This is a genomic window from Corynebacterium glucuronolyticum DSM 44120, from assembly GCF_030440595.1.
Classification (GTDB): Bacteria; Actinomycetota; Actinomycetes; order Mycobacteriales; family Mycobacteriaceae; genus Corynebacterium; species Corynebacterium glucuronolyticum.
Genome location: NZ_CP047452.1, coordinates 865,074 through 922,744, shown reverse-complemented (window position 1 = coordinate 922,744; position 57,671 = coordinate 865,074). Strand labels below are relative to the sequence as shown.

Below are 57,671 nucleotides of genomic sequence, written 5' to 3'. Positions count from 1 at the left end.
AATCCCCGCAACGAATTTGGTAAGGGTGCCGCCCGCCGCGCACGTCGCGCAGGCCTCGTCCCCGGCGTGATCTACTCCAAGGACACCGAGCCGGTACACTTCACTACCGACCGTCTTGACCTCACCTCTATCGTCCGCAACCACGGCACCAACGCCGTCGTCGATGTTGACATCGAGGGCGAGAAGCACCTCACCCTGATCAAGCACATCGACCAGAACGTTCTCTCCCTCGAGATCGACCACGTTGACCTCCTCGCCATTAAGCGTGGCGAGAAGGTTGAGGTCGAGGTTCCGGTTGTCTACGAGGGCGAGCCTGCACCTGGCGCACTCGTATTCCAGGAGGTCGATACCCTCCGTATCGAGTCCGACGTGCTGTCCATTCCGGATGAGCTCACTGTTTCCGTCGAGGGCCTGGAGATCGGTTCCCAGATCACCGCCGCCGACATCGTGCTCGAGGATGGCGCTACGCTTGTTGACGAGGACGACCTCCTCATCATCAATATCGTTGAGCCGCAGGAAGAGGAGCCGGAAGAGGAAGAGGCTGCTGCCGAGGGCGAAGCTGTTGCCGAGGGCGAAGCTGCTGCCGAGGCTCCTGCCGAGGGCGAAGAGTAATTCTTCTCTCTTTTCGCAAAACCGGGCACCCACACGGTGCCCGGTTTTTGGGTTTATGTAGCGAAATGTGCCGCAGAGGCACAAAAAGGGTTTAAGCGAATAAACGGGCCGGGGACCACAGTGAGTGTCCCCGGCCCGCAGTGTCTATAACGTGTTAGAGGCTACAGATTACTTCTCGTAGTGTTTGAGGTTGACCTGAGGAGTAGGTGCCAGCGTGTGCGTTGCGGGGTTCTCCACATCGGGGCGGCGCATGTCTACCTGCGAATCCTCATCCGTTGCCTTGTACGGAATCTTGCCGGTCAGTACGTCGTGGACGCGATCCATATCGACGGTTCCAGTCCACTTGCCAACGAGAATGGTGGCAACCGCGTTACCGGAGAAGTTGGTCAGAGCTCGAGCCTCACCCATGAACTTGTCGATGCCAAGTAGCACAGGAACACCGGACAAGAGCTGCGGAGAGTGCGACTGAAGTCCTGCTGAAAGGACAGCGATGCCGGCGCCTGCCACACCAGCGGCGCCCTTAGAAGCGATGATCATAAAAACCAACAAACCAATCTGATCTCCGAGAGCCATGGGAGTGTGCATAGCATCGGCAATGAAGATAGCACTCATCGTGAGGTAGATGGCTGTGCCGTCGAGGTTGAAGGAATAACCAGTAGGTACAACGATGCCGACGGTGGCTCGATCAACTCCGGCGTGCTCCATCTTGCGCATGAGATTCGGAAGCGCAGACTCAGACGATGCTGTCGCCACGATGAGTAGGTACTCGCGGGCAAGGTACTTTGCCAGCCGGAAAATGTTCTGTCGCGTGAAGGCATACAACACTGTGCCGAGCACGCCGAAGATGAACAGGAAACACGTGAGGTAGAAGGCAAACATCAAGATCGCGAGCTGGCCCACGGCTTTGAGGCCAGTCGAGCCGACAACACCGGCCATAGCACCGAACGCGCCGACGGGAGCGAGCCACAGGATCATGGTCAAGAGCTTGAACACAACTTTCTGCAGATGCCCGACGAAGTTCAAAATGGGTTGTCCAGCCTGCCCCATCGACTGCACGGCGAACCCGAACATAAGCGCGATGAACAGCACCTGCAGCACGGACCCAGAAGTGAATGCCGAGAACATCGTGTCGGGGATAATATCGGAGATCATTCCCCACAGCCCACTGCTAGACTCCCCGGATGCTGCCTTTTCTTCAGCAGCTCTGATTGCTTCCTCACTCGGCTCGATCTTCATTCCGGACCCGGGCTCGATGATATTGCCCACAACAAGCCCAACTGCGAGAGCGAAAGTGGACATTGTGATGAAGTAGATGAGGGCAAGGCCACCGGCTTTGCCGACACTAGCTGCTGCACGCACCGAACCGATCCCCAGCACGATGGTGCAGAAGATGATCGGCGGAATGATCATTGTGATGAGCTTGATAAACAGCGTTCCGAGTGGCTTGAAGCCAGTCGCAATATCAGGGGCAATGAGGCCCAGAGCGATGCCTCCGACGACAGCCACGATAACGCCGATGTACAGCCAATGGGTTCGATCCTTCGGTGCCTCTTTTTCCTTCGGAATCTGCGGTGAGTCGGAGACGTAGTCCTCGATATCCACCTTGTGCGAATCCGCTTGCGATACCTGTGTCATCGCATTCCTTCCTATTCTTCGTGTTCGTTAATTGTAAGCACGATCACACAGCAAAGTACATGAATTTACCTTTGGTTAACCCCGCTTTCACACCACCCATTCCGATGATCATCTACGTCTCAGAGGTGATTCTGTCCGCAGGCTGCGATGCGGGTAGCCTTATGTCCCATGAATCAATCCATCCTGTCCGAGGCATCCCGTCGCCGCACGTTCGCCGTCATTGCGCACCCTGACGCTGGTAAGTCCACGCTTACCGAGGCTCTCGCGCTCCACGCCCACGTCATCGCCGAGGCCGGTGCCGTCCACGGCAAGGCCGGCCGCAAGGCGACGGTGAGCGACTGGATGGAGATGGAGAAAGATCGTGGTATCTCCATCGCCTCCTCCGCCCTGCAGTTTGAGTACAAGCCGGAGGGGTACGAGGGCGAGCCCTACATGATTAATCTCGTGGACACACCGGGCCACGCAGATTTCTCCGAGGACACTTACCGTGTTCTAACTGCGGTTGATGCTGCAGTTATGCTCATCGACGGCGCGAAGGGACTCGAGCCCCAGACACTCAAGCTCTTCCGCGTGTGTAAGGCCCGCGGTTTGCCGATTATTACTGTCGTCAACAAGTGGGACCGCCCAGGCAAGCAGCCGCTCGAGCTTGTCGACGAAATTGTCGAGGAAATCGGGCTCCAACCGACGCCGCTGTTTTGGCCCGTTGGCGAGGCCGGCGACTTCAAGGGATTGGCGCGCCTGTCTCTCGACGGCGAACCCGAGGAATACATTCACTTTCTGCGCACAGCTGGTGGTTCAACGATCGCTCCCGAGGAGCACTACTCCCCCAACGAGGCGGCCGAGAAGGAACCAGTGGACTGGTCGCGTGCCGTCGAGGAAGCAGAGCTTTTGGCCATGGACGGTGCTATCCACGACGAAGAGCTATTCCTTGACTGCACCACGTCTCCAATGATCTTCGCCTCGGCGATGCTGAACTTTGGTGTCCACCAGATCCTTGACGCTCTGTGCTCATTGGCACCGCGCCCCCACCCCCGCGATTCCGATCCGCAAGCAATCGAGGAATCAACGACGGCGATGGACGAGACCCGCGAGGTGGACGATGCCTTCTCAGGCGTCGTATTCAAGGTGCAGGCGGGCATGGATAAGAAACACCGCGACACTCTTGCGTTCATGCGCGTTGTATCCGGCGAATTCGAACGTGGCATGCAGGTCACCCACGCACAGTCCGGCCGGAGCTTTTCCACCAAGTACGCATTGACGGTGTTCGGCCGTTCCCGTGAGACGGTGGAATCCGCCTTCCCCGGCGATATCGTCGGTCTGGTCAACGCGGGTTCGCTTGCCCCGGGCGACACAATTTACGCGGGTAAAAAGGTCCAATTCCCGCCTATGCCCCAGTTCGCTCCAGAGCATTTCTGCACGCTCCGAGCCAAGTCCCTTGGCAAGTACAAGCAGTTCCGCAAGGGCTTGGAGCAGCTCGATTCCGAAGGGGTCGTGCAGATTCTCAAAAACGATGCCCGTGGCGATGCCAACCCAGTGATGGCCGCCGTCGGGCCCATGCAGTTCGAGGTCATGCAGGCGCGCATGGAAAATGAATACAACGTGGAGACCGTCACCGAGCCGGTCCCGTATTCCGTCGCTCGTAAGACCACGCCGGAAACGGCAGAGGAGCTACGTAAACAGCGCGGTGTAGAGATCTTCACTCGCACGGACGGGGAGCTCATAGCTTTGTTCGGCGATAAGTGGAGGCTCCAATTTATTGAAAAGGAGCACCCTGAGTTTGAACTGGAAACATTGGTAGCGGATTAGAGTACTGAAACAGGCTGCTTCTATAATTAACCCCGCCACCTCGGGCAATGGTCCCTGGTTTACGAATTCATTTTTCAAGGCTAGACTAGCTTATTGCTATGAACGGTTTGAGAGAGACGAAGAAGGCGGCTACCAAAGAGCTTATCGCCGAATGTGCGGTAAGGATTGCTCTTGTCGACGGCATTGATAAGCTCACCGTGGCACGCGTGACGGCGGCTGCGGACGTTTCCCCACGGACATTCCATAACTACTTTCCGTCACGCGATTCAGCGTTACGGTGGTATCTGGAAAGCCACCTCACTGCGCTGAAGAAGAAGCTCATTGAGCACATCAAGCAAGAGGAATCCATTATCAACGCGGTGGAGGCCATCGTCCTCGAAGGTCTGGAAGAGGATCTCAACTCCCCTAGTTCCCTCCTGTCGCTCTACCACCTCGGGCAGATTCTGGAAACTATCGACTACGGGACGACGACCAAAGTCTGGTCTACTGTTCTGGCCGATGGTCTCAACCAGCTGACCCCGCTTACCGATCTCTCCGAATTCGAGTGCTATACCATCCTGAGCATCGCCGCCGAGGCAGGGCTCAAGGCCACCGGGTACCAGTATCCCAACCTGTCTAAACGGGCCGTTATCAAGAATGTGCGCTGGACCTTTGATCTTCTGCGCAATGGTGTAAATCCCACGTACGGGCTTTCCCACCCCTAAGACTCGTTCTTGTTCGATACTATTAAACGGGTGAGCACCTTTGTACCGAACGAAGACAACAAACCGGAACCAGTGGCACAGGTAAGCGTCGACAAGCAATTACCCCTACCCACCAGCCTCGATGAGGTCATCGCAGACGGGGTCATCACACGCGCGGGGAGGAAAATCCCCGCCGACCATGTCGTAGGGGTCCAGCTCAGCCCCGACGAACGGCTCCTGCGCGTCACCACCAATCATGGCAGCACCGACTACGACGCACTTCCCCTCGCCACCATCAGCGGCGACGATATGCAGTGGATCTGCCCACAGGTAGCAGAGCGGGGCCTCGGTATACCGGAACTCACCACGACGGAGCTGCAACCCGTCAACGACGCACTATTCACCGCCGCCTGCGCGCTATTCGACGCCGGCCCCATCGTCATCGTGCCACGCGTTGCCACCCCCGAATCCCGTGGCGTATGGAAGCCCCTCGGCAAAGCCCTCGACAAATGGACAACCGACGAGGCCCAAACAGACACCGACGCCATCGTGGTCCTCGCAAACGGCATCCCCTCCTCCGCCCGCGACGCAATCCTCGCCGCCGGCACATACCTCATGAACAACCCCGCTCATGCCACCCGCGCACTCGCAACCTACCTGCACCGCAACCCGACGCAGCTGCAGGTTCACGTCCACCCCGCAGGTCATATCGTCGGCGTGGGCGACGACAACCTCGATGCGATGATCGCCACGACGAAAAAACCCAGCGACAACGCCCAACAGCGTCTCATGCAGGCAATGGGGAACACCCCGCCACTATTGTCTCCTGACTTCGCGCACGTTTCCTTTTCGCACAATCGGCAGGCACGCTGTCTACCCGTCGCCACGGTGGCGGCAGGGACGTGGACGTGGGCGTGGGCGGACCCGAATGTGCCACGATCGGCGGCTGGGAAACTCCGGAGCTTTGGCTACGACAAGGGGCTCGTTCCTTTCACTGCTGCCTCCATGCCCAAGAAGACCGCCGATGACCTTCACCTGATGGAGGTCACAAAATATGTGTTCGGCCTGCTAGGCCACGCGTGGATTCCGCTCGACTCGGACAGGTCTTGCCTTGTCCTCTTCGACCCGCAGGAAGCCGGGTTGTAGTCCTCTGAAGAGGAAGAACAAGCAGGAGCAATAAAAATACCCGCGCAGTTCACTCAGTGTGAACCGCGCGGATGAAAACTATGTAGGTTTACTGCACAACGCTTGCGGGGATCTGCCCCTTGCTCATCTGCCGGTAGACGAGGGCACGAGCAATCATGATCGGTGCCACAATGAAGCCAGCGAGAATGAAGAGGGAGAACACGGACACAACGAAGGTGACAAGAGCTGCGAGGATCTCAAAGAGGATCACGGCGCTGTAGTTCTTTAGACCATCATTGAAGCCCTGCGAGATCGCACCGCCGATACCTGCGCGGTGGTCGGCTGCGTAGAACACCCAGTACGAAAGCAGTGGCCGCAGCAGAAGGCCCAGGAGGAAAGCGATCACGCCGGAGAAAATGATCCCGCCCCACGGAAGGGACTCTAGGATGGTCATCATTGCCTCTGTAGCTGCGTTGGTATCTGTTGTGTTTTGCGCCGCCTCCACAAGCGCCGGATCCAGGTTTCGTACCGCCGCGACAAAATTTCGTGCCCCGGGCAACAGGAAGAACACGCCTACGGTAACGAACCCGTTGACGAGGCTCGACGCCAACGAAACTACGATGATCGGCAGCCAATTGACATCCTTGAAGAATTCGCCGAAGGAAACCTTCGGTGCGTTTACGTTCTTCAGCGCGCCAGTCAGCATGACGCAAGAAACGAACAAGCTAACGATCATTGAGACGGACAGTCCAATGGTGGTACCACCCGTTCGCTGAAGAATGAAATTGAAACCGCCGGAGAACGCCCCCGCCACGATGATGATGCCAAGCCACGGCAAAATGTTCTTGAAGAAACGGGAGAAGCCGAAGCCTAGTGCGCCGACCGGGGACACTGTTCCATTAGATTGGACGAGTTCCTCGCCCGGCTCCGTGTACGTAAATGGCTGATATTCGCCCGCGCCACCGCTCGTTTCCGAGCCGGGGTACGCGGGGAACGCACCGGTGCCGGCTGCTCCACGGTCGTCCGGCGTGTCAAAGCCTTCAGGGGTGTGATCGTACGGGGATTGGCCGTACGAATCTGACGGCCTTCCCGGGAACTCGTTTTCTGCCATAGGCTTCTCACTCCTTTTCATGCTTTTCTAGCATGTCGATTATTTTTCATATGCGTTCATCCACGTTCATACGCGGTGCCCCAGTCTACATGTCTAAAATCCGCACGTCATGGGCAGAGTGCGAAAATGATGTAATCGTTATCAAACTTCTACCTGGCATCCAGCTGGCCGAAACCATAGCGAAACATTGCGTACCGCTGGAGGGGAGATACCCGCTGCAGTTCACGGCTACCTCCACTTCGTTCGTCTCGCTGGGATCCCCATCGCTCGGGGAGATCTTTCACGCGCAGATTGAAGATTGTTGTTCTCCAATCCGGGCACGGGGCGTTCTCGGGCACAGCTGGGCGGTAAGGGACGGACCGCCCGTCGAAAGGCATGCCACGGGCCCCAGGGAAACCAGGACTTTGCGTTCCGTCTCCCCTCGTAATCCGTCTGCCCCCGCAAACTACCTCTCCCCCGCAAACTGTATCCCCCGTGATCCGGTTATCTCGTTATCTGGAACTCCACTGTCTAGGATCCCCTGGTGTTGGGGATCCCAGGTTCGCAGGCGCACTGCCTACGGATGTTTAGCTTTCCCAGAGCTACGCCTGGATACCAAGCGCCCCCCTGTAGGGGGTGGGGTCAACGGTATCGGTGGCCGACGGGTCAAAGTGCGGATCGCGATCCTTGTCCACGAGGACAGCGCGCACGCCTTCGAGGAAGTTCGGCTCACGGCGAAGGAGGGCACCCACGGCGAACTCATTGTCGAGTGCCTCCCGGATATCGCGGGCGCTCCTGTTCGCGGTGTATAGCTCAGCGGTGGCGACAAGCGAGGCGGGGTTGGCATTGGACTGAAGATCACGAACGAAATCGACAAACTCGGTGTCGGCATGCGCGTCCAATGCCGCGTCGATGTCCGCCCACGTGTCCCCTGCGAAACACTCCTCGATCGCTGAAATCATCCCTGCCACGCGAGACGTACCGGCGGCATCATTGTCCACGTAGCGTTCCCGCGCCTCATCAAGCGACTCAGAGATCACCATCTCCGCGAAGCTGTCCAGGTCTTCCGAGCGCACGAAATCCGTGGCAAGGCCGCTCCAAAGGCAATCGGCAGGAGTCATGCGGTAGCCTGTAAGGCCGATAAAAGCAGCCAACGCGGAGCTCGGCCCGTACTCCCCTGCCATCCGCTGCGTCATATACGTCACTCCGGTGTCAGGGGCGAATCCGATGGCCATCTCTGGCATGCTCATCCAGCCTTTTTCGGTGATGACCCGGTGGGAGCCGTGGACGGAAATTCCCAGGCCACCGCCCATGCAGATGCCGTCGATGAGCGCGACAATTGGCTTCGCGTAATGGGCGATGAGTTCGTTCATGTCATACTCACGTGCAAGGCCGTAATCGCCAAAATCGTGGTCCCCGTTGACGGCATGTTCACGGAAAAGCTTCATATCCCCGCCCGCGCAAAACGCCTTTGGGTTGGTGGATCTAATGATGATGCGGTGGACTCGATCATCCGAAGCCCACTTCTCCAGGGCCTCGTCGATGGCACCAAACATGTCCACGTTAAGGGAGTTGAGGGCACGGGGCCGATCCAGCTCAATGATGCCTGTCGTATGCAGGGTGGAAGTCTTCACGTACTCGGTGGCAAATGCGGAGTCAGTCATACATCAAGTGTGGCATAAAAAATCCGGCTGCAACGAAATCGTTGCAGCCGGTGTGCGTGCGTTCGCTACTTGACCTGGAATTCGGCCATCTCATCCCACTCGGTCTTGCCAGGGATGAGGGTGTTTATGATGGTCGGGGTCTCTACCAAGTACTGCGGGATGTCGTCGCAGGCCTTGACAAAGTGGTCGGACTTGACGTGTGCTTCGGCAGCGTCGTCCTTGAATCCCTCAACGAGGATGTAGACATCGTCCTCATCGGTGGAGCGGAACCACTCGAAGAACAAGTTGCCGTCTTCGGCGAGGGTGGCGTTGGTGAAATCCGCGACGAGCTCGCGGAAGTTGTCCTTGTATTCCGGCTTAACCTTGTATCTCACGTTGATCAAAATCATGTTGACCAGCGTAATGATTTTTCTGAAAACGCGCTATTCACTACTCGCTACTACTCGTTTTCGCACACTCACTCTCGTTTCTCACCCACGGTACTCACTCTCATTTCTCACCCGCAGTACTCACCCACGCTGCTCAGCCGATCTGCTCGCCGATCTCCAGCCATTCCTCTTCCAGCTCGTCCTTCTCCGCCACCACACTGTTGCGCTTTTCCGCAAGCTCGATAACAGTGTCGGTATCAGCGGCGGCGCTGGCCTCAGCGAGCTTCGCATCGATATCACTGAGCTGGGAATCCAGCTTGGAGATCTTTCGCTCCAGCGCACTCAACTTCTTGGAAAGAGCGTGGAATGTGGCACCGCTGGGCTTTTGTTCCTTCTCCGTAGACTGTGCCGGCGTGGACCCCTTCGCGGACTGTTCCTTGCGCCTGGCCAGGTACTCGTCGATGCCACCGGGCAGGTTGGTCAGTGTGCCGTCGCCGAAGAGCGCCCACGTGGAATCGGCGACGCGTTCGATCAGGTACCGGTCGTGAGAGACAACAACGAGGGTTCCCGCCCACGAATCGAGGATGTCCTCGAGTTCCTGCAGCGTGTCGATGTCCAGGTCATTGGTGGGCTCGTCGAGGATGAGCATGTTCGGCTCACTCATGAGGACGCGGGTGAGCTGCAGTCGGCGGCGCTCACCACCGGAAAGATCCCGGACGGGAGTGCGTTGCCGCTTGGGGCTGAATCCCAAACGTTCGGCGAGCTGTGAGGCAGAAATTTCCTTGTCGCCGACGGTGATGTAGTTTTTCACGTCGGCGATGGAGTCGATGACCCGCTGGTTCTCATCGAGGTCATCGAGTTCCTGGCGCAGCCAACCGATATGCGTTGTCTTGCCCTCAATACGCCGCCCCTTATCCAGAGGTCGTTCTCCTGCCAGGGCCTTGAGGAGCGTCGTCTTGCCGCTGCCGTTGACACCGACGAGACTGATGCGCTCGCCGGGCGCGAGGCGCCAGGTGAGCTTCTCCACCAGTGGCCGGCCGTCGGGGGTTGAGATGGTGGCATCCTCGAGTTCCACCACGACCTTGCCCTGTCGGCGTTTGGCAAAGCTCAAAAGCTCCACGGTATCGCGGGGCGGCGGCACGTTCTTGATCAGTGCCTCTGCTGCCTCAATGCGGTAGCGGGGTTTGGAGGTGCGGGCGGGGGCACCACGGCGCAGCCAAGCGAGTTCCTTGCGGGCCAAGTTCTGGCGACGCTGCTCGTTGGCATCTGCTTGGCGGGCGCGTTCGGCGCGGGCAAAAGTCCAATCGTTATAGCCGCCCTCGTACACGTCGACGGTGCCGTCGTGGACCTCCCACGTGTAGTTGGCAACGGTATCGAGGAACCAACGATCGTGGGTGACGACCACGACCGCCATGTCGGTAGACAGGAGGTAGCTAGCGAGCCACTCCACTCCCTCCACGTCGAGGTGGTTGGTGGGCTCGTCGAGGATGATGATGTCGAGGTCACGCACAAGTGCGGCGGCAAGCGACGTGCGGCGCTTCTCACCACCAGAAAGGTCACTGACGCGCGTGTCCAGGCCGAGCTCGGTGATGCCGAGACCGGAGAGGACATTTCGCACGCGCGGGTTTGAGGCCCATTCGTGGGTTTGCAGGCCGAGAGGGCCGATGACGTTGTCCGCGATCGAGGCTTCCTCGTCCAGATCGGGTGCCTGGGTGACGACCGCCAGGCGCAGGTCCTGCATGTGGCTGACGCGCCCGGAATCCGGCTCAAGACGGCCGGACAGGACGTTGATTAGGGTGGATTTGCCGCCACCGTTGAGCCCGACGATGCCGACGCGATCACCGGAGTTAACCCCCAAGGAGACATTGTCTAGCAATGTTTTCAACCCGAAGGACTGCGAGACTTTCTCCAGGTTTATGAGGTTAACCACGGTTGTCCTTTCTGTAGCTTGTCTGTAGCTTGTCGACGGCCCCGGGTGCGGTTGTCGTCGTCGTTACGGTGTGTCGGCAGGTTCCACTTGTTTCTAGTGCCCGCGCGACTGCGCTCGCTTGCTGCTCATCTGCACAGAGGAACGCGCAGGTGGGGCCGGAACCGCTGACAATCCCGCGTAGGGCGCCAGCGTCCTCGCCCGCGAACAGCGTGCGTGCAAGCTCTGGCCGCAGCGACAGTGCGGCATCCTGCAAACGGTTGAAAAGCAACGGCGCGAGATCGCTAGCTGAGGCTCCTGCTTTCAGGGCATGAACGAGGGGCTGGACGCTGTGGGGATGACCCCACGCACCGGCGCGATCGTGCTCTGTGAACACGGCCGGAGTAGAAAGGCCCTGGCCTTGGGTTGCGAAAACCCACCACAGGATACCGGTAAACGGGACTGGCGTGAGGATTTCGCCGCGCCCGGAACCGAGCGCTGTCCCGCCGTGGAGCACAAAATTAATGTCTGAGCCAAGGCGTGCGGCGATGGTGTCCAGCTCATCGATACCCAGAGGATGCTCGCGAAGAGCATTGCACGCAACGAGGGCTGCTGCGGCATCGGCAGACCCACCTGCCATGCCACCGGCTGTGGGAATCGCCTTGACGATGTGCAGATGGACAGGAGTGCTGGGAAGCACATTCTCAGCCACTTTCCAGACGAGGTTCGAGCTGTCCGTGGGCACGCAGTCGGCATCGAGGCCGGACACGGTGATCCGCATCTCTTCGGCCCGCGTCACAGTGACTGACTCTTGTAGGGCCGTAGCCTGGAAGACCGTCGTTAGCTCGTGGTACCCGTCTGGTCGGGGCGCTGCTGTCTCCAGGAAGAGGTTAACTTTGCCGGGTGCTGTGGCCGTCGCTGTCTCTAGCACGCTGCCTCCTTGGCAATGCGAACGAATTCGTCGACACCGAGTTTTTCCCCGCGCTGTCGTGGGTCGATGCCCGCAGCCGTCAGAATCGCCTCAGCGCGGTCCGCGCCGCCGAAAAAGCTGCCGAGGGCCGCGCGGAGAGTCTTGCGGCGCTGGGCGAAGGCGGCGTCGACAAGCGGAAAGAGCACCTCGGGCGACACGCCCCACGGGTTGGACTCGAAGCAGTCGATGCGGACGAGTCCGGAGGAGACGTTCGGCGCCGGCCAAAAGACGTGTTTGCCCACTGTGCCGGCTTTCTTTACCTCGCCGAAGTAGCTGGCCTTGACGCTAGGCACGCCGTAGATTTTTGTTCCGGGGCTGGCAGACAGCCGATCAGCGACCTCTTCCTGCACCATCACAAGTACGCGACGAATGCTCGGCACCGTGCGCAGGAGGTGCAGGAGCACGGGCACGGCGACGTTATAGGGAAGGTTGGCGACAATGGCTGTGGGCTCCGCCTCTCCGAAGGCTTCCCTAGTGACGGCGAGCGCATCCGCGTTCACCACTGACAGTCGCTCGGCGCACCCCGGCGCGTGATCGGCGACGGTCTTGGGGAGCTGTTCGGCTAGGCGCCGGTCGATTTCCACCGCAGTGACAGCGGAAACCTCTCCGACAAGGCCAAGGGTGAGCGAACCGAGCCCTGGCCCCACCTCGATGACGCGGTCATCTGGTTCGAGGCCTGCTGCAGCAACAATCATCCGCACAGTGTTGGGATCGTGCAGGAAGTTCTGCCCCAGTTTCTTTGTGGGGACGATGTCCAACTGCGCGGCGAGCGCGCGGATCTCGGCGGGACCTAGGAGGCGAGGTGAATCGTTCATATCGCTACACATGGTAGCCCCGTCTGGTGCGACTAGCGAATACCAAGGGATGCGGTGCACGCGGGCCAGGCACCCCAGCCTTGTGCCGCCTGTACCTTCTGAGCGATAGCAATCTGCTGGTCACGGGTGGCGAGGTTTGCTGTGGGGGCGTACTCGCCGCCGCCGTAGGCGCTCCACGTGCCGACATTAAACTGCAAACCGCCGTAGTAGCCGTTGCCTGTGCTAATCGCCCAGTTTCCACCGGATTCGCACTGTGCGATGGAATCCCATACTGAGCCGGCAGCAACGGATGCAGCTGCCGGGGCCTTCTTCGTGCCACGGGCTATGACGGCGCCGGTCGACGGCGCGGTGACGGTTTCCTGCAACACCTCATTGGAAACTTCCTGGCCGTTGACGAAAACGATCTTCCTCGTCACGGTCTTACGGCCGGGCTCTGCGGGAGAAACTTCCGTCTCCTCGCCCTCGGGGGACTCCGGGTCTTCGGTGTAGGTAGGTTCTGCGGTGTACTCCTCATCAGAGATGACGTTGCTAGTACGCACGCGATCAACCTTGATCGAGGATACGTCCTTCAGTGGTGTGTCCACGGAGGGTGTAACAACGTCTTCGGCACCGAGGGAAATGCCGCGCTTTTCGAGTACGTCACCAACAGTCTCGGCGGCGATGGAATCGTACACAACCCTGCCCGCGTCATCGACAGACACGATCTTCGGGTTGGTCACCTTGACGGTGAAGCCACCGGCGGGAATGACCTGCTCAGGGCTGGAGGAAATCTTGGCGGCCTTCGTGATGCTCGCCTTCTCACCGTCGTTGAAGTGCTGGAGAAGCTCGCTCACGGTGAGCGCGTTGGAGGTGACCTCGTGCTGCACGCCGTCGACAACGAGGGCGACCGGTTTGGCCGAGCGGACGGTGATATGGGTGCCGTCGACAAGCTTATCGGCGGGCGAAGGAGAAACAAGGTCGGAGTCCTTCGCTTCGAAGCCGACTGACTGAAGGGCATCGCCAACCGAGGCAGACATCGTCGAAAGTTCGGTGGATTGACCATCGATATCGAGGGTTATAGTCTTCGTGTTCCCTACGGCAAACACGCCACCGGCAACGACAGTAGCCAGAACACCACCGGCCGCAATCTTTACCGGGCGCGCATAGGTGGATTCGTTCAAGCGTCGCCTGACGCGACTATGGCGGGAGCTTTTAGAGGTGTACAGCGAAGAACCGTTGCCCTCGTGCGAAGTCATTGAACAGCCTTTCTCACCGGCGTGCTGTGCGGTACCGCGTGCGAACTCTCCGCAACGGCACCACGAAACGTCAGTGCGACGATAGTAACGAACGTGACAGTAACGATAGTAATGAATGTAACGATAAGGTAACAATGGCGGTTTTGTCCAGTAACATTTACCACTGTTACTAGTGTGGTAAATGTTGCTTCTTGGAGAGTCCAAAGATGGCATCGAAGGTGCGGGAGACGTGCGTTGCGAGTTCCTCGGGCTCCTCTCCACGCACCTCCGCAACACGCGCAAAGGTATGGCCGATGAGCGAGGGCTCATTCTTCCCGCCACGGAAGGGTTCCGGCGTCATATACGGGGCATCCGTCTCAATGAGAATCTGACCGGCAGGAGCGATCCGGGCTGCTTCGCGCAGCTCCTCGTTGCGTTTGAATGTCACGTTACCTGCGAAGCTGAGGATGTATCCGCGGCTAAGCGCTTCCTCCGCTACCGCCAGTGGGGAGGAAAAACAGTGGAGTTGCACGTAACGAGGTTTCGGCGCATCGGCAAGGATTCGCAGGAGGTCGGTATCCCCCTCACGGTTGTGAATCATCAGCGTCTTGCCTGATTCGACTGCAAGGTCGATATGGAAGCGCAACGCCTCTTCTTGCTGCTCTTTGCTTGCTGTGGTGTCCGGCTCGTGTTCCAGCCAGTAGTAATCCAAGCCGGTCTCTCCCACTGCGACACACTGCGGGTGCGCGACGAGTTCCCGAAGACGTTGGCGCGTGTTCTGGTCAAGCTCGTTTGCCTTTGTCGGATGGATCGCGCAGGCGGCGTACACCGCCGGATCCCATGTCGCTTGCTCGACCACGGCCTCGCTTTCTGCGAGGTCATCACCGACAGTAACGAGCTTTTCCACCCCGGCGTCCTGCGCGCGACGTACGAACTGTCGCACCGCCTCGGCATCGCGGGCGCCACACGACCAGAGGTGGGTGTGCGCGTCGCTGATTCCGGCGATGGGGTCGTGGGGCACGGGAAAGGGACGGGGCTTCTTTCGAGACATGCCTACACACTCTAGTCACACCGGCTTTCCGACGTGTTCTCCCTCCCGCGTCTTTCTCCCGCGTCTTTCTCCCGCTTCCCCCTCCTCAACTCCCCTCGCTCGCACGTGCCGTGAACACGCACCTGGGAAATGCACCCGAAAACTAGCCTGCGGATGCTAGCCTGCGGATACGTACGAAGCCATGTGTGGGAAACTAATGACAATGCTTATTCGCCTCGCGCTAGCTTCAGACGCACCCGCCCTCGCCCGCATCCGAAATTGGGCAGCCGAGGAATCGACGGCGCTTTTCGACAACACCCCGGTCACCGTCGCCAACCGCACACGGTGGCTTGCCGAGGAACCTGTGGTTTTCGTTGCCGATGTCGACGGCGAAGTCATTGGCTACGCCTCATATGGGCCGTTTCGCGTGCTCACCGGTTACCGCCACACGGTAGAGAACTCGGTTTACGTCCTTCCCGGAAACCAAGGAGCAGGCATCGGAACCGGATTACTTCAGACTCTCATCGCACACGCAGAGGCCAATCCTGATGTGCACCGCATGGTGGTATGGATCGAATCGACAAACGAAGCCTCCCTCGCCCTCCACCGCAGGCACGGTTTTGAGGAGAAAGGGAGGCTCACAGAGGTTGGCTACAAATGTGGACGCTGGCTTGATGTCACAATCCTCGAAAGGGCCTGCTAGCCGCGCTAACCCCAGAATGCGACCGAACAGAGCCACGCACGCGGCTGAACAAAACCGCGCACGTGGCTGAACAAAACTGCGCACGTGGCTGAACAAAACTGCGCACGCGGGTGGCCTAAGCGTCTAGACCAACGAGCCGGGGACCAGCGTGGGGCGGGCTCTAGTTCACAGGTGCCCACTCGGGGCCGGTTTCACCGAGCTTGGCATCTAGCTTCTGCACAAGCGGCTTCGGCTTGGACAGTGCCACGCCAGCCTGCATGTCAATACGCTTCCAGACAGCCTGCTGCTTGGTGTAGTCACCCTGGATGGTGAGGTAATGACGCCCCTCCGGCGGGAGGTCGACACCCTTGATCGGGCGCGGAGAATCGTCGGTAACCTCGACGATCTGCGGGCGAGCGGCCCACTCACCGGTGCGTCCCAAGGTCTCGTGGACCTGCTGGGCGATGTGCGGAAGGTACGGGGTGAGCAGTGTGTTGCAATCGCTCACCACCTGCAGCGCTACCCACAGAACAGTAGCTAGGCGCTCCCGCTGGGACTCGTCCTTGGCCAGTTTCCATGGTTCCATCTCAGCGATGTAGGCGTTAGCTTCGCCCACCACGTGCATGGCATGGTTAATCCCCTGCTTGAAGCGGGAGTTATTGAGGTGGTCGCCGACGATGTCGAAGGCCTCTTCAGCCAGGGAAAGCAGGGCGCGATCAGCATCCGTCAGCTCGCCTGGCTGTGGCACCTCGCCGAAGTTCTTGTACGCCATGGACACGGTGCGGTTCACCAGGTTGCCCCAGGAGTTCGCCAACTCGTTATTCACACGGCGGACGAATTCCTCCCAGGTGAAGTCCGTGTCGTTCGTTTCCGGTCCGGCCACGGAAATGAAGTAACGGAGTGGATCCGGTCCGAACTCTTCCAAAAAGTCCTTCACGTAGATGACGATGCCCTTGGACGAGGAGAACTTGGAACCACTCATCGTCAGGTACTCGCTGGAGACGACCTCGGTGGGAAGGTTCAACTCACCGAGCTCATAGACCTCGCCACCGTGAGCCCCCTTCCCCGCATAGCCGAGGAGCATCGACGGCCAAATCTGCGAGTGGAAGGTGATGTTGTCCTTACCCATGAAGTAGTAGGACCGGGTTTCCGGGTCGTTCCAGAAGTCGCGCCAGGCCTCAGGGTTACCGGAACGGTGCGCCCACTCGATGGAGGCGGACAGGTAGCCGACGACGGCATCGAACCACACGTAAAGCTTCTTCGCGTGGTCATCCTGCCACCCCTCGACCGGGATCGGCACGCCCCAGTCAATATCGCGGGAAATTGCGCGCGGGCGGATATCCTCGAGCAGGTTGAGGGAGAACTTGAGCACATTCGGGCGCCAGTCCTCACGCCCTTTGAGCCACTCCGCCAGGGCATCTGCCACGGCAGGGAGATCGAGCATGAAGTGCTCGGTCTCCACAAACTTCGGGGTTTCACCGTTGATCTTGCTTACCGGATCGATGAGATCGACCGGGTCAAGCTGGTTACCACAGTTGTCGCACTGATCGCCGCGCGCACCGCTGGCCCCACAGATCGGGCATGTGCCTTCAATGTAGCGGTCCGGCAGGGTGCGGCCTGTGGACGGAGAAATTGCCCCCTTCGTGGTCTGCTTGATGAGGTAACCGTTCTTGTACAGCCCGTCGAAAAGCTCCTGAACAACCGCGTAGTGATTGCGCGTCGTCGTGCGGGTAAAGAGATCGTAGGTAAGCCCCAAACCTGCCAGATCGTGGACGATCTGTTCGTTGTAGCGCGTTGCGAGTTCCTGAACAGTCGTGCCCTCCTTGTCCGCTTGAACGAGGAGCGGGGTGCCGTGCTCGTCGGTACCGGACACCATGAGCACGTTCTCGCCACGCATTCGCTGGTAACGGGCAAAAACGTCGGAGGGCACGCCGAAGCCTGCCACGTGGCCAATATGACGCGGGCCGTTGGCGTACGGCCACGCTACATTCACGAGCACATTATTCATGGCATTTACCTTAGAGGATTACTCTCCGCGACACGAACACGGAAGCCCCGATCCTGCCCTTTTAGGACAGGATCGGGGCTAGAAAGGCCACATTCTCAGGGCACCGCCACGGCGAAACTACGCGCTTTTTCACCGGGTGAAGGTTCAAGAAGACAGCTTCCATGGTGAAAACCCCTGCACCGTATGTCTAAGAGGAGTAGCGGCGTGGCTCCTCGTTAATGACGGTCTTCGTACCCCGCACCTTAGGCATAAGCGGGTTACGCTGCGCACGGTGCAAACGACGCTGGTTTTCTCTGTGCAGCCGACGCTCGCGCGCAAGACGCATAGCGAACTTCCGCTGAGATTTGATATCCAAGTAATTCGGGTCGTTAGCTAAGCCCTTAACGATGGCTGCCATGAGCCCGATAAGAACGAGGAGGAATGGGCTGGCTGCAATAATCGTCACGTTTTGCAGATTATTCAGCGCATCATCACCACCGGAGATAAGCAATACCAGACCAATGGCTGCCGTCAGCACACCCCAGGTGGCCGTAACCCATCGGTTTGCGTCCGACTGCCCGTTCTGGCTCATCGATCCCATCACTGTGGAAGCCGAATCCGCCGAGGTGATGAAGAATGTAGCAAGGAGAACCATAGCCACAACCCCGACGATGTTTCCCAACGGGAAGGAATGAAGAAGATCAAAAAGTTGGGACTCAGCCGCGCCGTCGCCCCAGATGGAGCGTCCAAGCTGTTCGAGCTTGATGGCGGTTCCACCGAAAATACAGAACCAGACCAGGGACACAGCTGCGGGCACCGCCATGACACCAATAATGAACTCGCGAACCGTGCGGCCACGGGAAATACGAGCCAGGAACATACCGACAAACGGGGACCACGAAATCCACCACGCCCAGTAGAAGATCGTCCACCCGGACAGCCACTCGGCCGCATCCCCACCAGCGGTGTTGGCCGTACGGGCAGCCATCTCAAAGAAGGAGTCGAGGTAGCTCCCCAGGGCCAGCGGGATCGTGTTCAAAATCGCTACCGTCGGTCCTGCGACGAAAACGAAGAGAGCGAGCAGACCAGCAAGAACCATATTAGCGTTGGACAGATACTGGATGCCCTTACCCACGCCACTCATAGCAGAGACGAGGAAGCACGCGGTTAGAACAAGGACAACAATCAACGTGATCTTAGCGTTTGGTTCAGAGATAATCCCGGACTTCTGGAGACCTGCACCGATTTGCAAGGCACCCAGGCCGAGGGAACAGGCGGTACCGAAAACAGTGGCGAAGATCGCGAGGATATCGATGAGCTTTCCAAGCCATCCCTCGGCAGCTTTCTCACCGATTAGGGGGATGAAAGCGGCAGACAAAAGTTGCTTCTTACCCCGCCGGAATGTGATGTAGGCGATGGACAGCCCCACGATGGAGTAGATAGCCCACGGGTGAAGCGTCCAGTGGAAGAGCGTCGAAGCGAAAGCCTGCCGCATGTTCCCGGAATCGTGCCCGGGCACACCGTCACGGAAGAACGTCAACGGCTCGGTTGTGCCGTAGAACATGAGGCCAATGCCCATCCCTGCGGCGAACATCATGGCAATCCACGAGGGAGTGGAAAATTCTGGTTGTTCGTCGTCTCGTCCGAGTTTGATCGACCCGAATTTGGAAAATCCGATAGCCAACGCGAAACCGACAAACACGGTGGTAAACAAAACGAAGGCCCAACCGAATTTATCTACAATCCACTCCAGAGTGGTGGTAGCAAAATTAGCGAAGTGATCGGGAGCGAACAGGCCCCAACACACGACCGCTAATACAGCGATTCCTGCGGGAGCGATAACACTCCAGTTAAGAGGACGATCCGGTTCATCATCATCCTCGAGACCCAACTGCGTCGGATCCTCGTAGGTGCCTTCATGGCTGAGCATAGAGGCTAGCTCGCTCGTCGCCGAGCGTTTGGGAGCCTCATCATGTCCGTCTTTCTGTGCTCCCTCCACAGCTGTGGCCGTGGAGGATGCCTCTTGCGTCGTGCGCGGTGTATCCTCGTGCGTTCCTTCTCGAACTGACGAGTTACCCCTTTCCTTTTCGCGGTTGTCCGAAGTTTCTTCCATACCTACATGGTTGGTGACGTGACCCCTTCACCCAAATTTTATGGTTAAAACGGCAGATTTACGACCAGCACAAACAGATTTCGTTACCAATCCGTAATGTGAAAATCACCTCGTGAAAAGCATTTTTCGCACGAAATTACAACAAATATATAACTTTCCCGATAAAAACCCGCTGGTTATACCCATGAGGAGTACTCTAACCGCGGGCTGCCACGCAGGCATCGTAAAGCTTCTTCGTGCTCTGCCCATGCTCGGATGCTATACGCTTTGCAGCGGTCTTCATCCGCTCACCATTTTTCACAGCAGCCAGGACTAGGGGTACAAGGTCCTCCAGTGCCACCGCTTGTTCTTCAGCTGTTGCTCCCTCGATGACAACGGTGATTTCCCCGCGCACGCCGTCTTTCGCCCACCTAGCAAGTTCCTCCAGGCTGCCCCGGCGAACCTCCTCGTGCATTTTTGTCAGTTCACGGGTGACGGCGGCGCGACGCGTCGGTCCAACGATCTCAGCTGCCAAAGCTAGCGTCGCAGCCAAGCGATGCGGAGATTCAAAGAAGCATGTCGCACGCTTTTGGGTCGCCACATCCTCAAGCCACTCCCGCCGCGCGCCGTCCTTGCGTGGTGCGAAACCGTCGAAGCAGAAAGTACCGACCCGCAGCCCCGATAGCGCAAGTGCCGTCGGAACCGCAGATGGCCCGGGCAGGCAGGTCACGGAGATTCCCTCATCGTGGGCACGATCGACCAGGGGAAAACCGGGATCGCTTACGCTCGGCATACCAGCATCCGTAACAACCAGGACTGTCCCCGTGCGCGCGTGTTCAAGCAACTCGTTGACTCTTCCTTCCTCGTTGTGGTCGAAGTTGGAGATGATACGGCCATGGATAGTGACGCCGAGGGCGTTAGCCAGCTGACGCGTGCGACGCGTGTCTTCAGCCGCGACAACGTCAGCAGTTTCGAGTGCATAGACAAGTCTTGGTGACGCATCTCCAAGATTCCCCAACGGTGTTGCTGCCAGTATCACTCCCGTGCGTGGCAGCGCGACGGCCGTCGCGTGACTGTTTCGTTCGGTGTGCTCGCCATACTCCTGATTCTCCATATCCCATACCTTATAGTTAGGTGCGTGAGTACAGCAGTAGCCCCGACCCCTGTGAGCCATGTTCACCCACGCACGCCGCTCCCCCCTGCACGGCGTTTACCGTGGTCAAAGCAGGATTGGTGGAACCTCGGTGTTCTCGTGGCACTAGGGTTTTTCACTCGGTTCTTTGGGTTGGGCGCGGCCACCGATGGTGGCACCCCCGTGTTCGATGAAAAGCACTACGCTCCGCAGGCGTGGGAGATCTTAAAGAGTTCCGGTTTCCTCCAACCCGGCATTGAGGCCAATCCTGGGTTCGGCCTCGTCGTTCACCCACCGCTATCAAAACGCATCATGGCGATGAGTGAGGCGGTGTTCGGTTATTCGCCCTGGGGCTGGCGCACAATGGTAGCCCTGTTCGGTGTAGCAATGATCGCGCTCCTTTATCTTCTAGCTCGTGACATCTCTTCCTCTCGGGTCGCTGGTGCCTATGCCGGAGTCTTGGGGCTTTTCGACGGTGTGCTCCTCGTCAGTTCCCGCTTCGGAATGCTCGATATTTTCCTCGCTACCTTCGTTGTTGCCGCTCTGTACTTCCTTGTCCTCGACCATCAACAGATGTGTCGACGAATGTACGACATGCGCATGGATACAGCGGGCTTGGGTCCGCGACTTGGATTTCGCTGGTGGCGTTTCGCATCCGGAATCTGTCTCGGTGCCGCCGTTTCCGTAAAGTGGAGTGGGCTCTACTTCATGGCGTTCTTCGGCCTCTATGCGGTCGCATTAGATTGGTACCGCCGACGTACGTTCGGTGTGGAGAAGCCCCTCGTCGGAGCGTTGCTCCGTGATGCCTTCCCGGCGTTCGCCAGCATTGTCATTCTGCCGGTTGCGCTATACCTGTGGTCCTGGCGTTCTTGGTTCGCGTCCGAGACAGGTGTCTTCAGGCACTCACTGGAAGCGGGAGACTTTGAATCCTCGCTTCCCCTTCCTCCGGCCCTCTTAAATTTCTTTTACTACCACAAGGAAGTCCTCGAGTTTCACAGCTCCCTGACTAGTTCCGGTGGTCACTCCCACCCGTGGGATTCTAAGCCCTGGTCGTGGCTCGTAGCTGCCCGTCCAGTCCTATATTCATCGGGCAGTTATGATGACTGCTACGTCGGCGACTCGTGCAAAACCATGATTTATCTCTTCGGCACGCCCATTATTTGGTGGCTTATCGTTCCGGGGATCCTATGGTGCCTCTGGATGCTCATCACGCGACGAGATCTACGTTTTTCCGTTCCTCTCATCGGCTTTGCAGCGGCGTTTCTCCCCTGGCTCGTCGTATTCGACCGCCAGATGTACTTCTTCTACGCTGTCCCGATGATCCCCTTCGTTCTCGTTGGATTCGCGCTCATTCTCTCCCAACTAGACAGGTGGAAAACCTGGGGACACTGGATCGTTACGGGCTATCTCACTGCCGTCGCAGCAAGCTTTGTCTGGTTCTCGCCCATCCTCTACGGACTGCTCATCCCCTCCGGCCTCTATGACGCCATCATGATGCTCCCCAGCTGGCGCTGATTCCGATTTCTATGATGCGGATCCGCAGGACCAGAAATGATTAGAACGTTGGCCTGGCATTGGCAGCTTGCCAGGCTCTCCGCACAGCCGACCTGCCGTAGCCGGACAACCACGTCCAGACCAGTACGAGCGTTGCTGCTAGGAGAAGCAGCAAACCGACGATATTGCCGTTGGAAAGCGTCCCCACGATGAGGTCTCGTGCGGCAAACCCAAAGCTGAAGGTCCACAGTGTGGCAAAGATAGGCAGCATTCCCGTTGCTACTTCTGTCTTCCAGGATGCGAAAAGTAGCCCAAAGCCGAGCGCTACACGGGCCGCCGCTAGGTTGACCATCATGCCTGAGACGAGGGGATCTTCGGAGAAAATCCCCTCTGTCACGAGGTGCGTTGACTCCACGAGAGTCGCGATTGCCCAGATGATGTAGGCGATCCCAAGGAGGACGAGCAAGGTACGCGCAATTGCGAGGCTGGTCGCTCTACGGCTTTCTGCTCGGCGCACTTCTGGACCAACTCCAGCAAGGATAAGATCCGTGAGGTCAGGTGCGTCATCATCCGTAACCGAAAGCTCAGCCTTGAGCAAACGAGCATTTTCTAGATACGCTCGGCAGTCCGCACACCCCTCGAGGTGCGCTTCGATGATCGTGTCATCGACGTCCGCTTTCTCGTTGTCCAGCTTTGCCGAAATCGCTCGCTGAATTTCCTGGCAGCTAATCATCGGCGAACACCCGATCTAGGCTCACTCGACCCGCACCAAAGACGACAATCATGATCAATGCGGCGATGAGGACCATCACGAATTCTGGCCCTCCCTGACCGACAAAGAACCCGCTTCCCCAGTGTGCGAAGAAGATCGCGGCACCCATCAACAGGATGAGAACTCCGGCGACAATCGTGCTTAAAAACCCAAGAATGAGCATTCCACCACCGGCTAGTTCGGCGATCCCGGCGGCGTAGGCGGAAAATCGAGCATTTGGCACGCCCATTGCGGAGAATTGGCCTGCGGTCTCAATTGGCCCGGTAATAAACATCTTGTCCCACCCGTGGGCAATGAAGACTACGCCCAGCACCAAACGAAGGAGCAACAGTGCAGTTTCTCGAATGAAGGGACGATCCATGAAACTTAGGATACCTTCCCTACCACTCGTCGCATGAGATACTCTCTTTCATCGCGCGCCAGCTGTATGTACTGCGCTCAGCAACGACACAAAACCTGTTTCACTCACACACGTGAATGCAACTCTTGTGGAACCCACGCATTGCTCGAATCCCCCTCCCTACCCCGGTTTCTGGCCACTGCATCGTGGATGCAGCGTGAACTCCACCCATCGTGAGCCTTCACGCCTGATTCCGTTTTCTTCAGTCGGGATCTGGTTTTCTCAACCGGGTTCTGTTCTTTTAAACCGGGCCCCTGTTTCGTAAGCCTGATCCTGGTTTTCATTCCAGCCCTGGTTAAGACTTTGTATTCCATTGTCACATAAGTGCTACGAAGTAACCGTGGCGCAGTGCGCATCCCCGCCATCGAATGCTGCCTTTATTGGACTCCACAGGGGGAGAAAAAATGATCACCAATCCGGCGTTAAGCAGCACGGATGAACCCCCACTGCGTGAAGAGAACGAACGAGTTCACTCGATCAGATACGCAAAATCCCCAGGCGAACACTCACCTGGGGAAATGCCAACCGTGGAGCCTACGAGAATCGAACTCGCGACCTTCTCATTGCGAACGAGACGCGCTACCAACTGCGCCAAGGCCCCTCATTGGTACGGTGACTAACGATACTCTCCCGCAACCAATTTCCAAAAATGGGGGGCGCTTTATCCGGCTTGCTGCAGCTCCGAGGATACGAACTGTACTTCTGGCAGCGACCCATCGAAATCTGGGGACGGATCATCGACCTCCAACACAATTCCGGCCGGCGTGCGCAAGCGGGCGGGGATTGATTTCTCCTCTTCTGCCCCCAACTTCACTCCTAGGCGAGCGCGACGGAGGTTACGGATTCGCCGAGCGCGAACCCGATTTTCTTGCTTCACCTGCTGACGTAGCGCCCACAGATACATCGCAATCGTGGCGACAACGAGTACCGGGAGCATCCACATCCAACGCCCGACAAGGAACGCGACGGGAATCGACGCAACCAAAGCAACAACTAGGGCAAGGAGTGTTCTCTTGCGTCGCTCGTAGCGGTCGAGACTGACCTCGGCATCTGCCTGAGGGTCAAATCCACCGCGACCTTTTCTACGCTCGGCGAAGGCAATTTCTTCGGCACTGAGTTCCTGTGATTCCGCATCGTTATCTTCAGCAACGGCAGCCTCAGTAGTCTCGAGCTCGTCGGTGTCGGGCTCACCGGGGTAAAGCAAATCAGCGGGTTCTGTGTAGGACGTGTCGAGGTCGTATGTGTCTCCGCACTCGCGCTGCTCTTTTTCGCTGGGCGCGCCGAGATCAACACTGTTCTCTTCGATTTCGCTCGTGTCACTACTGTCAGCTGCTGTGAGGTCCTCAAGCATCGACGCATCCACTCGCACGGCGACGCTTCCACCCGATTCCGCGAGCACTTCCCCATCCAGCACTGCTTCAGCCTCAGTGTTGTCAGCGGAGCTTTGTTCCGAAGCCGACGCTCCTTCTTCGTCATCGAGGTTGTCTTCGAGCTCGTAGGAACCAACAAGCTCGTAATCCTCGGACACCTCCGCATCCTCGCGATGGATATCGCTCTTAGTAAAACGCGGTCGACGGCGCGGCACGTTGATTGTCCCGGAACCGCCCTCGTACACCACGCGGGTCTCTTCAAGAGCTTTGTTAGTACGCCTGATCGGCTTCTGCCCACGAAGGAGCAGGGGCGCGAGGACGAAAATCCACATCACTACGATGAGCACGATGGGAAGATTTCCGGACACGTGGGTTCCACCTTCAAGCTAGACGACGATTTTTACGCTATGTGAATTTTAAGCTTCGCGCCGGTAGCTGCGGGTTATGCCACGCGGAAAGGCGGAAAATTAAACTACTCGCCCCATCCGCCACAGTCTGTTGATGGCGAGAGTGGAAAAGTCGTCCTCGTTGAGAGCCACCATGACGTGATCTCTCCACTGCCCGTCGATATGCAAAGCCCCTCTCAGGTATCCCTCCTGCTGGAAACCAATTCGGGACAGGACTGCACGTGATGGTTCATTTTCCGGAAGATACGTCGCGGTCAATCTGTGCAGTTTCATCCGCGCGAAGGCGTGGTCAACCCCGAGAGCGACCGCTGTCGTGGCCACCCCCATACCCCGGTAGCGGGAGCTCACCCAGTAGCCTATCCATGCTTCGCTGACTGCTCCTCTTTGGACATTACCCAAAGTAAGCTGACCGGCAAAGGCGCGGTTGACGGTGACTGCGAGCGGCACGAGTCGACCGGCGTAGGCCTCGTGCGACAGGAACTTGAAATTCGTGTTCCACGCGCTGACCGAGTTCGCGGTCTTCCAATCAAGAGCTGTGGGCTCTACCGTTCGGAGTGAGTCCTCATCTTCTCGTCGAAAAGCAGACCAGAGCTTGCCATCAGCTTTGACCGTTGGGCGGAGCTGAACACTGATCCCCGAAGGTAGCGTAGCTACCGGGGTTGCCTCAGGCCATCCAGGGTGAGACTCCGGTTCGTCGAAAAGCAAATGGGCAAGCCGATCAATCATTGCTAGCCCTGAGAGAGAAACATGACATCGACAACGTCGCCCGGGCGAACATCGGGTTGCTCCTCGGGGATCACAATGTACGAATTCGCCTCCGCGAGCCCCGCGAGCAAGTGGGCCGGAGAGCCTGTCGCACCGGAAAGCCCCTCAACAAGGTAATCCTGAGTCTCCGCGTCGCGCATAAGTCGGGCACGGATAAAGCCACGCCGACCGACGCGGGATTGCAAGGGCCCAAGAGCTCGCGCTTTCACGAGACGCCGGTCAAGTGGCCGCTTCCCCAGGCCTGCGCGGATCATGGGGTGAACGAAGGCCTCAAAAATAACCAACGATGATACAGGTGTTGAAGGCAACAGGAAGCAAGGAACTTCATCCGATCCCAAGACAGCGAACCCCTGAACACTACCTGGGTGCATCGCCACTCGAGTGGTGTCAACCTCACCTAGCTCAGAGAGGATTCCTTGAATTTGCGTCGCACCGGCACCACCAACAGCCCCGGAAATGAGAATGATTTCGCTGCGGATCGTCTCACCCTCGATGACCTCACGGATGCGTCGCGGTTCCCCCTCAACAATTCCCACGCGACGAACCTCCGCCCCTGCGTCCTTTGCGGCGGCAGCAAGAGCATAGGAATTGATGTCGTACACCTGTCCACGCCCGGGAACGCGGTCAATGTCCACCAGTTCCTTGCCGACAGACAACACTGATACTCGGGGACGCGGATACGCCAACACCTTCGAGTGACCGACGGCAGCCAGCAAACCGATCTGTGCCGGGCCGAGGATCGTCCCCGGGCTCACAGCCACATCGCCCTCATTAATGTCCTCGCCAACTCCCCGTACAAATTCTCCGGATGCCACAGGTTTGAGAGGGCGGACGAACGACGTTCCCTTGTCTGACCAGGAAAGCGGCAAAACTGAATCTGCCAGCGTGGGAAGTGGAGCACCGGTATGTACACGCATGGCCTGTTTCGGCTGCAAACGCATCGGTTGTTGTGAACCCGCCGGAATTTCACCCACAACGGGCAGGCGAGCGTCGCGGCTGGAGGGATCCTCAGGTGTGTCCTCCCCGTGGTTTCCGACAATCGCGCGCGTGCCACCAACATCAACCGACCGAACGGCGTAACCGTCAATGGCAGCCATCGCAAATCCCGGTAACGGGTGTGCCGCTTGAACCTCCTCGGCTGCGAGAAGACCACCGGCATCTGTGATAGCCATGCGGACGGGATCGGGCACAAGCGCGTTCGCCAGGGTTACTTCCTTGTGTGCCTTCACCGATCGCATAACAACTCCTCCGGGCCACGTGGCCACGATCTCCTACTTATGCCCTACGGGACAAAACTCTACCCGAGTAGATCCTCCAAAAAGCGACGAATCCCCGGCCCGTACACGGGATCCTGCAAACCAAAGTCCACACAGGCCTTGATGTAACCGCCTGGGTTGCCGAGGTCATGGCGCGTTCCGTGGTGAACGATGACGTGAACCGGCTCCCCCTCCTCAATGAGCAGCTCGATCGCGTCTGTCAGCTGCAACTCGCCTCCCTTACCAGGGGTAATCCTGCGGAGTGCATCAAAAATTTTCCGATCCAACAAGTAGCGCCCAGTGGCGGCAAGCGTTGAGGGGGCATCCTCGACGGACGGCTTCTCCACCATCGTTTTCACGCGGGCGACGTCATCCATCGGACACTCTTCTACATCGAAGACCCCATAGTTGGAAACCTCCTCCTTGGGGACATCAAACGCGCAGAGAACCGATCCACCGAAGCGGGCGCGAACCTCAGCCATTTTTTCCATCACACCCGTGGGAAGCACAAGATCATCCGGAAGCATGACGGCGACAACGTCTTCATCATCGTCCAATGCTGACTCGGCGCAGGCCACAGCGTGTCCGAGACCCAATGGCTTATCTTGCTCAACGGCAATTGCATCAATGATCTCCGGTGCCCGACGCACCTTCGCGAGCTGCTCGTCCTTGCCCCGCTCCTCGAGAGTTTTCTCTAAAACCTCGTGCGGGCGGAAGTGATCGAGAACCTCCTTTTTGTTCGGGGAGGTTACGACAGCGAGGCGTGACGCTCCAAGCGCGGCTGCTTCCTCAGCAATGAGTTCAATCCCGGGGGTGTCAACGACAGGAAGCAGCTCCTTAGGAACGGTTTTGGTGGCCGGCAGGAACCGCGTACCCATGCCTGCGGCAGGGACGATGACAGTCTTCACCGCATGCTTATGGTCTGAAATGGATAGGGTCATGAGCAATACACTACTAATACGCTCTCCCCAAACGTCCACTAGGTCAGTGTTTGCGTGTCTAGAGTGGAGACATGGAAACCAAAGCTGAATACAGGAAGCACCTGTTCGCGCAACGAAAGACACGCTCCCAATCTGAAACAGCAGCTATCCGCGATGCCCGGCTCGCACAGAATGTTGTCGCGGAAATCACGCGGCGTGGTGCTTCCCGCGTGTCCGCTTACTACCCCACTTCGGGGGAACCAGGAGGACGCTTTCTCATCCCCGCTCTGAAAGATGCCGGACTGACAATTTTTCTGCCACTCTCCCTCCCCCAGGGGCAGCTCGCGTGGGCCGAGTACATCGACGACGACCACATGGCACCAGGGGCCTACCGTATTCCGGAACCCACGACCCAACCTTTTTCAACACTGCAGGAGGCCGGAATCGATTTCATCATCGTTCCCGCGCTGGGGGTTGATACCCAGGGGCACAGACTTGGAAAAGGCGGTGGCTACTACGACCGGCTACTTGACGCAAACCCCACGATTGCCCGTGCCGTTGTCGTTTACTCCGACGAGGTCCTCCCCGAGGTTCCCTACGAGGCACACGACGCACAGTGCGATTGTGTGATCACTGACTAGTACACTATGACGCTATGAAGTTCTCTTTTACTGCCGCCCTTGCAACCGCGACGCTCGCACTTTGTGCCCCGGTCGCTTCCGCCTACGATGTAAACGTGGGAATCGACCCGCAGTTCGGACCCGTTTGCCAGATCACCGACTCCTCGGGGGCACAGTCCGTTCTCAAGGATCAAAGTGACGCGGTCGTCCGTATGAATTCCGATATCCGCACTGGATTGAGGAATGATCTGCCGTCCGGTGTGAGGAAGAACTTCAATGTCGTTGATCGGCTAACTGACCTGCAGATGCAGGAGCAGGAGATCGCCGACGACGACATCAATGCTGGTCAAAAGGCCTTCACGGAACTAGAGAACTCGGCAACTGCTGCAGGGTGGAACCAGCAGGAACTTAACATCGCCTCGTACCCGGCCCCGGAGGAGCAGATTCCCACCCTCCTTATCCCGCAGGCACAGGCTTCCCAATTCCTCGAGTCCGACAACCTTTACAAAACGTTAGCGGAGTCGACGCTGTCCTCTAACGGTCAAGTGCTGCAAATGATGAGTGACCGCGGCGCCAAGGTAGCCAGCAAAGCAATCGGCACATTGAATTCCCGCATGCAAAAGGTTACTGAGGGATCCGACGATGCGGCCCTCCGCAGTTCCCTGCAGCTTTGTGCAGACGGCGTGTCTGCACAGGACGGCGCTTATGATGCCTCTGTTACCCAGCGACTACCCCTCACCGGTGGCTTCGGTTCGGGCTCTGCGGCTGGCCTTGCCGGTCTTGCCGGGATCGCACTCCTGCTCGTTGTCTGCCTCACCGTGGGCGGAGCCAAGCTGCACAACTAGCAAGCGGAATACAGGCAGGCTGCACAACCGGCAGGCTGCACAACCGGCAGGCTGCACAACCGGGCAGCCGGTCTAATACACTGCGTGGTCATGATCGTCCCCTGTGCCACATACATGAGGCCCGCACAGGAAGACCAAGAACCCCATGACCTTGTTTCGGCAAATGTGCACTGTTCCCTATCCAGTAGTACGTAGATCCAGTAGTACGTAGACACGACCGGAGTCCACGGACGCGTTACAGTTCCTCCGGCTTAAAAGACCCACGGACCAACACGGATGCCGTTTCCTTACGCTTACTCGTTTAGCTCGACTTTCTTACCCCTGGTTTTCTCTCATCCGTCGCGCTCCCGAACCCCCGTCACTAAGTTCCCCTCCACTGGCTCTCCAGTGGCTTTGAGTCGTTCGTGCGAGCCGTAGCTCATTCGGCCAGCGATCCGGTTGGCTACTGCGCGGAACCTAAGCACGGTGCTCGCACGTCTAACAGTCATGAACGCCTTTCTCACACCGGGGTGGCATCGCAGCCTGTGGCTGCGCCGGATCGCTGCCGTCAGTCTTGTTATCCTCGCTGCCACTCTTTCTCTCACACGAAAAGATCCCACAGTGGTCACCCTCAGTCGCACTGTTTCCGCGGGTGAAACGCTTGCACCCAGCGATTTTTCGCGCACCTCAGTTCCACAGAGTCTCATCCCCGACAATGCGGTGACGGATGACACCGCAGCCCATGGCAACGTTGCTGTGACGACACTCAGCCGGGGACAGATTTTGACATCAACGAGCTACACGGGCGAAGGAATTACACCAGCCGGGCTTACTTCCGTCCCCCTCAGACTCGCTGACCCAGCTACGAGTGAGCTTCTCAAACATGGGGATTCGGTGACGATTGTTGCTGGGGACGGATCTATTGTGTGCGAAAAAGCAACCGTTATCCTTCCACGAAAAGATACGGTGTTGGTGGCGATGGACAGCGACCTGGCCCCGGCGGTCGCCAGCGCCGCTCTGAATGGACCTGTCACCGTCGTTGTGCGTAGTGCGGTGGCATCTGTTCCCGCCAAAACTCCTCAGTAAAGGTTCCATCGGATTCCGAGGGGGATGCGGAGGCATCGTCGTCAAGCTGGACAACTCTGTCTGGCTGAGCAGGTTGACCAGCTGTTGGGCGATCCGCCTCCCGGTCATAATCGTGCGTGGATTTCTTGGAAATTCGGCGCCGACTCCTCCTAGTTGCCATCCGAGGATCCCTGAAGTTGCCCAACGACATGATGCGACAGTGGGAGCAGTGTTGCTACACCGTCGCGGATAGCACTTCGGGAAGCCGCCAGATTCACGATAAGCGTCGAACCTGACACCCCGGAAATCCCTCGCGATGTCGCGGCATCGAGTGCCCCGCAGGCGATCCCCGAGGCGCGAATGGCCTGGGCGATGCCGGGGATCTCCATATCCAGCAACGGCTGCGTTGCTTCAGGGGTTTTATCGCGTGGGCCAACCCCGACACCGCCGACGGTGAGAACGAGATCGACTCCACCGACAACGGCGGTCTCGATTGCCTGCCGTATTGCGGATCGCTTGGACTCTACCTCAATTAAGCCTCCGACGTGGAATCCACCCTCGTGCAGAAGCTCGGCAAGGAGCTTGGAATTTTTGTTGCTGCGATCACGAATGTTTACGACGAGGGCGCGATGAGGAGTCGGTTCGAGGTTCGCTTCCTCCTCAGCGCGCAGGCTCGCAAGATCCGGCTCGGCAACGTCGTCGAAAAAGGTCATAACCAAAAACTTACTCGCTCGAGAGAGTTACCTCTACCGTTCGCGTCTTCTCCGTATCCGGATCCGTCACCTCCAACGTCACCGTTGATCCGAAGTCCTCCGAACGGACGGCCGCGATCAGTGAATCTGCGGAGTCGATGCGCCTGTCATTAATGCGCGTAATGAGGTCACCGGGGTTAAGATCCACACCTGCTGCGGCACCCGAGGGATCGACCCCTGCGACTAGTGCACCATCGAAACGGGAGTTCACGGCGAGCTTCACACCGAGCATGGGATGCGTTACCACGCCGGAATTAAGAAGCTGATCAGTGTACCGCTTGAGGTTGTTCACCGGGATTGCAAAACCGAGGCCGATAGAACCCGTCTGGCTGGAGCCCGAGGACAGCGAGGCGATGACCGAGTTCATACCGATAAGCCGACCATCCATGTCTACGAGCGGACCACCGGAGTTGCCGGGGTTGATAGCAGCGTCGGTCTGGATAGCGTCGATAAGCGAAGACTGACCAGCCTCCCCGCCAGCCGCACGCACCGGACGCTGCAGGGCAGAAATAATACCGGTAGTGACCGTTGCAGATAGGCCAAGCGGAGAGCCAACCGCAACCACCTGCTGTCCCACTGCGAGGGAATCCGAATTGCCGAGTTCAATAGCTGGCAGCCCGTGAACATCGCGGACTCGGATAAGCGCCACATCGGTAGACGCGTCGCCCGCGACAAAGTCCGCGGGATGGCGCTCCCCGTTGTTCAGGGTCACTTCAATCTCACGGGAGTTCTCTCCGGCGACGTGATTATTAGTCAGAACGAGACCGTCGCTGCTGATAATTGACCCGGAACCTTCACCAAGAGCACTGTCCGAGAGAACACGAATGGAAACGACGGAGGGGAGAACCTTGGCTGACACGGCTTCGACAGATCCGGCCGGGGCGGGGTCGGTATTTACCGGGGCTTCCTGGGAAAAAGTCGTCTCCTCCTGAGCATTTTGCATCGAGGAAACTGCAACCCCGGTAATGGAACCAGCGGCTACAGCTCCGACGAGCATTAACGCCAGGGCGGCCGGCAGTCCCACTTTCCGGGGTTGTTTAGACGATTCTTGTTCACTAACTTCCACGGCGTCACGAGCGTCGTTCGGCTGTGGAGCGTTCCACATAGATTCACCGTATGTCATAGTGAACGATCTTATTACGTTGTCCTGTATTTTCTCCGTTGCCAGAGCTGTGTAAGGAAATCACTTCTGCTGCCATCTTGCTGTGAACGGGTAGCTCGGTCCTCGTCATCTGCGGGGAGATTCCCAGCAGTTCCGGGCAAAATGACAGTCATGAGGTTCCCGCCGTCGTCCGAATCGCCGACGGTGATCGTGCCGTTATGCCTGTTAATCACACTTTTCACAATTGCTAGCCCGAGGCCAGAGCCGGGCATAGACCGGGCCTCTGCTGAACGATAGAAACGCTCGAAAATTTTGTCTCGATCAGCCAGCGGGATGCCGGGCCCTGAGTCCGCGAATGTAAGTTGAATCATTCCGGATTCGACTGGCTTCATATTGATTCTTACTGTGCCGTTGCGGGGCGACCACTTTGCCGCGTTGTCCATGAGGTTTAGCGTGGCGCGCCCGAGAGCAAAGGGATCGCCTTTGAGCTTCCACGGGTACGGGTTGAATGCAAACGACACATCGGGACGGCGACGCTTCACACGCTCCAGAGACGTGTCCATAACCTCCATGAGGTCAACATCTTCAGCCACGAATTCTCGGCTACCGTCCTCTCGAGCCAGGTCAACGAGATCACCGATAAGGGTGGACATTTCCTGAATCTGAGCGACAACGTCCTTTTCGATAGCCTCACGATCTTCGTCGGAGATCATCGCATTCTTCTGTTTGCTCACCATCATGAGCAATTCGACGTTGGTGCGTAGAGAAGTCAACGGAGTCTTCAGCTCGTGACCTGCGTCGGCAACCAACTCCGTCTGTCTATTGCGGGAAGCCTGCAAAGCAGCGAGCATGTCGTTGAAGGATCGCGTCAACTGGGCGATTTCATCACTTCCGACGACGGCCATGGGACGCAGCTCGTCGGTACGGGCAACATAGTTCACTGCTTGCTGCAGCCGAGCGATCGGCCGTAGACCCGTGGAGGCCACAACAATTCCGGTAGCGATTGCCATGAGCACGCCCGCAATTGCAATCAGTAGCAGCACCATTCCCAGGTTGTTGATGATGCGATGGGTTGTTGCCATATCCTGTGCAAGAACAACCGTTGCGCCCGTGTTTCCGTGCAGCGCAAGCACTCGCTCCTCGCCGGCGTTCCGAATACTCAGCTCCTGGCCGCCCTGAACAACGGGGATCTCGGAAACAAGCTGGATCGAATCGCCAACGGGGTTGGGCGAACCGGGAATGTACACCATTGCCCGCGTGTCAGGGTTGTAGCTCTTGAAAGCGGTCACCTCGGCAGCGGGGTCCAAGAGGAAGGCGGGATCAACAGTCTCACTGATGAGCGATTCCGCCTTTTCCTTCATGGCTACATCGACGTTACGGGTGAGGGCAGTAGAAACCACCCAGTACGTCACCACTGTCATGAGTCCAACAGCTACAGCCACCATGAGGGCGGTGACTAGGGAAAGCTGCCAGCGTAAAGGAGCTCTACGGCCCCACTCGGAACGTTGACGCGCCACTCCACGGCGCAAGATCACGGCGCCGTCTCTCGCAGCACGTAGCCAACACCGCGAACGGTGTGGATGAGGCGGGATTCACCGTTGGCTTCCGTCTTCTTGCGCAAATAGCCGATGTACACCTCGAGAGCGTTACCCGACGTGGGGAAGTTGTAACCCCACACCTCTTCCAGGATGTCAGAGCGGGAAAGCACCTTCCGCGGGTTGCGCATCAGGTATTCGAGAAGAGCAAACTCCGTCCGAGTGAGGCTAATTGGCTTCCCACCTCGCGTGACGTCGCGCGTATCGGGGTTGAGCACCAAATCCTCAAATTCCAATTCTTTGGGCTGCTCAGGAGCCTGAGATTCAGTAATTGAACGGCGGAAAAGACTGCGCACGCGCGCTAGAAGCTCTTCCAACGCGAACGGCTTGGGAAGGTAATCATCAGCACCAGCATCCAAGCCAGCAACGCGGTCAGAAACACCATCGCGTGCGGTGAGGAGGAGAATGGGGCGGTCATCGCCGGTGCTCCTCAAAGTGCGACACACTTCAAGTCCGTCCATCTGCGGCATCATCACATCAAGGATGACGAGCGTCGGCTGTTCCTTTTCGATGAGTTCGACAGCCTGAGCACCATCTTCAGCCAGGACTACCTCGTACCCGTTGAAGGTCAACGACCGTCGAAGCGATTCTCGCACCGCTTGTTCATCATCAGCAACAAGTATCTTCATTTCTTCCCTCTAAAATGCGGTCTTTCTAAGAATAATACCATTAAGGAAGCTCCTTTTAGACCTCACTCCAGTTTGCCCCCAGGTGACTATCATGCCAGCTCCAGACTTCTTCGAGGTGAGCTAGGTAATTACCAGCTAAGTTACGCCTGTGTAACGTCAAAGCATACCCCCAAAAACGGCACGCTACGACAGGTGAAGGAAGGTTGTCCGACATTGGCAATACCGGATGTCCCCCCGGATAGCACGAAAAACGGCATCCTGGAAAGATTCCAGGATGCCGTTCTTAGCATGCTCCGGATTGTTCCGAAGCATCTTTTCCTCTCGTGCCACGATCCGGAGGATGCGGCACGTCAGGTTACGTTAGAACTGCTCGACGTCTACGAGACCAAGCTTGGCTGCCTTGACCAGGCGACGAGGAATGAGAACCTCGCGGCCGTCAATCTTCACAGCCTGCAGGTCGGCGTTGTGAGCCTTCCACTGCGAACGACGCATACGCGTGTTCGCGCGGGACTTACGAAACTTTGGGACTGCCATTACTTCGTCGCTCCCTTCTTCTTACGGCGAGCCATGCCGCCGAAGCGACGCTGGAACTTCTCGACGCGGCCAGCAGTGTCCATGAGACGCTGTGCACCGGTCCAGAAGGGGTGGGACTCGCTGGTCACATCAACAACAATGAGCGGGTACTCGTTGCCATCTTCCCATTCAACCGTGCGATCGCTCTTCACGGTGGAACGGGTCAGGAACTTGTGTCCTGTACCCGCGTCCTGGAATACCACGGGGTGGTAATCAGGGTGGATATCTTTCTTCATAAAATTAGTTCCCTCAGGATTGAGACTTCAGGTCGTCCCCGTCGTGCACTCGCCATGAGCGAAACGGGTCGTGCCTGAGTTGGGTACTTATTTCTTACAGTGTTCTCAGCGCCCGCAGGGGAGCACATCGAGCAACCTTTGGCATAGTACACGCCAGAGACAATAAAGCCAAACCCCGGTAACTGCCCGCGCACGCTACTCCCCCGCCAGGACGTAAAGTTTCAGGCTTGTCGACGCCTCCCCCACGGTTTTCTCGCATCCTACGGTTCCCGTTCCCGCGTTGCGTATACCTTATTACTCCATCACTGCGTCACTGCACTACCGCTTTATCACCTTGACGCGCGCCTGTACGCACGCTCTGTTAGAGTCACCTACAGAGAAACGAACTCGATTCGCTACCTTTCGCCTGGGAATTAGGAAAATTCGGGGCTCCCGTGTAAGGTAGTCGCTTGCTGTTGTCAAAAGTATACGTTTACGCCCTCGTCGACCGGCTTATCGCAGCACACCGACCTTTAAAGGTGCGGTTTCGTGCGCGTTTGTCACGATGTGGGCGGTTAGGAGAAAGAAAGTCCATGTCGGCAATTTGCCAGGTAACGGGACGCAAGCCAGGTTTTGGCAAGTCTGTCTCGCACTCCCACCGGCGCACCAACCGCCGTTGGAACCCCAATATTCAGCGTCGTAAGTTCTACCTGCCCTCTGAGGGCCGGACCATCACGCTGAACGTGTCCACCAAGGGCCTCAAGGTCATCGACCGCGACGGTATCGAAGCCGTCGTTGCCCGTATCCGCGCTCGCGGGGAAAGGGTCTAAGTTCTTATGGCACGTAACGATATTCGTCCGATCATCAAGCTGAAGTCTACGGCTGGCACTGGTTACACCTACGTCACCCGTAAGAACAAGCGCAACAACCCGGATCGCATCACCATCAAGAAGTACGATCCGGTCGTCCGCAAGCACGTCGATTTCCGCGAGGAGCGATAATTCATGGCTAAGAAGTCCAAGATTGCCAAGAATGAGCAGCGTAAAGAGATCGTCGCCCGTTACGCGGAGCGTCGCGCTGAGCTCAAGAAGATCATCAAGAACCCGAATTCCACTGACGACGAGCGTCTCGACGCTCAGTTCGAACTGAACCGTCAGCCCCGTGACGCCAGCCCCGTGCGTGTTCGCAACCGCGACTCCCACGATGGTCGTCCGCGTGGCTACCTCCGCAAGTTCGGTCTGTCTCGCGTTCGCATGCGTGAGATGGCTCACCGCGGTGAGCTTCCCGGTGTTCGTAAGTCCAGCTGGTAATTTCTAGGGAGATTGTAAATGAAGCGCAATAACGCAAAGAGGGCGCGCATCGAGCAGTCCCGCCGCCCCAAGAAGAACCCGCTCAAGGCCGCAGGCATTGAGAAGGTTGATTACAAGGATCTGAACACGCTCCGTCAGTTCATTTCCGATCGTGGCAAGATCCGTTCTCGCCGCGTCACCGGGCTCACCCCGCGTCAGCAGCGTCAGGTTGCTACCGCGGTCAAGAATGCCCGTGAGATGGCTCTCCTGCCGTTCACCAGCCGGTAAGCGGCCGAGGAGATAACAGCTTAAAAATACCCACCAGGTTTTCCTGGTGGGTTTTTGCATCCCGAACAACAACTGGATTTTTGGTTTCCGATTCCCCTAACCTGGCTGCTGAGCGTTCAGCTTCAGGATGAACGTTCAGTTTCGTATAGGCATCCAGCTTCGCATGGCATCAGGCTTCGATACTTTTAATCTTTCGTTGTTCCGATGCCTGTTTTCGGTGACAAGTTCAAGCGCGCACCACAACAGCTCTTTCTCGTTCTCGTTCACCCGTCCGGATTTCGTCGCACCGACATGACTTGTGCATGTCCATGTATTTTCCGAGATGCGGAAACACCCGCAGGTGAGCTCTTCAATGAAGGTCGCTTCCTTCTTTTACCGCTGAAGGACTCTCTTATTTGGCAGAGGTCTACCTGGAGGCGTTCGGAGTGTAGGGAAGTGTTGAGGGCGTTGGTAATCGCAGAGTGCGTTGGGAAACGCTGGGATCGTTCTAGACCTCGTCACCGGCTCTGCGGGCGATGCGGAAAGCCTGTTTGATAAGTGGGGCATCACACATCTGCCCATCGAGTTTAAAGGGGCCGGGGTGGTTATAGGACTCCGCTACCACCCGACGGGCCCACGTCAACGTCTCCTCGTCCGGCAAATAGGCCCGGCGCACAGGCTCCGTCTGTGCGGGGTGGATCGTCGCCGTCGCAGCGAAGCCGATGCGCGCCGCATCGACAGCCTCACGGTACTGCCCCTCCGGGTCGGAGAAGTCGGCGAAGGACGCGTCAATACTGAACTTCCCGTGGGCAGCGGCAGCGACGTGAACCATTGTGCGGGCAACCTGAATGGTGTCGCGGTACAGGTGTGTCGGTCGCATCGTTTCATCATCTTGGTAACGCGAGTGCGTGCCACCAAGCTCCATCGTCAGATCCTCGGCACCCCAATACAACCCGATGACATCCGGGTGGGCAGCGATCTCGTTTACATGGACGAGAGCCTGTGGTGTCTCGATCAGCGCGATGATCGGCAGCCCCTCGACCTCAGGGGGGATTCCGTCCCGCAGCATCGGCACGATGAGTGGCCCGTACTCGGTCTGCTTATATGCTTCCAGATCCTCGAGGAACCCCGGAGCCTCCGGGCCGTTGATGCGCACGATAACGCGTGCAGGATCGAGGTGGGAATTGATGAGATTCTGTCGCGCTTCCTCCCGCGCCTGTGCATCGTGTTCTGCCCCGGCACCATCCTCCAAATCAAGAATGATCATGTCTGCCCTAGTGATTCCTTTGGCAAACCGCTCGGGGCGGTTACACGGCACGAACATGATGGCTGGTCCGAGGATGATGTTCTCATTGTTCATGGGTTCATCGTACCCGGCTAGCACGCTTGTCGACGCTTTTCCCACCGTCGCTTCCCGCCTACGGTCTCCTCCTAGTGGTGGTGGCTGCGCTCAGCCCCCGCCCCGATACTCGCCGCCGGGACTCCTCCAGGCTCCGTAATGACAAACTGCCCCATCATGCCATTGTCCTCGTGGTAAAGCATGTGACAATGGTACATGTACGGCCAGGCGGGATCCGGGTAGTTGCCGAAGGTGACGGCGAGGGTGACCGTTGTCTCCGGCGGGATCGTCACCGTATCCTTCCAGCCCTGTGTCCACACTTCATCAGTATCCGGCGCATCGAGCACCATGAAGGAGGCATCGTGGATATGGAAGTTGTGAATCCAGTCGCTGTTCTCATTCGTCACCGTCCACTGTTCCGGCGTGTCATGGTCGATAACGAAGTCCACGCGTTGCATGTCCATTCGCTTCCCATTGATCTCGAAGGTGTTGAGTGCGAAAGACCGCTGGAAACCAGTCTCGGGAACCACATCCTCGGCGTCGACAAGCCGATCAGGAATGTCCCGCAGCGGTTGTGCGTCCTGCGGCCCGACGATGCGGAGAAGATAGTAGGTGTCCTCCACACCGAAGTCTGGAACGGAATCGTCCTTCGGCAGCCCCAGCCGGTGTGGAAAACCAACGGAGCGGAGGAAGATCTCTTCCCCTTGTTCCAGATCAACGATGATTTCGAAGCGTTCCCCCGGACCGATGGGAAGGCGTTTGACCTCCACCGGATGGGGAAGGAATCCCGTGTCTGTGGCGGCGACGGTGAATGGGCGATCGTCAGACAGCGCAAGGTTGTGGAATCGCATGTTCGACCCATTGACCAGGCGGAACCGAACCTGAGACGTGGTGGCATGGAACACCGGATTCGTGCACCCATTCACGTTTGGGGTGTCCCCGAGGAGCCCAAGGTCAGGCAGGTCAGTCTCGTCAAAAGAGCCATCCTCGTTGAAGCGGTGATCCTGCAGAATGAGCGGAATATCGTCAACGCCATAGTCAGCGGGGATGTCCGGCATATCCTCGTCGGTGATCACGAAACCGCCAGCGAGGCCACGATAAGCGTGGAGCCCCGTCGCTTCGTGTGGATGCGGGTGGTACCACACCGTCGCTGCCGGCTGGTCGATCGTGAACTCCGTCGTCCAGGTCTCCCCCGGCTCGATCGGGCTGTGCGGGCCACCGTCCATGATCGCCGGGAGCTTCATCCCGTGGATGTGCATGGTGGTCATCTCATCCAGTCGGTTTTCAAATTCCAACCGGACGCGCTCACCACGGCTGGCAACCACCGTCGGGCCGAAATGAGGACCGTTGAAACCCCACGTCGTTGTCTGCTTCCCCGGTACAATCTCCGATGTCCCCTCCTGAGCAGTGAGGTGGAAAACGCGCACCCCATCGATGACCTCTGAATCGGCTGTCGGCGGGATGGGCAGTTCGCGGTTGAAGCTCTCCGGTGTGGGGGCACCCGGTGAACAAGCACTGAGAACGGAACCAGTAGCTGCCACAGCAGCGGTCCCGGCTGACAAGGTAAGGAATGAGCGTCGGGTAATCATTCATCAAACTTTAGTTTGATAGGGCTGCACTTTCAAAAAGCCGTCGGGCCCCACCCAACCATTCTGAGTGAGTCGCGTATCTCCAGCCAGTCGAGCTCCTCTCCCCTATCCACCCCGCAAATGACAAGCCGCCTACCACAGTCGTGGTAGGCGGTTTACGCACACTCACCAGGCTTGGGCGGATTGCACAGCACTCAACTGCACAGCACTAGCCTTCACTATCCAGGCCGGTACCCGGGCGGTTAGTGCAGGAAGTGACGAGTCCCCGTGAGATACATGGTCACGCCGGCCTTCTTTGCAGCCTCGATGACTTCCTCGTCACGAATGGAGCCACCAGGCTGAACCACAGCCTGGACCCCAGCCTGAGCGAGGATCTCGAAACCGTCAGCGAAGGGGAAGAAGGCATCAGAGGCGGCGACAGCGCCTGCGGTGCGGTTCGTCCCATTTGCGAGCGTGTTCGCGCGCTCAACCGCAAGTTTTGCGGAATCCACACGGTTGACCTGTCCCATTCCCACGCCCACAGTGGCGCCCTGGTTAGCGATGAGAATCGCGTTGGATTTCACACAGCGGATACTGCGCCAGGCGAATTCCAGGTCTGCCAGGACCTCTGCTGTCGCGGGCTCACCGGCAACGAGCTTCCAGTTCTTGGGATCATCACCCTCGGCCTGCAGCACATCTCGATCTTGCTCTAGGACACCACCAGAGATGAACATCTGCTGGGTGCCACCGCGATGCGGCTCGTCGCACTGCAATATACGCAAGTTCTTCTTCTCCTGCAGCAGCTCCAGCGCGGCGGGCTCGTAGGACGGCGCGATGATCACTTCGGTGAAAATTGGCCGCACCTGCTGCGCCATCTCCATGCTCACCTGGCGGTTCACAGCGATCACTCCACCGTACGCACTCATCGGGTCACAGGCATGCGCCTTCTTGTGTGCATCGGCAAGCGAGGTGTGAGAAACGGCAATGCCACACGGGTTGGTGTGCTTGATAATGGCAACACACGGATCTTTATGGTCCCACGCTGCGGCCCACGCGGCATCCGCATCGCGGTAGTTGTTAAAGCTCATCTCCTTGCCGCCGAACTGCTGCGCGGCTGCAAGCCCCTCACCGGTTATGCGCACCGTAGCCTTTTGATGCGGATTCTCACCGTACCGCAATGCCCGCACCGTGCCACTCTCACCAGCCTCTGCACCCAGCTGCTCAGCGAACCACTGAGAAACGTGTGCATCGTAGGCAGCGGTGTGGCTGAATGCTTTGAGCGCGAGCTCCTGCCGCTCTGCGTAGGTGAACCCGCCGTTCTTCGCGGCCTCCGCAGCTCTACCATAGTCGGCGGAATCAACAACAACGGCAACGGAACCGTGGTTCTTAGCCGCACCACGAACCATAGAGGGTCCTCCGATGTCGATCTTTTCGACGCAATCCGCATACCCTGCACCCGAAGCCACCGTCTGCTCAAACGGGTACAGGTTCACAACGACGAGCTGGAACCCCTCGATGCCGAGTTCTTCCAACTGCTGCATATGTGCTGGCACATGCGTATCGGCGAGGATGCCGGCGTGTACGACGGGATGCAGCGTCTTCACGCGGCCATCGAGACATTCCGGAAACCCCGTAATCTCGCTGACATCGGTCACCGGGACACCCGCATCGCGGATAACTTTCGCCGTCGAACCTGTGGAAACAATGTCAACCCCCGCCTCGTGCAGCCCTTGTGCGAGCTCGTCGAGGCCCTCTTTATCGAACACACTAATGAGTGCCCGCTTAATCGAAATCTTTTGATCTTTACTGCCCATTACGCCACAAGCCTTCCTCGAGCACTTTCACGATTAATTGACGTTCAACTATCTTAATTCGCTCATGCAAAGAGTCCTCATCGTCATCCTCCTTAATGAGCACCGGCCACTGCGCAACAATCGGACCGGTATCCATCCCGGCATCCATTTTGTGCACCGTGGAACCCGTTACCGCCACTCCGTAGTCCAAGGCATCACACACTGCATGAGCGCCTTTGAAAGCTGGCAAGAGCGCAGGATGGGTATTCAAAACGACATCGAAGCCAGCAAGGAAATCCTCCGAGACGATGCGCATCAGTCCAGCGGACACGACAACATCCGGCGTATATGCAGCAACAGCATCCCGAAAATCGCGATTCCACTGGTCCCGGTCGCCGGGGGTGAACTCAACCACCTGGGTGGGGACAGATTCAGCCCGCGCGCGCTCGTTAGCAACGCAGGGCCGGTCCGTGATCACAGCGACAATTTCGTAGACCCTACTGTCCCGATCCATCATCGCTTGGAGAAGTGTCCCCGACCCAGAGGCGAGAACTACCACCCGCATTTTTTTCTCGGGGGCTGTCTGAACTGCGTTGTTCATCCCCAATTCCGTGGGGATCGACGGCAGCGTGTGGGATATTCGCATCATCGTCTTCGGTGACCTTTCCCTGCTCGATTTCTGATGTCTCATCCCATTGTCCCCCACGGTCGCCGGCTTCGGAACTTTCTTGCCCACGAGCGGGTGTACCACCCGTGTCCGATTCTTTTTCATCAGCATCGCTGTCCTGCTCGTGACCCCGGTCCCCGTGCCCCTCGCCGGAACGGCGATCGGGTGTGCTGGAGCTGCTGCCGCCTTCGGCGATATCTCCTTCGCCGACGGTAGCGGTGCGGATGTCTGTGTCAGCACTGCTCCCCGCGACAACAGTGTCCTCGGCAGATGCCTTGTCCTCTGCATTCAATGGGGAGCCAGAGGGGTCATCGGATGGCACGTCTTCCGAACCCACATGTTCAGACTCATCAGCAGCGGCATCGTCGACTGCATCTTCAACACCATCGCGAACACCGTCGTGCGGGCCCGGGTCAGTATCAGCCCCATCGCCGGAGTCAGCCACACGTGTTGCGCTCGGATCTCCAGCGCGACCACTGGAGGCATCGGCAGGGGAACTACTCTCCGGTGTCGTTTCTGGGGCTTCTGCGGATGCATCCACACCGGAGCGTGCATTTTTACCCCCGAGGACGCGCAAAACAACTCCACCCAAGCCAATCGCAGCGGGATAGACAGCAGCGAGGAGCACCGCAAGCCACCACGTACTCCCGACATATCCCAGTACACCAACCTGGCCACTGGATAAATAGAGCAGAATTCCCATCCCTATCGCCGTAAACGGAGCGACCGCGAGGCCGTATTCTGGCATATTTTTGAGTACAAACAGGGCAATGAGAAATGCGACCACCATGAGGAATCCTGCAGCTGGGTGCACTTCTTCGGGCATGGCCACTAGCCATTGCACGGGGGGCAGAATTCCTGGATGCGCCGAGAACAGAGAGACCCAGCTCTCCCCAACGCGGAAGTCGGCGCCCAAGACAACAGCGGCTCCACCGATGGCAGCATTTGGAACGTAGCCAATAGCGACGAGGGGGTGCCCAACGACCTGCCACCGCACCATGGTCATGGCGACAACGAGGACGAAACCTGCCACTAGCCACAGTCCGAGAAGTTTGAGAGCCGCATAAGCCGCACTCACCCAGGCCTCCGGCACAGAGTATCGACGGGCGAGCGCACCCCACAGGCGTGGCCCCATACCCACAAGCACAGCCGAGCCATGGAGAACGACGACTCTGCCAAAAGTGGCGATGGGAGGAATCCCCATAGCGAACACCATTGACGCACTCCAGAGCATGGCAGTTGCGGTCAGCGTAAGTAGCAAAGGAATACCCACGGCGACAGTGAGAATAATCCCCAAATCCCTGATGGAGGCTTTCATCTTTACAAGGCTGTAGGTCGTCTTCGCGGTGAGCAGCCAGACACACAAGGCAGGCAGGAGGGGCACCGCGCTAATCACCTGCCCGCTGCCCGCAATTGCACCACCGTTGATCACAAGGAAGGCCTGTGCGACGGAACCCGGCAAAGCAACAAGAGTGGTTGATGTGAAAAGGAGAGACGCAAGTGAAATCGCAACCGAAATTGTGATTATTATCACATTAGAAACGATGAACGGCATGACAAGCCGACGCGTGCGAGCGTGCCCAGATCCGGTAACACCTATGGTTGACGGGTCAACATTCACCGACGAGGGCCGCCGCCCAGGACGAGACGAACCACCTGGACGTGCGGAATTGCGAGAGGGTCCTACATTCACATTCACTCTTAAACTGTGCCACGGTTTTGCACCCAAGTGCGGGAGGCGACGCGAGCCATAGAAATCGAACCACCACCTTTCGATGGATATGTAACGAATTTCCGGGCGAAAACGACAGTAATCCTACCTAATTCTGCTTGCCCCCCAGATTTCGTTACGCTATCGTTTCATCTCGTTAAGCAGTATTAGGTAACAAAATGGTCACGAAGTTGTTAAGTAGTAGTAACAAAGATACTTTCCACCGTGGCCTTTAACAGAGGTTGGAGGAGCAGCAGATGTCTCATCAGCGGTCGACAGCCGGGGCCCACCGTAAGGCTCCAAGCGCACCGAAAGGTCGCGTCAGTTTAGTTGCTGTCACCACCGGTGTTGTTTCCACCGCCGGCGCAACCGGTGCCGTCGCTGCGAATATCACCGCAGACAGTGTGACAACAACCCATAACCAGGTGCAGCTCGTCGCCGAAACTGCAACCGCTACCCCAACCACCTCCAACGAATCTCCGCAAGTTCTTAACATTGCCGAGTTTAAGCCAGCTGCTAACGTTCAAGACCAAATCGCCAAAGCCGTCGAGTACGACAATGAGCGCGCCGCAGCCGACGAAGCCGCACGCGCACCTCTCGTAGTTCGCCCAGCTGAAGGAACCCTTTCCTCTGGCTTCGGCAGTCGCTGGGGTGTCCTCCACGCCGGTGTCGATATCGCCGGTCCGATGGGATCAGCAATCGTTGCCGCCGAAGATGGTGTCGTCATCGACGCAGGCCCGGCCTCCGGCTTCGGCAACTGGGTACGTATCAAGCACGAAGATGGGACAATCACCGTTTACGGCCACATGGAGACCGTTGAAACGACGGTAGGTGCCCAGGTCCACGCAGGCCAGCGCATCGCCGGCATCGGCAGCCGGGGTTTCTCCACCGGCCCTCACCTACACTTCGAAGTTCACCCGAATGGTGGCGGAGCTATCGATCCCATCCCGTGGCTCGCCGAACGAGGAATAAACCTCTAACAGCCACTTCATCCCAAACCTCCTCCACAAGCTGCGGCTCCCATGCCGTGGCTTTTTCATATTCCAGCCCCGCCCCCTCCGTACCTCCGTGTTCTCCGCTCCTAGCCTCCCGCACACGGCGAATTCCTCGAGACACACCCTCAACGCCCCTCTTAGCGTTTTTTAAGGGTCTGAAGCATAGAAACCCGGTTTGTCTCCGTTTGCCTCTCTACGGCCTCGAGACGCGGGAATTTGGGCCTTCCCCAAGAAATGAGACCGGCACGCTTCGCCACCGAGGAAAAATCCCCCCCTCCACGCCGTGTGTGACAACGGCATGGTCGCTATCTTCACTATCCGAAGAGAACTCCCGCCTACCCCCGAATGGCGTAAATCTTAAGATTTTCTTTGTTTTCTTCGCTTTTACTCAGCTTTCCCCTCACAGCTACCTTCGCAGAAAGATGCGGGGAGCAACAGCATCCCCCGGCTCCGTCACCCCCGCATTCCTGACATTGCGTGGCTGCTGTTCGCTCCCTGCCCTTAGCACTGTGTTCTAGAACCGTGCCGTTCGCACGGCCGTTCGCACGGCCGTTCACACACGTTTTTAGAGCTTCTCCATCGGGATGTTCCCGATAAGCATAAGCCTAATCGTTCCGTGTGATCCGAAATCGATGGTTACCGTCGTGTGCTTACCAATTCCGGACACTTCCCGGACAGTGCCTACACCATACTTCTCGTGGTTAACCATGTCCCCCACAGCCAGTTTCAATGAGGATGCCGGAACAGACTGCGAGGAAGCTGGTTTCTTCTTCACCCGGCGCGGACCGCCGATCCATCCATCGTTGCCACCGTACGAGCTGTAACCACCGCCCACGCCGTAGGCTGGTTCCTCACGCTCCCACTCGATGAGCGAGGAGGGAATATCTCCAAGGAAGCGCGATTCTGGATTCGTTTGCGGATTTCCCCAAGCAATCCGGAGCAGCGCGCGGGAGATAAACAGCTGCTTTCTTGCCCGCGTAATTCCCACATAAGCCAAACGGCGCTCTTCCTCAATCTCTTCCGTGTTCCCCAGCGAGCGCATGTGGGGGAACTGGCCTTCCTCCCACCCGGGCAGGAAGACGTAGGGAAACTCGAGTCCCTTCGCTGTATGCAGCGTCATGAGGGTGACCACGCCCTGCCCCGCATCGGGGATCTGGTCAGCATCGGCGACAAGGGAAACCCGTTCGAGGAACGCCTGGACAGAGTCATCTTCGTCATTGGCGCGGGCTTGCTGCGCAAAATCGCGGGCGTACGCGACGAGCTCATTGAGGTTATCCAGCCTGGCTTCGTCCCGCGGGTCCTTCGATTTTTCCAGTTCGTCCCGGTAGCCCGACACGTCTGTAATCAGGTTGATGAGGTCACCAACCTCCTGCGTACCGGCACGCAGTTCCTCCATCATGGCGACGAACTTAGCAATCGCATTGCGACCACGTGCACCGAGATAATCCACCTCGTCAACGTGTCGCATCGCCTCATACAGCGAAATGTTCTCTCGAGAGGCGAAAGCTGTGACGAAGGCGAGAGCCTTGTCACCGATACCGCGCCGTGGCGTGTTCACAATTCGTCGCAGCGACACCTCGTCGTCGGGATTATCTACGACACGGAGGTACGCGATGATGTCACGGACTTCTTTGCGCTCATAGAACCGCGTACCGCCGACGACGCGATACGGAATGCCGGTGCGGATAAAGACATCTTCAATCACGCGGGAGGCGGCATTCGTGCGATACATGACCGCTACCTCGTTATAGGGCAGGTTTCGATCGTCAATGGTGCTGGCGATGAACCGCGCCTCGTCTTCTTCCCTATCGGCCACGTAGCCAATAATCTTTGGACCTGCCCCCTGGTCAGTCCAGAGGTTCTTCTTGCCGCGGTGCTCATTGTGCGAAATAACTGCGTTAGCAGCAGACAAGATGTTTTGTGTGGAGCGGTAGTTCTGCTCCAGCAGAATGGTGGTGGCGTTGGGGAAATCGCGCTCGAATTCGCGAATGTTTCGAATCGTAGCACCACGGAAGGCATAGATTGATTGATCCGCATCACCGACAACGCACAGCCCCGTTCCATCCTTGCCCACCAGTGCGGAGATGAATTCGTACTGGGCATGGTTAGTGTCCTGGTACTCATCTACGAGAACGTGGCGGAAGCGACGGCGGTAGTAAGCGGTAACGTCCGGATGTTCACGGAAGATCCGTACGACCTCACCAATGAGATCGTCGAAGTCGAGAGCGTTGGCACGGCGAAGACGTTCCTGGTAAAAGCCGTATACCTGACCAATTACCTTGTGCTCCTTCACAGCGTCGTCCACGCCGATGAGCTCGTTTTTCCACCCAGAGATTTTGTTCCCAAGCACCCGTGGGGAGAACTTTTTTATGTCCAGGTCCATGTCCTTGGCAATCTGCTGAAGCAGACGTTTTGAATCATCCGAATCATAGATGGTGAAGTTGGAGTTCAAACCGGGAACCAGCTGTGCGTTGCGGCGCAGAATCCGCACACAGGTGGAGTGGAAGGTCGCTACTGCCATGTTCTGCGCCTCCGGACCGATGAGGCCGATGACGCGTTCTTGCATCTCCTTTGCTGCTTTGTTGGTAAAGGTGATGGCAAGTATCTGCCATGGCTGCACCCCCTTGAATCGAAGGAGATGCGCGATACGTCGTGTGAGCACGGCGGTCTTGCCGGAGCCTGCTCCTGCCACGATAAGTAGTGGCGAGTCGTCGTGCAGGACGGCGTCGCGTTGTTGCGGGTTGAGGTCTGAAACAAGATCTGTTGGTGCCATAACGAGTTATACAATAGCGGGTATGAGTAACACCGGTGCAGAAGATCAACTGAGTGAAGCAGAAATCACGCAGCTTAGGAAGGAAATTGACCGCCTCGACCACGTCATTTTGGACGCTGTAAAGAGGCGTACGGAGATCTCCCGCGCTATTGGCCGTACACGGCGTGCCTCCGGTGGTGTGCGCCTCGTGCACACCCGCGAGGTGGAGATCGTTAACCAGTTCCGGGAGGAGATCGGTGAGGAGGGTCCTGCCCTCGCCGCGATCCTGCTCCGCCTTGGCCGAGGCAAGTTGGGGTAGTTCTCCATGTGCCCACGATCCGGTGCACGATGAAGCCACGATCGGAGACACGATGAAGCGACGATCCGGGCGCGGGATCGCTTGTGCAGGCAGAAAAAGCGGAGGAGCCACCTGGCTCCTCCGCTTTCACGTCCGTCGCACGTTGGCCGGACACCTGTTCTCATCTGGAGGTGGCAACGAACACCCTTGTTGAGGCATACGCATGCACCTCAGTGACAGCATGCTCCGCAACGAGGTGTGCTACTGCACCTCGATGCCCAGGTGGTCGCCCGTTCCCAGCTCGATGTTGAGCCCCGGAACCGCAGCGATGAGCTCCTGGGTATAGGTCTCCTGTGGAGAGTCGAAGATACTGTCGGCGGTCCCCTTCTCCACGATCCGTCCCTTTTCCATCACGACGATGTCATCGGCGGTCTGTCGCACGACCGCGAGGTCATGGGTGATGAATAGGTAGCTCAGGCGGAACTCTTCTTGCAAGTCCGCAAGCAGCTGAATGATCTGGTTTTGCACCAGCACATCGAGCGCGGACACCGCCTCATCCAGGATGAGAACCTCCGGCTGCAGAGCCATAGCGCGAGCGATAGCGATGCGTTGGCGCTGTCCACCGGAGAGCTCATTCGGGTAACGCCGCATTGCGGAGCGGGGCATGTTCACCATGTCTAGGAGTTCTGCGACACGAGCCTCTCGCTGCTTCCTGTTCCCTACCTTGTGTAGTTTGAGTGGCTCCTCGATGCACCGGTAGATGGAGTACATGGGGTCGAGGGAGCCGTAGGGGTTTTGGAACACAACCTGCAGCTTTTTGCGCAGCGCGAACAGTTCTTTCTCGCTCATGGTGGACATATCGCGACCTTCATAAGTCACCGTGCCGCTCGTGGGCTTCAGCAGCCCGAGGACCATGTTGGCGACGGTGGATTTGCCCGATCCCGATTCTCCTACCAGCGCGGTGGTGGTGCCGCGGCGGAGGTAGAAGGAGACATCGTCGACAGCACGAAGGGTCTTCTTCCCGTCTGCTGCACCACGGATCTCAAATTCCTTGACCAGGTTTCGCACATCCACGACAGCCTCATCACTGCTGCCTTGAGAGGCCTTGAGCTCCGATGACGTCAGCCCTTGGTTGCGCGCGGATTGAATGCGTGCGGAGGCGAGCGACGGCGCTGCTTTCACCAGGCGCTGCGTGTAAGGATGCTGGGGATTGCGCAGGATGTCGAGGCTCGGTCCCTTTTCCACAATCCGGCCGCGGTGCATGACCACGACGAAGTCCGCGCGCTCGGCAGCCAAGCCGAGATCGTGGGTGATGAACAGCAGGGCTGTCCCGGATTCCTTGATGAGGGTCCCCAGGTGGTCGAGGATTCGCTTCTGCACGGTGACATCGAGTGCTGAGGTCGGTTCATCGGCGATGAGGAGACGGGGGTTGGCAGCCAGACCGATCGCGATGAGCGCACGTTGGCGCATACCGCCAGAGAACTCGTGCGGGAACTGCTTGGCCCGGCGCTCAGCGTCGGGAAGCCCAGCGTGCCCGAGAAGCTCGACGACCTTCTCGTGTGCTTCCGAACCAGTCGCAATGTTGTTGGCGCGCAGCGCCTCCTCCACCTGTGTGCCGATCCGCCACACGGGGTTGAGGTTGCTCATCGGATCCTGCGGCACGAGACCGATGTGCGAGCCACGGTATTTCTGCCATTCCTTGTCACTCAGGCCCGTCAGTTCCTCCCCTTCGAAGGTGATGGACCCCTGCGTCACCTTGCCGCTGCCCGGAAGCAGCCCCAGGAAACTCATTGCCGCAGTAGATTTCCCCGAGCCGGACTCACCCACGATCGCCACGGACTGACCGGGGTAGATGGTCAAGTCGAAGTCACGGACGGCTTCAACGACACCAGTGGTGGATTCGAATTCCACTTTCAGGTCGCGGACCTGCAACAGGGGTGTGCTTGTCGACGCTGAGGTCTCCTGTTGTTGCGGTGTGCTCATTGTCTTATTCTTTCCACTCTCTCTAGCCTGACTCACGAGCGCTTCCTCGCCTTCGGGTCCAGGGCATCGCGGACAACATCGCCCATCATGATGAAGCTCAAAACCGTCAGGGCTAGTGCGATAGCCGGGTAGAACAACACCATCGGTTGGGTGCGCAGCGATGCTTGTGCGGCAGAAATGTCACCGCCCCAAGAAACCACGGTGGAGGGAAGACCAATGCCGAGGAAGGACAGCGTCGCTTCCGCGACGATAAACGTTCCTAGCGCAACCGTGGCATAGACGATGATCGGAGCTGCAGCATTGGGAAGGATGTGGCTCGTCAGGATAGTAAATTTCGAGGCCCCTACGGCCCGAGCCGCTGTCACAAATTCCTCGTTCTTCACACTCATAACGGCACCGCGCGTAATGCGCGCAATGTTGGTCCAGCCAAAGATGCTGAGTGCAATGACCACCGTCCAGATCGTGCGCTGCTCCTTAAACATCTGCATCACCACGATCGCGGCGAGAACGAGCGGAACAGCGAAGAAGATATCCGTGAGACGGGAAAAAATCGTGTCCCAGATCCCACCGAAATAACCTGCAATGGATCCGATGATGGTGCCCAAAATGGTGACGGCAACGGTGGTCAGGATACCCACTGTCACCGAGGCGCGTGCACCGTAAATGACACGCGAGTAAATATCACAGCCCTGTCGGTCAAAACCGAACGGGTGGCCGGACTCAGGTCCGGCGAGAGAATTGCTCAACTCACAGAACCGCGGGTCGGTCGAGGTGAACATCTGCGGGAATAAAGCAAGCAGGACGGCGCACAAAATCAGGACAGCTGAAGCCCAGAACATTGGCCTCTTGCGCAGGTAGCGCCACGCCTCACCCCACATGGAACTTGGTGCGGAGTCATCAGGCACGGCATCCACCGCGCCTAGTCCTTGTTCATCGGTTGCAGAGACGTAGTATTCCTGGCCAGGCAGGATGCGTCTCCCGGTCACAGTGTCATTCATGAGGCCCTCGGTGCGATGGATTACATCCATTTGCTCTTCAGTGGCCTGGTCAGCAATCCGGATGCCTTCCTCCGGCACGCGGACCATGTCATCGGGTGTGGTATCCGGGTACGAGTGCGTCTTGTCGGTGGGGTTAGGCATAGCGAATCCTCGGATCTAGCAGTGCGTAAATGAGGTCAACAATGAGGTTGGCGATGATGTACACAATGACGAGTACGGTAGTGAAGCTGACGACGGTCGCCGGCTCTCCCTTCAAGATCGCCTGGTAGATCGAGCCGCCCACACCGTTGATTCCGAAGATTCCCTCGGTCACGATGGCACCGCCCATCAGGGCGCCGAGATCGGCACCGAGGAAGGTAACCACGGGAATCAACGAGTTGCGCAGAACGTGGCGGCCCATGACAGAGCTCTTGCTCATGCCTTTTGCCGTCGCCGTGCGCACGTAGTCGGCGCTGAGATTCTCACTGACCGACTGCCGTGTCAGGCGCAAGACGTATGCAAACGAAAGCGCGCCGAGGACTACGGCGGGCATGAGGAGGGCTTCGAATGATTCATTCCTCCCGACGGTGACGGGTAAGAGACCCCATTTCACGCCGACGAGGAACTGCAGAACAAAGCCGATGACGAAAGACGGCACGGCGATAACGAAGAGGGAAACGAGGAGGACGGTGGAATCGAAGATTCCGCCACGGCGAACGCCTGCGATCACACCGACGGAAATACCCAGGATGGCTTCAAATGCCAAGGCCATGACGGCGAGCTTGATGGTCACAGGGAACGCGTTCGCCATCACGTGCGCTACGGGTTGACCAGAAAATGTCGTGCCGAAGTCGAGTGTGAGGATTCCCTTGAGATAGAGGAGATACTGAACGATGAATGGTTTGTCGAGGTTGTATTCTGCCTCGATGCGTGCCCGCGCCGCCTCGCTGATGCCTCGGTCACCGCCGAGGGCTGCCACGGGATCGCCGGGCATGAGGAAGACGAGGGAGTAAAGAAGCAGTGTCGCACCGATGAACACGGGGATCATCTGGAGCAAGCGCCGTCCGATGTAGCGGAGCATGTGCGCGTAGCTCCTTTCTTTAGCTAGGTAGTAGGGGGTGGCTGTACGAGTTGGATAAACGCGCCCACCCCGCATGCGAGCGGAGCGATGACGCGCCTTCGCAGCGGGGTGCCGAACGTTAGAGTGATGCCACTATGGATGGTCTTGACGGTGTGATTGCGCCTGCGTCTTTACGCGGGCGCGAACCACATCAGTTTTTTACTTCTTGGTGATCTGGTCGTACACCGGAACCGACTTCCAGGAGAAGACGACGTTGTCGACGTTCTCCGAGTAGCCGCCCGTGACGTTGGCGTACCACAGCGGGATCGCTGGCAGATCCTTCAGCAGGAGCTCTTGCGCCTGGTTGTAGAAGACGTTGGCGGACTCGGGGTCCGGCGCACCAGCTGCCTGCTTCAGCAGCTTGTCAAACTCGGGGTTCGAGTAATCACCGTCGTTGGATCCACCGCCGGTTGCGTACAACGGTCCGAGGAAGTTACCGAGTGACGGGTAGTCGGCCTGCCAGCCGGTGCGGAAAGCTGAGGTGATGGTGCGGTTTGTGATCTCATCACGCAGGCTCTTGAAATCTGGGTACGGGTCGCCCACGGCCTCCACACCGAGTGTGTTGCGGATCGAGTTGGCTACGGCATCGACCCATGCCTGGTGTCCACCATCGGCGTTGTAGGAAATCTTCACAGAACCCTCGAACGGGGAGATCTTGTCTGCTTTCTCCCACAGTTCCTTCGCCTTCTCCGGGTTGTACGTCAACACCTCAGCACCAGCCAACGAATCGGAGTGGCCGGGGATCACCGGAGAAGTAAAGTCTGTCGCCGGGGTACGGGTGCCACCGAAGATGGTGGAGGTAATTTCCTCGCGGTTGATGGCGTACGACAGAGCCTGCCTGCGGAGGTTGCCTTCCTCGCCCTTGAAGTGCGGCAGCGACTCCGGGATTGTGAAGGACTGGAAAATGGCCGCCGGCTGGTTAACAGCACGGTCCCCGAGCTCATTCTCAAAGGTGGAAAATGCCGAGTCCGGGATAGCATCAGTGATATCTAGGTTGCCTGCCAGAAGGTCGGAGTAGGCTGCGTCGTTTTGTGCGTAGAAGACGAACTGCACGCCGTCGTTCTTGGGAGTGCGCACGCCGTCGTACTCCTCGTTGGGAACGATGGTGGCATCCTTGTTATGGTTCCACTCGGCGAGCTTGTACGGCCCGTTTCCGATCGGATTCTCGCCGTAAGCATTGAGGTCATCGTAAGCGGATTCGTGCATCGGGAAGAAGGCCGAGTAACCGAGGCGCGTGGGGAAGTCAGCTTCCGGCTGGGCTAGCTCGATGGTGAAGGTCTTGTCATCAATAATCTTGAGACCTTCCATCGAGGAACCTCCCTCCTTGTAGCCGAGAATCGGCTCGAAGAAGTAGGCGCTCAGCATGGACTCCTCGACGGCCTTGTTCCAGGCCTTCACAAAGCTCTCCGAAGTAATCGGTGAACCATCGGAGAAGGAGATCCCGTCCTTCAGCGTGACCTTGTAGGTCTTATCCCCTTCCAGATCGATGGACTCTGCCATTTCGTTCTGGATTTTGCCGTCGGCATCGTAGTAGACCAGACCGGAGTAGATCAGATCGACGATGTTTCCGCCGCCCACTTCGTTGGTGTTTGCCGGCAGAAGCGGGTTCTGGGGCTCGGAGCCGCGCGCGGTAATGTAGTTACCTCCTGCGGCTGAACTGCTTTCTGAGTTTGAACATGACGCAAGGCTGAAAGCGAGCATGCCCGCCGTCAGCGCCGCGATGGTCTTCTTTAGAAACACAGACTCTCCATTCTTTGCATTTCGAAATAACCTTTTCAGAAATTTCACCACAAAACATGAATAATTTGTGCATTCTATTCAGGAAAATTGTTGTTAACCTACAATTAACCCAGTTCATGCAGAGTTAACGGGGGTAGTAAATCAATCTTTTTACCACCTCCGTAAAACCGCCCTACCTGGAATGTTGAACAATCATTATCGTGGCTAAGACTGGCTTAACTAGCCAGCAGGAAAACTCTCTCCAAGACCCCGCTTTGCATATTCTTACAGCTATGAATATGTATGCGCTATCTGGTCTCGCCTATCACTCACCGATGTCGAGCCCAATATCGAAGACACGGGAGGAATGGGTAAGCGCACCTACGGCAATATAGTCCACACCTGTCTGTCCATATTCTGCCGCGTTATCTAGCGTTAATCCGCCCGAAGCTTCCGTCCGCACGCCAGCCGGAACTGTGTGTTCCAAAGCCTTAAGAATCTGTGCTGGATCCATATTGTCTAGCAGGATCAGCCGCGCACCAGCTGCGACGGCTTCTTCAACTTGTTCTACCCGATCGCACTCCACCTCCACAGGGATCTCGGGGTATCGGTCGCGGACGCGTTCTATCGCTGCCGACACGCTGCCCACCGCAGCAATGTGATTGTCTTTGATAAGCGCTTCATCGCCGAGCCCCATCCGGTGATTGACACCCCCTCCGCAGCGGACGGCCATTTTCTGCAGTACCCGCATCCCGGGGACAGTTTTGCGAGTATCCCGCACACGCACTGGTTGCCCGGTGAGCGCGGAAACGCAACCATCCAGGGCTCGAACCCACGCTGCCGTATGCGTGGCCACGCCAGATAGTTGGCACACGATATTGAGAATTGTTCGCTCCACGGTCAAGATATCGGTGACAGGCCCGGTCAGCGTGAAAATCGGCTCGCCCCCTGTGACCTGTGCACCGTCGCGCCGTAGCACGTCAACCGTGATAGCTCCCGGTGCGTAGATTTCTGGGGCAAGCAAGGCGAGGCTAACGCCGGCAAGAACGCCGTCTTCACGGGCGTTCGCTGTCGCCGTAGCGGTGGCACGAGGCAAGGTCGCCAGGCTCGTGACATCCGCTCCCCACTGCAGATCTTCCTCGAGTGCACGCTGAACGAAGTCGCGGGCTTTCTGCGGATCGAGTCCAAGACTGGCTAGTACGTTGTCGCACATATCAGAGGGTCTCCTTGCTCCACAATTTTTGCCTTTCTGCGCGCCTCACGCAGATCCTGGCACCCTAAAAAAACCTTGGGTGTTACTTAGCAGCGGGTGCAGGCAACGACATGAGTTTGCGCTCCAGGAATTCCTCAATTCCTTGGAAGCCTCCCTCACGACCGAGGCCGGAGTCTTTCACACCGCCGAAAGGCGCAGCAGCATCGGAGATGCCACCCTTATTCACCCCAACCATGCCCACTTCCATGCGCTCCGCGCTGTCCAACGCGTGCTGCAGGTTCGCGCTGAAAAGGTAGCCTGCAAGCCCGAAGTTCGTGTCGTTGGCCATAGCGATTGCGTCTTCGTCGCTAGCAGCCTCGTATACGGCAACGACAGGACCAAAGATTTCTTCTTTGTACATCCGCGCGGTCGTGGGCACATTGTCCAGGATTGTGAGTGGGAACCATGAGCCTGTCTCGGGGACCTCATCCTGCCAGACGAGTGTGGCTCCCTGTGCCAGCGCATCGTCGACAAGCTCAGTGACCTTTTCCACCTGATCGTCACCGGAGAGAGGACCGTATTCCGTACCCTTCAGAGATTCGGTGACCTGGGCGACAAAATCGGCGCGCAGGTCACGGTGCACGATGAACCGGTTAGCGGCGATGCAGACCTGACCGGCACCACGCATTTTCGCTGTTGCGGTCGCCTCAACGGCGGTGTCCAGATCAGCGTCGGAAAGCACAACGAACGGCGCGTTACCACCGAGTTCGAGCGAGACACGAGCAGTGGGAACCTTGGTAGCCAATTCCTTCCCCACAGCAGTAGAGCCGGTGAAGGTGAGCTTGCGCAGCCGAGGATCGGAGTAGAGCGGTTCCAGAGCTGACGAGGAGCACGGAAGAATGGAGACAACCCCCTTGTCCAAACCGGCGTGATCGAGGATCTCGGCGAGGAGGAGCATGGTTAAAGGTGTCTTCGATGCCGGCTTCAAAACAACGGTGCAACCCGCAGCGAGAGCCGGGCCGAGTTTCCTCGTACCCATGGCGAGCGGGAAGTTCCACGGCGTGATGGCCAGAACCGGTCCGACAGGTTGCTGCACCTCGACGATCCGGGCGTTTCCTGTCGGCGCAAGGCGGTAGTCACCGGACATCCGCTCCGCTTCCGCAGCAAACCAGCGGAAGAACTCGGCACCATAAACGGATTCCCCTTGGGAATCCGGCAGTGCCCTGCCGAGCTCGAGCGTCATGAGCTCGGCAATTTCGTCTTTGCGCTCCATGATCTCCTCGTAGGCGCGCCTGAGAATATCGGCACGGTGACGGGGGCTCGTCTTAGCCCATGCTGGTTGGGCCTCGCAGGCAGCGTCGAATGCCTTTTTAATATCGTCCTCAGTAGCGGAGGCGACGGCGGTAATCACAGATCCGTCGCGCGGGTTCGTGACCTCGAAGGTGCCACCATCTGAGGCATCGACGAAGGATCCGGCAAGGAAAAGTTTGTTTTGGTATGTCATGTAATCAACTGTATTGAAAAAATCACCCCCCTCCCCTATCTGAGGGGGTCTATACGCATCTACCAAGCACACTCCCCTCACCCGTTTTACGATATCCACGAAAACGGGGGCGACATTCCTCACCTTCGGCTTCAGACAACGGCATTATCTCCGGGGAGGCTCACTACTCAGGACAATGCCATAAACCACTAAAAATTTTGGGGGATACATGTTAAACCGAATCCTGGGCCAATCTACTTCTACAACTGGCGCGTCTACTTTTCGACGCACCCCGAAAAGTGCTTCGGATCCTCATCGATTTCAGGCACCATCCCATGCACGCGCTCGCCACGACAGAGCTCTTCGCGCGATCCCGATGACACTCGCCTTGGCTCTAACCGCCGCTACCATCACCTGCACCCCGGCTTCCGCCCTCGATGTGAAATCCGACGGCGAGGTGTGCACGATCTCCCCCTCACACGCTGATGATGTAACTGCTGAGCGGCTCCGCGATGAAGTGCCTGTAGCTCTCGCACAGGGGGCTCAATCTTACGCAAAAAAATTTGGGAGCCAGTGGGCAGCATTTGCATCTCCTTTTTGGGAATTACGCCAAGACCGTGACAAAGTCATAGAGCGTCTAGGCCTTGACAAACCATTCGCGTGGAAGCAAACCATCTCCGTCCAACAGGCCCAACGCATGTACGAAGATAGCCAGCCGTCCCCCTATTTCCATGCAAACGATTTCGAACATTATGTAGATCCGTTATCGTGGGCTCACCTCCACAAGCTTCATGAGTCTATTCTTCCCTATTTACAACCCTTCCTAGACGATATGGAGTCCCAGGTAGGGGACGAGGCTTACCACCGAGCACTAGGAAAATGCATCGGGATTGGGACACTTGCGGAACTTTCGGCGGAAGGCAGTAGCGAGGACACGCTTGCAACGAT

General features: G+C 57.9%; 51 protein-coding genes and 1 tRNA gene (1 of these 52 only partly in view). 15 read left to right on the top strand and 37 right to left on the bottom strand.

What is annotated here, in order from left to right; all coding sequences use genetic code 11:
- Positions 1-612: the 3' portion of a 50S ribosomal protein L25/general stress protein Ctc gene (locus CGLUCO_RS04355; protein WP_005395833.1), read on the top strand. It extends 30 nt beyond the left edge of the window; only the last 612 of its 642 coding nucleotides appear in the window; the start codon falls outside the window, past its left edge; its stop codon occupies positions 610-612.
- Between the two features lie 168 nt (positions 613-780).
- On the opposite strand, the gene CGLUCO_RS04350 is transcribed toward CGLUCO_RS04355, so the two are convergent.
- Positions 781-2,247 carry a C4-dicarboxylate transporter DctA gene (locus CGLUCO_RS04350; protein ID WP_005391830.1) on the bottom strand — a complete coding sequence of 489 codons (1,467 nt, stop codon included), beginning with the start codon at positions 2,245-2,247 and terminating at the stop codon, positions 781-783.
- Positions 2,248-2,415: 168 nt separating this feature from the next.
- Between CGLUCO_RS04350 and CGLUCO_RS04345 the strand changes: the two genes are divergently transcribed.
- From CGLUCO_RS04345 to CGLUCO_RS04335, 3 genes are all read left to right on the top strand, one after another.
- Complete coding sequence (locus CGLUCO_RS04345; protein ID WP_005391829.1) at positions 2,416-4,053, top strand: peptide chain release factor 3; 1,638 nt, start codon at positions 2,416-2,418, stop codon at positions 4,051-4,053.
- Between the two features lie 98 nt (positions 4,054-4,151).
- Positions 4,152-4,757: a TetR/AcrR family transcriptional regulator gene (locus tag CGLUCO_RS04340; RefSeq protein ID WP_005391828.1), complete on the top strand. Its 606-nt coding sequence runs from the start codon at positions 4,152-4,154 to the stop codon at positions 4,755-4,757.
- Positions 4,758-4,787: 30 nt separating this feature from the next.
- Entirely contained in the window at positions 4,788-5,882 is a 1,095-nt protein-coding gene (locus CGLUCO_RS04335; RefSeq protein ID WP_232621872.1) for a DUF6882 domain-containing protein, read from the top strand.
- 88 nt (positions 5,883-5,970) lie between these two features.
- Here the strand turns inward: CGLUCO_RS04335 and CGLUCO_RS04330 are convergent, their stop codons facing one another.
- The 8 genes from CGLUCO_RS04330 to CGLUCO_RS04295 all read right to left on the bottom strand — a co-directional run bounded on the left by CGLUCO_RS04330 (position 5,971) and on the right by CGLUCO_RS04295 (position 14,939).
- Positions 5,971-6,972 carry a hypothetical protein gene (locus CGLUCO_RS04330; protein WP_232621873.1) on the bottom strand — a complete coding sequence of 334 codons (1,002 nt, stop codon included), beginning with the start codon at positions 6,970-6,972 and terminating at the stop codon, positions 5,971-5,973.
- 581 nt (positions 6,973-7,553) lie between these two features.
- A complete protein-coding gene (locus tag CGLUCO_RS04325; RefSeq protein ID WP_005395828.1) occupies positions 7,554-8,615 on the bottom strand; it encodes a 3-hydroxyisobutyryl-CoA hydrolase in 1,062 nt (353 codons plus the stop codon).
- Positions 8,616-8,680: 65 nt separating this feature from the next.
- Positions 8,681-9,004 (bottom strand): putative quinol monooxygenase, encoded by a 324-nt coding sequence (locus CGLUCO_RS04320; protein ID WP_084035908.1) that lies wholly within the window; start codon positions 9,002-9,004, stop codon positions 8,681-8,683.
- Positions 9,005-9,137: 133 nt separating this feature from the next.
- Positions 9,138-10,913, bottom strand: coding sequence for an ABC-F family ATP-binding cassette domain-containing protein (locus CGLUCO_RS04315; RefSeq protein ID WP_084035910.1), 1,776 nt, complete (start codon positions 10,911-10,913; stop codon positions 9,138-9,140).
- A complete protein-coding gene (locus tag CGLUCO_RS04310) occupies positions 10,906-11,820 on the bottom strand; it encodes a 4-(cytidine 5'-diphospho)-2-C-methyl-D-erythritol kinase (RefSeq protein WP_005391813.1) in 915 nt (304 codons plus the stop codon). The genes CGLUCO_RS04315 and CGLUCO_RS04310 overlap by 8 nt, the downstream gene beginning before the upstream one ends.
- Entirely contained in the window at positions 11,814-12,674 is an 861-nt protein-coding gene (gene rsmA, locus CGLUCO_RS04305) for a 16S rRNA (adenine(1518)-N(6)/adenine(1519)-N(6))-dimethyltransferase RsmA (protein ID WP_084035912.1), read from the bottom strand. The genes CGLUCO_RS04310 and rsmA overlap by 7 nt, the downstream gene beginning before the upstream one ends.
- 32 nt (positions 12,675-12,706) lie before the next feature.
- Positions 12,707-13,834 carry a resuscitation-promoting factor gene (locus CGLUCO_RS04300; RefSeq protein WP_005391810.1) on the bottom strand — a complete coding sequence of 376 codons (1,128 nt, stop codon included), beginning with the start codon at positions 13,832-13,834 and terminating at the stop codon, positions 12,707-12,709.
- A gap of 244 nt (positions 13,835-14,078) precedes the next feature.
- Positions 14,079-14,939 carry a TatD family hydrolase gene (locus CGLUCO_RS04295; protein ID WP_005391808.1) on the bottom strand — a complete coding sequence of 287 codons (861 nt, stop codon included), beginning with the start codon at positions 14,937-14,939 and terminating at the stop codon, positions 14,079-14,081.
- Between the two features lie 196 nt (positions 14,940-15,135).
- Here CGLUCO_RS04295 and CGLUCO_RS04290 point away from each other — a divergent pair, with 196 nt between their 5' ends.
- Complete coding sequence (locus CGLUCO_RS04290) at positions 15,136-15,621, top strand: GNAT family N-acetyltransferase (RefSeq protein WP_005395820.1); 486 nt, start codon at positions 15,136-15,138, stop codon at positions 15,619-15,621.
- Between the two features lie 160 nt (positions 15,622-15,781).
- Here CGLUCO_RS04290 and metG read toward each other — a convergent pair whose 3' ends face one another.
- The 3 genes from metG to rsmI all read right to left on the bottom strand — a co-directional run bounded on the left by metG (position 15,782) and on the right by rsmI (position 20,793).
- Positions 15,782-17,608, bottom strand: coding sequence for a methionine--tRNA ligase (metG, locus tag CGLUCO_RS04285; RefSeq protein ID WP_005391805.1), 1,827 nt, complete (start codon positions 17,606-17,608; stop codon positions 15,782-15,784).
- 187 nt (positions 17,609-17,795) lie between these two features.
- On the bottom strand, positions 17,796-19,700 hold the full coding sequence (locus tag CGLUCO_RS04280; RefSeq protein ID WP_005395818.1) for a BCCT family transporter: 1,905 nt from the start codon (positions 19,698-19,700) through the stop codon (positions 17,796-17,798).
- 196 nt (positions 19,701-19,896) lie between these two features.
- The gene (rsmI, locus tag CGLUCO_RS04275; protein WP_005391800.1) at positions 19,897-20,793 is read right to left on the bottom strand and encodes a 16S rRNA (cytidine(1402)-2'-O)-methyltransferase; all 897 of its coding nucleotides are present in this window, start codon (positions 20,791-20,793) and stop codon (positions 19,897-19,899) included.
- Between the two features lie 24 nt (positions 20,794-20,817).
- On the opposite strand from rsmI, the gene CGLUCO_RS04270 reads away from it, so the two are divergent.
- Positions 20,818-22,326: a dolichyl-phosphate-mannose--protein mannosyltransferase gene (locus CGLUCO_RS04270; protein WP_198481432.1), complete on the top strand. Its 1,509-nt coding sequence runs from the start codon at positions 20,818-20,820 to the stop codon at positions 22,324-22,326.
- A 40-nt stretch (positions 22,327-22,366) separates the two neighbouring features.
- On the opposite strand, the gene CGLUCO_RS04265 is transcribed toward CGLUCO_RS04270, so the two are convergent.
- The 7 genes from CGLUCO_RS04265 to CGLUCO_RS04235 all read right to left on the bottom strand — a co-directional run bounded on the left by CGLUCO_RS04265 (position 22,367) and on the right by CGLUCO_RS04235 (position 28,216).
- Positions 22,367-23,038 carry a zf-HC2 domain-containing protein gene (locus tag CGLUCO_RS04265; protein ID WP_084035914.1) on the bottom strand — a complete coding sequence of 224 codons (672 nt, stop codon included), beginning with the start codon at positions 23,036-23,038 and terminating at the stop codon, positions 22,367-22,369.
- Positions 23,031-23,438, bottom strand: coding sequence for a DoxX family protein (locus tag CGLUCO_RS04260; protein ID WP_005391797.1), 408 nt, complete (start codon positions 23,436-23,438; stop codon positions 23,031-23,033). Before CGLUCO_RS04260 ends, CGLUCO_RS04265 begins: the two co-directional genes overlap by 8 nt.
- Positions 23,439-24,005: 567 nt before the next feature.
- Positions 24,006-24,078 (bottom strand) — tRNA-Ala (locus CGLUCO_RS04255).
- 60 nt (positions 24,079-24,138) lie between these two features.
- Positions 24,139-25,215, bottom strand: a complete 1,077-nt coding sequence (gene sepX / locus CGLUCO_RS04250; protein ID WP_198481433.1) for a divisome protein SepX/GlpR — start codon at positions 25,213-25,215, stop codon at positions 24,139-24,141.
- Positions 25,216-25,314: 99 nt separating this feature from the next.
- Positions 25,315-25,980, bottom strand: coding sequence for a GNAT family N-acetyltransferase (locus CGLUCO_RS04245; protein ID WP_084035916.1), 666 nt, complete (start codon positions 25,978-25,980; stop codon positions 25,315-25,317).
- Between the two features lie 2 nt (positions 25,981-25,982).
- Positions 25,983-27,257, bottom strand: coding sequence for a molybdotransferase-like divisome protein Glp (gene glp / locus CGLUCO_RS04240; RefSeq protein WP_084035918.1), 1,275 nt, complete (start codon positions 27,255-27,257; stop codon positions 25,983-25,985).
- Between the two features lie 59 nt (positions 27,258-27,316).
- On the bottom strand, positions 27,317-28,216 hold the full coding sequence (locus CGLUCO_RS04235; RefSeq protein ID WP_005395802.1) for a UTP--glucose-1-phosphate uridylyltransferase: 900 nt from the start codon (positions 28,214-28,216) through the stop codon (positions 27,317-27,319).
- A 71-nt stretch (positions 28,217-28,287) separates the two neighbouring features.
- Between CGLUCO_RS04235 and CGLUCO_RS04230 the strand changes: the two genes are divergently transcribed.
- The 3 genes from CGLUCO_RS04230 to CGLUCO_RS04220 all read left to right on the top strand — a co-directional run bounded on the left by CGLUCO_RS04230 (position 28,288) and on the right by CGLUCO_RS04220 (position 30,725).
- The gene (locus tag CGLUCO_RS04230) at positions 28,288-28,836 is read left to right on the top strand and encodes a 5-formyltetrahydrofolate cyclo-ligase (RefSeq protein ID WP_005391788.1); all 549 of its coding nucleotides are present in this window, start codon (positions 28,288-28,290) and stop codon (positions 28,834-28,836) included.
- A gap of 14 nt (positions 28,837-28,850) precedes the next feature.
- Positions 28,851-29,660, top strand: a complete 810-nt coding sequence (locus CGLUCO_RS04225) for a hypothetical protein (protein ID WP_005391787.1) — start codon at positions 28,851-28,853, stop codon at positions 29,658-29,660.
- 486 nt (positions 29,661-30,146) lie between these two features.
- A complete protein-coding gene (locus tag CGLUCO_RS04220; RefSeq protein ID WP_084035920.1) occupies positions 30,147-30,725 on the top strand; it encodes an SAF domain-containing protein in 579 nt (192 codons plus the stop codon).
- Between the two features lie 149 nt (positions 30,726-30,874).
- Here the strand turns inward: CGLUCO_RS04220 and CGLUCO_RS04215 are convergent, their stop codons facing one another.
- The 6 genes from CGLUCO_RS04215 to CGLUCO_RS04190 all read right to left on the bottom strand — a co-directional run bounded on the left by CGLUCO_RS04215 (position 30,875) and on the right by CGLUCO_RS04190 (position 35,591).
- Complete coding sequence (locus CGLUCO_RS04215) at positions 30,875-31,417, bottom strand: MogA/MoaB family molybdenum cofactor biosynthesis protein (protein WP_005391785.1); 543 nt, start codon at positions 31,415-31,417, stop codon at positions 30,875-30,877.
- A gap of 10 nt (positions 31,418-31,427) precedes the next feature.
- Positions 31,428-32,579, bottom strand: coding sequence for a trypsin-like peptidase domain-containing protein (locus CGLUCO_RS04210; RefSeq protein WP_005391783.1), 1,152 nt, complete (start codon positions 32,577-32,579; stop codon positions 31,428-31,430).
- 14 nt (positions 32,580-32,593) lie between these two features.
- A complete protein-coding gene (locus CGLUCO_RS04205) occupies positions 32,594-34,093 on the bottom strand; it encodes a HAMP domain-containing sensor histidine kinase (protein ID WP_239171075.1) in 1,500 nt (499 codons plus the stop codon).
- On the bottom strand, positions 34,090-34,782 hold the full coding sequence (locus tag CGLUCO_RS04200) for a response regulator transcription factor (RefSeq protein WP_005391779.1): 693 nt from the start codon (positions 34,780-34,782) through the stop codon (positions 34,090-34,092). The genes CGLUCO_RS04205 and CGLUCO_RS04200 overlap by 4 nt, the downstream gene beginning before the upstream one ends.
- Before the next feature lie 360 nt (positions 34,783-35,142).
- The gene (gene rpmF / locus CGLUCO_RS04195) at positions 35,143-35,316 is read right to left on the bottom strand and encodes a 50S ribosomal protein L32 (protein ID WP_005391778.1); all 174 of its coding nucleotides are present in this window, start codon (positions 35,314-35,316) and stop codon (positions 35,143-35,145) included.
- Complete coding sequence (locus CGLUCO_RS04190) at positions 35,316-35,591, bottom strand: type B 50S ribosomal protein L31 (protein WP_005395796.1); 276 nt, start codon at positions 35,589-35,591, stop codon at positions 35,316-35,318. The genes rpmF and CGLUCO_RS04190 overlap by 1 nt, the downstream gene beginning before the upstream one ends.
- Before the next feature lie 572 nt (positions 35,592-36,163).
- Here CGLUCO_RS04190 and rpmB point away from each other — a divergent pair.
- From rpmB to rpsR, 4 genes are read left to right on the top strand one after another with little or no spacing between them, the layout of a single operon-like run.
- Entirely contained in the window at positions 36,164-36,400 is a 237-nt protein-coding gene (gene rpmB, locus CGLUCO_RS04185) for a 50S ribosomal protein L28 (RefSeq protein ID WP_005391774.1), read from the top strand.
- Between the two features lie 6 nt (positions 36,401-36,406).
- Positions 36,407-36,571, top strand: a complete 165-nt coding sequence (gene rpmG / locus CGLUCO_RS04180; RefSeq protein ID WP_005391772.1) for a 50S ribosomal protein L33 — start codon at positions 36,407-36,409, stop codon at positions 36,569-36,571.
- Between the two features lie 3 nt (positions 36,572-36,574).
- Positions 36,575-36,880 (top strand): 30S ribosomal protein S14, encoded by a 306-nt coding sequence (gene rpsN, locus CGLUCO_RS04175; protein WP_005391770.1) that lies wholly within the window; start codon positions 36,575-36,577, stop codon positions 36,878-36,880.
- An 18-nt stretch (positions 36,881-36,898) separates the two neighbouring features.
- The gene (rpsR, locus tag CGLUCO_RS04170) at positions 36,899-37,147 is read left to right on the top strand and encodes a 30S ribosomal protein S18 (RefSeq protein ID WP_005391768.1); all 249 of its coding nucleotides are present in this window, start codon (positions 36,899-36,901) and stop codon (positions 37,145-37,147) included.
- Between the two features lie 487 nt (positions 37,148-37,634).
- Here rpsR and CGLUCO_RS04165 read toward each other — a convergent pair whose 3' ends face one another.
- The 5 genes from CGLUCO_RS04165 to CGLUCO_RS04145 form a co-directional block, all read right to left on the bottom strand.
- Complete coding sequence (locus CGLUCO_RS04165; RefSeq protein WP_005391764.1) at positions 37,635-38,486, bottom strand: HpcH/HpaI aldolase/citrate lyase family protein; 852 nt, start codon at positions 38,484-38,486, stop codon at positions 37,635-37,637.
- Between the two features lie 71 nt (positions 38,487-38,557).
- Positions 38,558-40,054 (bottom strand): multicopper oxidase family protein, encoded by a 1,497-nt coding sequence (locus tag CGLUCO_RS04160; RefSeq protein ID WP_084035922.1) that lies wholly within the window; start codon positions 40,052-40,054, stop codon positions 38,558-38,560.
- Positions 40,055-40,296: 242 nt separating this feature from the next.
- Positions 40,297-41,847: a bifunctional phosphoribosylaminoimidazolecarboxamide formyltransferase/IMP cyclohydrolase gene (gene purH, locus CGLUCO_RS04155; protein WP_084035924.1), complete on the bottom strand. Its 1,551-nt coding sequence runs from the start codon at positions 41,845-41,847 to the stop codon at positions 40,297-40,299.
- A complete protein-coding gene (purN, locus tag CGLUCO_RS04150; protein ID WP_081446548.1) occupies positions 41,837-42,427 on the bottom strand; it encodes a phosphoribosylglycinamide formyltransferase in 591 nt (196 codons plus the stop codon). The genes purH and purN overlap by 11 nt, the downstream gene beginning before the upstream one ends.
- Positions 42,324-43,955: an ICP22 family protein gene (locus CGLUCO_RS04145; protein WP_231286144.1), complete on the bottom strand. Its 1,632-nt coding sequence runs from the start codon at positions 43,953-43,955 to the stop codon at positions 42,324-42,326. The genes purN and CGLUCO_RS04145 overlap by 104 nt, the downstream gene beginning before the upstream one ends.
- Positions 43,956-44,461: 506 nt before the next feature.
- On the opposite strand from CGLUCO_RS04145, the gene CGLUCO_RS04140 reads away from it, so the two are divergent.
- A complete protein-coding gene (locus CGLUCO_RS04140) occupies positions 44,462-45,184 on the top strand; it encodes a M23 family metallopeptidase (protein ID WP_196793970.1) in 723 nt (240 codons plus the stop codon).
- A gap of 580 nt (positions 45,185-45,764) precedes the next feature.
- Here CGLUCO_RS04140 and pcrA read toward each other — a convergent pair.
- Positions 45,765-47,972, bottom strand: coding sequence for a DNA helicase PcrA (pcrA, locus tag CGLUCO_RS04135; RefSeq protein ID WP_005391747.1), 2,208 nt, complete (start codon positions 47,970-47,972; stop codon positions 45,765-45,767).
- 22 nt (positions 47,973-47,994) lie between these two features.
- On the opposite strand from pcrA, the gene CGLUCO_RS04130 reads away from it, so the two are divergent.
- Positions 47,995-48,270: a chorismate mutase gene (locus CGLUCO_RS04130; protein ID WP_005391746.1), complete on the top strand. Its 276-nt coding sequence runs from the start codon at positions 47,995-47,997 to the stop codon at positions 48,268-48,270.
- Between the two features lie 240 nt (positions 48,271-48,510).
- On the opposite strand, the gene CGLUCO_RS04125 is transcribed toward CGLUCO_RS04130, so the two are convergent.
- From CGLUCO_RS04125 to CGLUCO_RS04100, 6 genes are all read right to left on the bottom strand, one after another.
- The gene (locus CGLUCO_RS04125) at positions 48,511-50,232 is read right to left on the bottom strand and encodes a dipeptide ABC transporter ATP-binding protein (protein ID WP_084035926.1); all 1,722 of its coding nucleotides are present in this window, start codon (positions 50,230-50,232) and stop codon (positions 48,511-48,513) included.
- A gap of 32 nt (positions 50,233-50,264) precedes the next feature.
- Positions 50,265-51,230, bottom strand: a complete 966-nt coding sequence (locus tag CGLUCO_RS04120; protein ID WP_034989597.1) for an ABC transporter permease — start codon at positions 51,228-51,230, stop codon at positions 50,265-50,267.
- A 133-nt stretch (positions 51,231-51,363) separates the two neighbouring features.
- Entirely contained in the window at positions 51,364-52,290 is a 927-nt protein-coding gene (locus tag CGLUCO_RS04115; protein ID WP_005391742.1) for an ABC transporter permease, read from the bottom strand.
- A 198-nt stretch (positions 52,291-52,488) separates the two neighbouring features.
- Entirely contained in the window at positions 52,489-54,069 is a 1,581-nt protein-coding gene (locus CGLUCO_RS04110) for a peptide ABC transporter substrate-binding protein (RefSeq protein ID WP_050762631.1), read from the bottom strand.
- A 304-nt stretch (positions 54,070-54,373) separates the two neighbouring features.
- Positions 54,374-55,261, bottom strand: coding sequence for a carboxylating nicotinate-nucleotide diphosphorylase (gene nadC, locus CGLUCO_RS04105; RefSeq protein ID WP_005391738.1), 888 nt, complete (start codon positions 55,259-55,261; stop codon positions 54,374-54,376).
- A gap of 82 nt (positions 55,262-55,343) precedes the next feature.
- Positions 55,344-56,744: an NAD-dependent succinate-semialdehyde dehydrogenase gene (locus CGLUCO_RS04100; protein WP_231286143.1), complete on the bottom strand. Its 1,401-nt coding sequence runs from the start codon at positions 56,742-56,744 to the stop codon at positions 55,344-55,346.
- Positions 56,745-57,671 lie beyond the last annotated feature (927 nt).

What these genes read in the sequence shown, in the direction of transcription:
- purH (WP_084035924.1), bottom strand. Translation starts at nt 41,847, where the DNA reads ATGGGCAGTAAAGATCAAAAGATTTCGATTAAGCGGGCACTCATTAGT.
- CGLUCO_RS04200 (WP_005391779.1), bottom strand. Translation starts at nt 34,782, where the DNA reads ATGAAGATACTTGTTGCTGATGATGAACAAGCGGTGCGAGAATCGCTT.
- nadC (WP_005391738.1), bottom strand. Translation starts at nt 55,261, where the DNA reads ATGTGCGACAACGTACTAGCCAGTCTTGGACTCGATCCGCAGAAAGCC.
- CGLUCO_RS04125 (WP_084035926.1), bottom strand. Translation starts at nt 50,232, where the DNA reads ATGAGCACACCGCAACAACAGGAGACCTCAGCGTCGACAAGCACACCC.
- CGLUCO_RS04325 (WP_005395828.1), bottom strand. Translation starts at nt 8,615, where the DNA reads ATGACTGACTCCGCATTTGCCACCGAGTACGTGAAGACTTCCACCCTG.
- CGLUCO_RS04225 (WP_005391787.1), top strand. Translation starts at nt 28,851, where the DNA reads ATGAAGTTCTCTTTTACTGCCGCCCTTGCAACCGCGACGCTCGCACTT.
- CGLUCO_RS04220 (WP_084035920.1), top strand. Translation starts at nt 30,147, where the DNA reads ATGAACGCCTTTCTCACACCGGGGTGGCATCGCAGCCTGTGGCTGCGC.
- rsmI (WP_005391800.1), bottom strand. Translation starts at nt 20,793, where the DNA reads ATGGAGAATCAGGAGTATGGCGAGCACACCGAACGAAACAGTCACGCG.
- CGLUCO_RS04210 (WP_005391783.1), bottom strand. Translation starts at nt 32,579, where the DNA reads ATGACATACGGTGAATCTATGTGGAACGCTCCACAGCCGAACGACGCT.
- CGLUCO_RS04190 (WP_005395796.1), bottom strand. Translation starts at nt 35,591, where the DNA reads ATGAAGAAAGATATCCACCCTGATTACCACCCCGTGGTATTCCAGGAC.
- CGLUCO_RS04235 (WP_005395802.1), bottom strand. Translation starts at nt 28,216, where the DNA reads ATGACCCTATCCATTTCAGACCATAAGCATGCGGTGAAGACTGTCATC.
- CGLUCO_RS04345 (WP_005391829.1), top strand. Translation starts at nt 2,416, where the DNA reads ATGAATCAATCCATCCTGTCCGAGGCATCCCGTCGCCGCACGTTCGCC.
- purN (WP_081446548.1), bottom strand. Translation starts at nt 42,427, where the DNA reads ATGAACAACGCAGTTCAGACAGCCCCCGAGAAAAAAATGCGGGTGGTA.
- CGLUCO_RS04265 (WP_084035914.1), bottom strand. Translation starts at nt 23,038, where the DNA reads ATGATTAGCTGCCAGGAAATTCAGCGAGCGATTTCGGCAAAGCTGGAC.
- CGLUCO_RS04295 (WP_005391808.1), bottom strand. Translation starts at nt 14,939, where the DNA reads ATGTCTCGAAAGAAGCCCCGTCCCTTTCCCGTGCCCCACGACCCCATC.
- CGLUCO_RS04115 (WP_005391742.1), bottom strand. Translation starts at nt 52,290, where the DNA reads ATGCTCCGCTACATCGGACGGCGCTTGCTCCAGATGATCCCCGTGTTC.
- CGLUCO_RS04330 (WP_232621873.1), bottom strand. Translation starts at nt 6,972, where the DNA reads ATGGCAGAAAACGAGTTCCCGGGAAGGCCGTCAGATTCGTACGGCCAA.
- CGLUCO_RS04230 (WP_005391788.1), top strand. Translation starts at nt 28,288, where the DNA reads ATGGAAACCAAAGCTGAATACAGGAAGCACCTGTTCGCGCAACGAAAG.
- CGLUCO_RS04290 (WP_005395820.1), top strand. Translation starts at nt 15,136, where the DNA reads ATGACAATGCTTATTCGCCTCGCGCTAGCTTCAGACGCACCCGCCCTC.
- rpsR (WP_005391768.1), top strand. Translation starts at nt 36,899, where the DNA reads ATGAAGCGCAATAACGCAAAGAGGGCGCGCATCGAGCAGTCCCGCCGC.
- rpsN (WP_005391770.1), top strand. Translation starts at nt 36,575, where the DNA reads ATGGCTAAGAAGTCCAAGATTGCCAAGAATGAGCAGCGTAAAGAGATC.
- CGLUCO_RS04120 (WP_034989597.1), bottom strand. Translation starts at nt 51,230, where the DNA reads ATGAATGACACTGTGACCGGGAGACGCATCCTGCCTGGCCAGGAATAC.
- CGLUCO_RS04165 (WP_005391764.1), bottom strand. Translation starts at nt 38,486, where the DNA reads ATGAACAATGAGAACATCATCCTCGGACCAGCCATCATGTTCGTGCCG.
- CGLUCO_RS04350 (WP_005391830.1), bottom strand. Translation starts at nt 2,247, where the DNA reads ATGACACAGGTATCGCAAGCGGATTCGCACAAGGTGGATATCGAGGAC.
- CGLUCO_RS04160 (WP_084035922.1), bottom strand. Translation starts at nt 40,054, where the DNA reads ATGATTACCCGACGCTCATTCCTTACCTTGTCAGCCGGGACCGCTGCT.
- rpmF (WP_005391778.1), bottom strand. Translation starts at nt 35,316, where the DNA reads ATGGCAGTCCCAAAGTTTCGTAAGTCCCGCGCGAACACGCGTATGCGT.
- pcrA (WP_005391747.1), bottom strand. Translation starts at nt 47,972, where the DNA reads ATGGCACCAACAGATCTTGTTTCAGACCTCAACCCGCAACAACGCGAC.
- CGLUCO_RS04130 (WP_005391746.1), top strand. Translation starts at nt 47,995, where the DNA reads ATGAGTAACACCGGTGCAGAAGATCAACTGAGTGAAGCAGAAATCACG.
- CGLUCO_RS04245 (WP_084035916.1), bottom strand. Translation starts at nt 25,980, where the DNA reads ATGATTGATCGGCTTGCCCATTTGCTTTTCGACGAACCGGAGTCTCAC.
- rpmB (WP_005391774.1), top strand. Translation starts at nt 36,164, where the DNA reads ATGTCGGCAATTTGCCAGGTAACGGGACGCAAGCCAGGTTTTGGCAAG.
- glp (WP_084035918.1), bottom strand. Translation starts at nt 27,257, where the DNA reads ATGCGATCGGTGAAGGCACACAAGGAAGTAACCCTGGCGAACGCGCTT.
- CGLUCO_RS04260 (WP_005391797.1), bottom strand. Translation starts at nt 23,438, where the DNA reads ATGGATCGTCCCTTCATTCGAGAAACTGCACTGTTGCTCCTTCGTTTG.
- rpmG (WP_005391772.1), top strand. Translation starts at nt 36,407, where the DNA reads ATGGCACGTAACGATATTCGTCCGATCATCAAGCTGAAGTCTACGGCT.
- rsmA (WP_084035912.1), bottom strand. Translation starts at nt 12,674, where the DNA reads ATGAACGATTCACCTCGCCTCCTAGGTCCCGCCGAGATCCGCGCGCTC.
- CGLUCO_RS04280 (WP_005395818.1), bottom strand. Translation starts at nt 19,700, where the DNA reads ATGGAAGAAACTTCGGACAACCGCGAAAAGGAAAGGGGTAACTCGTCA.
- CGLUCO_RS04140 (WP_196793970.1), top strand. Translation starts at nt 44,462, where the DNA reads ATGTCTCATCAGCGGTCGACAGCCGGGGCCCACCGTAAGGCTCCAAGC.
- CGLUCO_RS04100 (WP_231286143.1), bottom strand. Translation starts at nt 56,744, where the DNA reads ATGACATACCAAAACAAACTTTTCCTTGCCGGATCCTTCGTCGATGCC.
- metG (WP_005391805.1), bottom strand. Translation starts at nt 17,608, where the DNA reads ATGAATAATGTGCTCGTGAATGTAGCGTGGCCGTACGCCAACGGCCCG.
- CGLUCO_RS04340 (WP_005391828.1), top strand. Translation starts at nt 4,152, where the DNA reads ATGAACGGTTTGAGAGAGACGAAGAAGGCGGCTACCAAAGAGCTTATC.
- CGLUCO_RS04215 (WP_005391785.1), bottom strand. Translation starts at nt 31,417, where the DNA reads ATGACCTTTTTCGACGACGTTGCCGAGCCGGATCTTGCGAGCCTGCGC.
- CGLUCO_RS04320 (WP_084035908.1), bottom strand. Translation starts at nt 9,004, where the DNA reads ATGATTTTGATCAACGTGAGATACAAGGTTAAGCCGGAATACAAGGAC.